General features: G+C 63.8%; 53 protein-coding genes, 1 tRNA gene and 2 pseudogenes (1 of these 56 running past the window's edge). 21 read left to right on the plus strand and 35 right to left on the minus strand.

The genetic code is table 11. The features are described from left to right. Positions 1-222: 222 nt before the first annotated feature. The 6 genes from ACFMO3_RS05660 to ACFMO3_RS05685 all read right to left on the minus strand — a co-directional run bounded on the left by ACFMO3_RS05660 (position 223) and on the right by ACFMO3_RS05685 (position 7,622). Complete coding sequence (locus ACFMO3_RS05660; RefSeq protein WP_376789463.1) at positions 223-1,431, minus strand: ABC transporter permease; 1,209 nt, start codon at positions 1,429-1,431, stop codon at positions 223-225. Then, entirely contained in the window at positions 1,428-2,576 is a 1,149-nt protein-coding gene (locus ACFMO3_RS05665) for an ABC transporter permease (RefSeq protein ID WP_376789524.1), read from the minus strand. The genes ACFMO3_RS05660 and ACFMO3_RS05665 overlap by 4 nt, the downstream gene beginning before the upstream one ends. An 18-nt stretch (positions 2,577-2,594) precedes the next feature. Beyond that, complete coding sequence (locus tag ACFMO3_RS05670) at positions 2,595-3,680, minus strand: ABC transporter ATP-binding protein (protein ID WP_376789464.1); 1,086 nt, start codon at positions 3,678-3,680, stop codon at positions 2,595-2,597. Between the two features lie 48 nt (positions 3,681-3,728). Beyond that, positions 3,729-4,718: an agmatinase gene (speB, locus tag ACFMO3_RS05675; protein ID WP_376789465.1), complete on the minus strand. Its 990-nt coding sequence runs from the start codon at positions 4,716-4,718 to the stop codon at positions 3,729-3,731. Between the two features lie 142 nt (positions 4,719-4,860). Then, a complete protein-coding gene (locus ACFMO3_RS05680; RefSeq protein ID WP_376789466.1) occupies positions 4,861-5,331 on the minus strand; it encodes a zinc ribbon domain-containing protein in 471 nt (156 codons plus the stop codon). Positions 5,332-5,417: 86 nt separating this feature from the next. Next, on the minus strand, positions 5,418-7,622 hold the full coding sequence (locus tag ACFMO3_RS05685) for an ArnT family glycosyltransferase (RefSeq protein WP_376789467.1): 2,205 nt from the start codon (positions 7,620-7,622) through the stop codon (positions 5,418-5,420). 297 nt (positions 7,623-7,919) lie between these two features. Here ACFMO3_RS05685 and ACFMO3_RS05690 point away from each other — a divergent pair, with 297 nt between their 5' ends. The 8 genes from ACFMO3_RS05690 (at position 7,920) to ACFMO3_RS05725 (ending at position 16,759) form a co-directional block, all read left to right on the plus strand. Then, positions 7,920-8,717, plus strand: a complete 798-nt coding sequence (locus ACFMO3_RS05690) for a hypothetical protein (protein ID WP_376789468.1) — start codon at positions 7,920-7,922, stop codon at positions 8,715-8,717. A gap of 186 nt (positions 8,718-8,903) precedes the next feature. Next, entirely contained in the window at positions 8,904-9,302 is a 399-nt protein-coding gene (locus ACFMO3_RS05695) for a hypothetical protein (protein ID WP_376789469.1), read from the plus strand. Positions 9,303-9,375: 73 nt separating this feature from the next. Further along, on the plus strand, positions 9,376-10,587 hold the full coding sequence (locus tag ACFMO3_RS05700) for a 2,3-bisphosphoglycerate-independent phosphoglycerate mutase (protein ID WP_376789470.1): 1,212 nt from the start codon (positions 9,376-9,378) through the stop codon (positions 10,585-10,587). A gap of 47 nt (positions 10,588-10,634) precedes the next feature. Continuing rightward, positions 10,635-11,510, plus strand: coding sequence for a M28 family peptidase (locus ACFMO3_RS05705; RefSeq protein ID WP_376789471.1), 876 nt, complete (start codon positions 10,635-10,637; stop codon positions 11,508-11,510). Between the two features lie 586 nt (positions 11,511-12,096). Beyond that, entirely contained in the window at positions 12,097-13,092 is a 996-nt protein-coding gene (locus ACFMO3_RS05710; protein ID WP_376789472.1) for an LLM class flavin-dependent oxidoreductase, read from the plus strand. A 37-nt stretch (positions 13,093-13,129) separates the two neighbouring features. Beyond that, positions 13,130-13,627, plus strand: a complete 498-nt coding sequence (locus ACFMO3_RS05715) for a PaaI family thioesterase (protein ID WP_376789473.1) — start codon at positions 13,130-13,132, stop codon at positions 13,625-13,627. Then, positions 13,618-14,496 carry an FAD binding domain-containing protein gene (locus ACFMO3_RS05720; RefSeq protein WP_376789474.1) on the plus strand — a complete coding sequence of 293 codons (879 nt, stop codon included), beginning with the start codon at positions 13,618-13,620 and terminating at the stop codon, positions 14,494-14,496. The genes ACFMO3_RS05715 and ACFMO3_RS05720 overlap by 10 nt, the downstream gene beginning before the upstream one ends. Positions 14,497-14,554: 58 nt before the next feature. Further along, a complete protein-coding gene (locus ACFMO3_RS05725) occupies positions 14,555-16,759 on the plus strand; it encodes a RelA/SpoT family protein (protein WP_376789475.1) in 2,205 nt (734 codons plus the stop codon). Between the two features lie 98 nt (positions 16,760-16,857). On the opposite strand, the gene ACFMO3_RS05730 is transcribed toward ACFMO3_RS05725, so the two are convergent. From ACFMO3_RS05730 to era, 4 genes are all read right to left on the minus strand, one after another. After that, positions 16,858-17,433, minus strand: a complete 576-nt coding sequence (locus ACFMO3_RS05730; protein WP_376789476.1) for a hypothetical protein — start codon at positions 17,431-17,433, stop codon at positions 16,858-16,860. A gap of 142 nt (positions 17,434-17,575) precedes the next feature. Beyond that, positions 17,576-18,508, minus strand: coding sequence for a bifunctional riboflavin kinase/FAD synthetase (locus ACFMO3_RS05735; RefSeq protein WP_376789477.1), 933 nt, complete (start codon positions 18,506-18,508; stop codon positions 17,576-17,578). A gap of 61 nt (positions 18,509-18,569) precedes the next feature. Continuing rightward, a complete protein-coding gene (gene truB / locus ACFMO3_RS05740) occupies positions 18,570-19,460 on the minus strand; it encodes a tRNA pseudouridine(55) synthase TruB (protein WP_376789478.1) in 891 nt (296 codons plus the stop codon). Positions 19,461-19,517: 57 nt separating this feature from the next. Then, a complete protein-coding gene (gene era / locus ACFMO3_RS05745; RefSeq protein ID WP_376789479.1) occupies positions 19,518-20,510 on the minus strand; it encodes a GTPase Era in 993 nt (330 codons plus the stop codon). 409 nt (positions 20,511-20,919) lie between these two features. On the opposite strand from era, the gene ACFMO3_RS05750 reads away from it, so the two are divergent. Then, a tRNA-Leu gene (locus tag ACFMO3_RS05750) sits at positions 20,920-21,003 on the plus strand. A gap of 8 nt (positions 21,004-21,011) precedes the next feature. On the opposite strand, the gene ACFMO3_RS05755 is transcribed toward ACFMO3_RS05750, so the two are convergent. Continuing rightward, on the minus strand, positions 21,012-21,341 hold the full coding sequence (locus ACFMO3_RS05755) for a squalene/phytoene synthase family protein (RefSeq protein ID WP_376789480.1): 330 nt from the start codon (positions 21,339-21,341) through the stop codon (positions 21,012-21,014). 891 nt (positions 21,342-22,232) lie between these two features. Here ACFMO3_RS05755 and ACFMO3_RS05760 point away from each other — a divergent pair. Together ACFMO3_RS05760 and ftsH are read left to right on the plus strand one after the other, a co-directional pair. After that, positions 22,233-22,325, plus strand: a pseudogene (locus tag ACFMO3_RS05760) (hypothetical protein); the annotation flags it as partial. Positions 22,326-22,557: 232 nt separating this feature from the next. Continuing rightward, on the plus strand, positions 22,558-24,492 hold the full coding sequence (gene ftsH, locus ACFMO3_RS05765) for an ATP-dependent zinc metalloprotease FtsH (RefSeq protein ID WP_376789525.1): 1,935 nt from the start codon (positions 22,558-22,560) through the stop codon (positions 24,490-24,492). 59 nt (positions 24,493-24,551) lie between these two features. On the opposite strand, the gene ACFMO3_RS05770 is transcribed toward ftsH, so the two are convergent. Beyond that, a complete protein-coding gene (locus ACFMO3_RS05770) occupies positions 24,552-27,260 on the minus strand; it encodes a glycosyltransferase family 39 protein (RefSeq protein WP_376789481.1) in 2,709 nt (902 codons plus the stop codon). An 82-nt stretch (positions 27,261-27,342) separates the two neighbouring features. Continuing rightward, entirely contained in the window at positions 27,343-28,050 is a 708-nt protein-coding gene (locus tag ACFMO3_RS05775; RefSeq protein WP_376789482.1) for a sugar isomerase domain-containing protein, read from the minus strand. A gap of 211 nt (positions 28,051-28,261) precedes the next feature. Between ACFMO3_RS05775 and ACFMO3_RS05780 the strand changes: the two genes are divergently transcribed. The 3 genes from ACFMO3_RS05780 to nth all read left to right on the plus strand — a co-directional run bounded on the left by ACFMO3_RS05780 (position 28,262) and on the right by nth (position 30,913). Next, positions 28,262-28,696: a DUF4157 domain-containing protein gene (locus ACFMO3_RS05780; RefSeq protein WP_376789483.1), complete on the plus strand. Its 435-nt coding sequence runs from the start codon at positions 28,262-28,264 to the stop codon at positions 28,694-28,696. A 108-nt stretch (positions 28,697-28,804) separates the two neighbouring features. Further along, entirely contained in the window at positions 28,805-29,944 is a 1,140-nt protein-coding gene (locus ACFMO3_RS05785; RefSeq protein ID WP_376789484.1) for an NAD(P)/FAD-dependent oxidoreductase, read from the plus strand. A gap of 192 nt (positions 29,945-30,136) precedes the next feature. Then, complete coding sequence (gene nth, locus ACFMO3_RS05790) at positions 30,137-30,913, plus strand: endonuclease III domain-containing protein (protein ID WP_376789485.1); 777 nt, start codon at positions 30,137-30,139, stop codon at positions 30,911-30,913. Here nth and ACFMO3_RS05795 read toward each other — a convergent pair. From ACFMO3_RS05795 to ACFMO3_RS05805, 3 genes are all read right to left on the minus strand, one after another. Next, the gene (locus ACFMO3_RS05795; protein WP_376789486.1) at positions 30,846-33,080 is read right to left on the minus strand and encodes an ATP-dependent helicase; all 2,235 of its coding nucleotides are present in this window, start codon (positions 33,078-33,080) and stop codon (positions 30,846-30,848) included. The two genes, nth and ACFMO3_RS05795, sit on opposite strands and share 68 nt — an antisense overlap. A 75-nt stretch (positions 33,081-33,155) precedes the next feature. Then, a complete protein-coding gene (locus ACFMO3_RS05800; protein ID WP_376789487.1) occupies positions 33,156-33,656 on the minus strand; it encodes a hypothetical protein in 501 nt (166 codons plus the stop codon). A 71-nt stretch (positions 33,657-33,727) separates the two neighbouring features. After that, complete coding sequence (locus ACFMO3_RS05805) at positions 33,728-34,990, minus strand: MFS transporter (protein WP_376789488.1); 1,263 nt, start codon at positions 34,988-34,990, stop codon at positions 33,728-33,730. Positions 34,991-35,156: 166 nt separating this feature from the next. Here ACFMO3_RS05805 and ACFMO3_RS05810 point away from each other — a divergent pair, with 166 nt between their 5' ends. From ACFMO3_RS05810 to ACFMO3_RS05835, 6 genes are all read left to right on the plus strand, one after another. After that, positions 35,157-36,287 (plus strand): hypothetical protein, encoded by a 1,131-nt coding sequence (locus ACFMO3_RS05810; RefSeq protein WP_376789489.1) that lies wholly within the window; start codon positions 35,157-35,159, stop codon positions 36,285-36,287. Between the two features lie 37 nt (positions 36,288-36,324). Beyond that, positions 36,325-37,641 (plus strand): C39 family peptidase, encoded by a 1,317-nt coding sequence (locus tag ACFMO3_RS05815; protein ID WP_376789490.1) that lies wholly within the window; start codon positions 36,325-36,327, stop codon positions 37,639-37,641. Positions 37,642-37,800: 159 nt separating this feature from the next. Next, positions 37,801-38,283 carry a flavin reductase family protein gene (locus tag ACFMO3_RS05820; RefSeq protein ID WP_376789491.1) on the plus strand — a complete coding sequence of 161 codons (483 nt, stop codon included), beginning with the start codon at positions 37,801-37,803 and terminating at the stop codon, positions 38,281-38,283. Positions 38,284-38,316: 33 nt separating this feature from the next. Further along, complete coding sequence (locus tag ACFMO3_RS05825) at positions 38,317-39,162, plus strand: DegV family protein (protein WP_376789492.1); 846 nt, start codon at positions 38,317-38,319, stop codon at positions 39,160-39,162. Positions 39,163-39,404: 242 nt separating this feature from the next. Next, entirely contained in the window at positions 39,405-39,698 is a 294-nt protein-coding gene (locus ACFMO3_RS05830; protein WP_376789493.1) for a hypothetical protein, read from the plus strand. A 286-nt stretch (positions 39,699-39,984) separates the two neighbouring features. Then, complete coding sequence (locus tag ACFMO3_RS05835; protein WP_376789494.1) at positions 39,985-40,581, plus strand: polysaccharide deacetylase family protein; 597 nt, start codon at positions 39,985-39,987, stop codon at positions 40,579-40,581. A 124-nt stretch (positions 40,582-40,705) separates the two neighbouring features. Here ACFMO3_RS05835 and ACFMO3_RS05840 read toward each other — a convergent pair whose 3' ends face one another. From ACFMO3_RS05840 to ACFMO3_RS05870, 7 genes and pseudogenes are all read right to left on the minus strand, one after another. After that, entirely contained in the window at positions 40,706-42,073 is a 1,368-nt protein-coding gene (locus tag ACFMO3_RS05840; protein WP_376789495.1) for a UDP-glucose dehydrogenase family protein, read from the minus strand. A 130-nt stretch (positions 42,074-42,203) separates the two neighbouring features. Further along, positions 42,204-43,766, minus strand: coding sequence for an ABC transporter ATP-binding protein (locus ACFMO3_RS05845; protein ID WP_376789526.1), 1,563 nt, complete (start codon positions 43,764-43,766; stop codon positions 42,204-42,206). A 111-nt stretch (positions 43,767-43,877) separates the two neighbouring features. Then, positions 43,878-44,831 (minus strand): annotated as a pseudogene (locus tag ACFMO3_RS05850) (ABC transporter permease); the annotation flags it as partial. 179 nt (positions 44,832-45,010) lie between these two features. Beyond that, positions 45,011-46,198: an ABC transporter permease gene (locus ACFMO3_RS05855; protein ID WP_376789496.1), complete on the minus strand. Its 1,188-nt coding sequence runs from the start codon at positions 46,196-46,198 to the stop codon at positions 45,011-45,013. A gap of 261 nt (positions 46,199-46,459) precedes the next feature. Continuing rightward, on the minus strand, positions 46,460-46,681 hold the full coding sequence (locus ACFMO3_RS05860) for a cold shock domain-containing protein (RefSeq protein WP_322799965.1): 222 nt from the start codon (positions 46,679-46,681) through the stop codon (positions 46,460-46,462). Between the two features lie 324 nt (positions 46,682-47,005). Continuing rightward, complete coding sequence (locus tag ACFMO3_RS05865) at positions 47,006-47,818, minus strand: inositol monophosphatase family protein (protein ID WP_376789497.1); 813 nt, start codon at positions 47,816-47,818, stop codon at positions 47,006-47,008. A gap of 58 nt (positions 47,819-47,876) precedes the next feature. Beyond that, complete coding sequence (locus tag ACFMO3_RS05870) at positions 47,877-49,052, minus strand: extracellular solute-binding protein (RefSeq protein ID WP_376789498.1); 1,176 nt, start codon at positions 49,050-49,052, stop codon at positions 47,877-47,879. Between the two features lie 168 nt (positions 49,053-49,220). On the opposite strand from ACFMO3_RS05870, the gene ACFMO3_RS05875 reads away from it, so the two are divergent. Next, complete coding sequence (locus ACFMO3_RS05875; RefSeq protein ID WP_376789499.1) at positions 49,221-50,072, plus strand: nitrilase-related carbon-nitrogen hydrolase; 852 nt, start codon at positions 49,221-49,223, stop codon at positions 50,070-50,072. Positions 50,073-50,162: 90 nt separating this feature from the next. Here the strand turns inward: ACFMO3_RS05875 and rpsI are convergent, their stop codons facing one another. The 12 genes from rpsI to secY all read right to left on the minus strand — a co-directional run. Then, a complete protein-coding gene (gene rpsI, locus ACFMO3_RS05880; protein WP_376789500.1) occupies positions 50,163-50,597 on the minus strand; it encodes a 30S ribosomal protein S9 in 435 nt (144 codons plus the stop codon). 138 nt (positions 50,598-50,735) lie between these two features. Next, complete coding sequence (rplM, locus tag ACFMO3_RS05885) at positions 50,736-51,164, minus strand: 50S ribosomal protein L13 (protein WP_376789501.1); 429 nt, start codon at positions 51,162-51,164, stop codon at positions 50,736-50,738. Positions 51,165-51,204: 40 nt separating this feature from the next. Continuing rightward, entirely contained in the window at positions 51,205-52,005 is an 801-nt protein-coding gene (gene truA, locus ACFMO3_RS05890) for a tRNA pseudouridine(38-40) synthase TruA (RefSeq protein WP_376789502.1), read from the minus strand. Positions 52,006-52,146: 141 nt separating this feature from the next. Continuing rightward, a complete protein-coding gene (gene rplQ / locus ACFMO3_RS05895) occupies positions 52,147-52,521 on the minus strand; it encodes a 50S ribosomal protein L17 (protein WP_376789503.1) in 375 nt (124 codons plus the stop codon). Positions 52,522-52,523: 2 nt separating this feature from the next. Then, positions 52,524-53,504 (minus strand): DNA-directed RNA polymerase subunit alpha, encoded by a 981-nt coding sequence (locus ACFMO3_RS05900; protein ID WP_376789504.1) that lies wholly within the window; start codon positions 53,502-53,504, stop codon positions 52,524-52,526. 141 nt (positions 53,505-53,645) lie between these two features. Continuing rightward, positions 53,646-54,284 (minus strand): 30S ribosomal protein S4, encoded by a 639-nt coding sequence (gene rpsD / locus ACFMO3_RS05905; RefSeq protein ID WP_376789505.1) that lies wholly within the window; start codon positions 54,282-54,284, stop codon positions 53,646-53,648. 77 nt (positions 54,285-54,361) lie between these two features. Continuing rightward, positions 54,362-54,748, minus strand: coding sequence for a 30S ribosomal protein S11 (gene rpsK / locus ACFMO3_RS05910; protein ID WP_322799955.1), 387 nt, complete (start codon positions 54,746-54,748; stop codon positions 54,362-54,364). A 119-nt stretch (positions 54,749-54,867) separates the two neighbouring features. Then, positions 54,868-55,257, minus strand: coding sequence for a 30S ribosomal protein S13 (rpsM, locus tag ACFMO3_RS05915; RefSeq protein WP_322799954.1), 390 nt, complete (start codon positions 55,255-55,257; stop codon positions 54,868-54,870). 39 nt (positions 55,258-55,296) lie between these two features. After that, positions 55,297-55,410, minus strand: a complete 114-nt coding sequence (rpmJ, locus tag ACFMO3_RS05920; RefSeq protein WP_088571991.1) for a 50S ribosomal protein L36 — start codon at positions 55,408-55,410, stop codon at positions 55,297-55,299. A 306-nt stretch (positions 55,411-55,716) separates the two neighbouring features. After that, positions 55,717-56,553, minus strand: coding sequence for a type I methionyl aminopeptidase (gene map / locus ACFMO3_RS05925; RefSeq protein ID WP_376789506.1), 837 nt, complete (start codon positions 56,551-56,553; stop codon positions 55,717-55,719). Further along, the gene (locus tag ACFMO3_RS05930) at positions 56,550-57,212 is read right to left on the minus strand and encodes an adenylate kinase (protein ID WP_376789527.1); all 663 of its coding nucleotides are present in this window, start codon (positions 57,210-57,212) and stop codon (positions 56,550-56,552) included. Before ACFMO3_RS05930 ends, map begins: the two co-directional genes overlap by 4 nt. 37 nt (positions 57,213-57,249) lie before the next feature. Continuing rightward, positions 57,250-57,671 carry the 3' end of a preprotein translocase subunit SecY gene (gene secY / locus ACFMO3_RS05935; RefSeq protein WP_376789507.1) on the minus strand. It continues 883 nt past the right edge of the window, so the window shows 422 of its 1,305 coding nt (coding positions 884-1,305); its start codon lies off the right edge, out of view; its stop codon occupies positions 57,250-57,252.

Raw genomic sequence — 57,671 nt, forward strand, 5'->3', positions numbered from 1 at the left:
ACAGGATGAGCGTTCGCAAAGGCAACCTCGAGGGCCCTCGAACCCTGCCGGTTGAGCGAGGATACGCCATCGGTGATCGGGCCCGTTTTCGAAACTCCTTTGTGGAACGCGATCCAGTGGCCATCGCTTCACCCATCCGAACCCGGGGCGGATCCACTGAACGGTAAGACGAGATCGCCGGGCTCAGGATATGGAGCCCAACAGCGTGCGCCCTGACGGATGTCAGCGACGACGCTGGGTGATCAGGGAAAGCAGCACCAGAGTCATCGAGGCCCCGAAAAGCAAAGAGGAAACGGCATTGAGCTCCGGCGTGATCCCCAGCCGGACCTTAGAATACAGCAGCACAGGAAGCGTGGTGGATCGTGGGCCGGTGACGAAGAACGTGATCACGAAATCGTCAATGGAAAGGGTGAAGGCCATCAGAGCGCCGCCTAGGATCCCCGGCATCAGCAGCGGAAGCGTGATCCGCCGGAAGGTTTCCCACTCGTTGGCCCCCAGATCCTGAGCGGCCTCCTCCAGAGTGCGGTCATAGGTCGCCAGCCGGGCGCGGACGATGACGTAAACGAAAGGCACACAGAAAGCCACGTGAGCGAGCAGGATCGTCCACACGCTCAGGGGCGTCCGCGTCAGGACAAAAAACAGCAACAGCCCCACCCCCATCACGATCTCTGGGATAATGATGGGGAGATAGAGCAGGCCCTCAAGGACCACCCGCCCGAAGAACCGGTAGCGATCCAGCCCCAGAGCCAGCATGGTCCCCAGGACGGTGGAGATCGCCGCAGCCAGGAAGGCGATGAACAGGCTCCGCTTCGCCGCATCCAGGACCAGATCGTCCTGTAAAACCCGCTGATACCACGCCGTGGAGAACCCGTTCCACACGGTTGCGATGGGCGAGGCATTGAAAGAGAAGGCGATCAAAATGAAAATCGGAACATAAAGAAAGAGGAAGGTCAAGCCGATCATCCCGGCACGCCATTCCGCAGCGAAACGGAAGGCGGGAACGGGCCAGGGTTCTACCCGCAGGAAGCGGCGCAACCCATGCTCCCGATGGATATCCAGGAGAACCAGCCCCAGGAAAATCAGGGTCAGCGAGCCCCAAGTCAGGAGATGTCGCAGGATCCTTCCCGCCCGCCCCGGGCGACGCCAGAGCCAACCGGCGATGAGCAGCGCTCCGTAACACGCCAGCAAGCCGCTGACCAGCCGGGGCCAGCCCGGCCCCTCCGGGCCCGTCCACCGACGAGCGAGCTCCAGCAGATCCCCCAGGACGCCCAAGCCGGTTAACCATGGGATCGCCGTCGCCAGGGCGCCCCCCAGATGCAAGGCGATCAGCCCGCCAACCGTCCACTCCAGCCCTTCCACCCCATACAGCACCAGAGGGGGCAGGGCACGAATCGCGGCCTGCTCAGATCGGGTGACAACCGGGACGCTCATAGCGCGCGCTCTCCTCCGCCAACCCGGAGATAGATCATGGTGGCAGCCAGCACCATCGCCATCAGGATCAACGAGAGGGCAGAGCCGAAGGGCCAGTGGCGGACAGTGAGGAATTGATACTGGATGACGTTGCCGATCATGATCGTCTTCGCCCCGCCCAGCAGGTCGGGGGTGATGAAGGCGCCCACCGAGGGGATGAACACCAGTGTCGATCCCGCGAGAACGCCCGGTAGCGTGAGGGGCCAGATCACCCGCCGGAAGGCGTGCCATTCGTTCGCCCCCAGATCATGGGCCGCTTCCACCAGAGAGAAATCGAAACGCTCCAGCGTCGCATAAAGCGGAAGGATCATAAAGGGCAGCTCGCCATACACCAGGCCCAGGATGACCGCGTTCTGGGTGAAGAGCAGCGAGAGGGGCTCCTGAACCAGACCAAGGGCCATCAGAAGGCCGTTGATCGGGCCGTCTGAGCGCAGCACAAACATCAGCGCCAGGGTGCGAACCAGGAAATTGGTCCAGAAGGGGATCATCGTGAGGATCAGAAGCGCGTTGCGCCATCGCGCCGGGGCGCGTGCCATCGCATAGGCGACTGGATAGCCGATGAGAAGGCACAGCACCGTGGTCACCAACGCCATCCACAGAGAGATCAGAATGACCTGGATATACAGGGGATCCAGAGCGCGCTGATAGTTCTCCAGAACGAACACCCACCGGATCCCTCCATAAGGCCCCCGCTTCAGGAAGCTGATCACCGCGATGATGCCCACCGCGAAGGCAAAAAAAGTCAGCAGATAAAAAGCGCCCGGGAGGATCAGCAGCATAGGGAGCCGGGCCCGGGGGATGGCCGCGATCCCCAGCGCCATCGCCGTGAGGCAAAGGCCCAGGCCAATGGCCAGGCCCATGGCGAACATCAGCCCCAGGCCCAGGACAAATCCAAGGGCCGCCCGGACCAGGACCATGGTGGGGATCACCGGAAGCCCGAGGATCCACGCGGCGGCGAGGACTGCATCCAGGAGCCCGATCCCGCCCAAGAGGATCCGCCAGGGCGGTTCAGCGGTTCTCCCGGCCATCAGAAGGGCCAGAAGGCTGCTGAGCACCAGGACCCCGAATGCTTCCAGAGAACGTCCCTTCCGGCTGATGAGGCCCATCCCAAACACCGATCCCTCCTATTCGGTGAGGACACGCGCGCTTTCCGGCATCCACGCCGCCCAGATGGCCGTTCCGGGACGATAGCGATGGATGGAAGCGCTGCCATCCTGATTCTGCATGCGCACCCGCAGCCCGATCCGCTCGCCCACCCGAACCCGAAAGAGCGTGTCCGTTCCAATGTAAATGACCTCCTCGATCACCCCCGGATAGCGATTCGGGGTATCCCCGGGCTCCTCCGCGCATAGACGGATCCGCTCCGGCCGGATGGCCACGGTGACCCTTTGACCTCGATGGATCCCCTCCGACAGTGCGGCGAAGATCGGGAATCCTTCGACCTCCACCCGAGCCATCCCCTGCTCCAGATCCACCACCTGCCCCTCCAGGAAGTTCGTCTCACCGATGAAGTCCGCCACGAAGCGAGTGGCCGGATGCTCGTAAATCTCCACGGGGGTTCCGACCTGAAGGACGCGCCCCTGGTTCATCACCGCGATGCGATCGGACATGGTCATCGCTTCTTCTTGATCATGCGTGACATAGATAAAGGTGATGCCCACCTGATGCTGAAGCGCCTTCAATTCCAGCTGCATCTCCTTGCGAAGCTTCAGGTCCAGAGCACCCAGGGGCTCGTCGAGCAACAGCACGGCCGGACGGTTGACCAGGGCGCGGGCCAGGGCCACCCGCTGCTGCTGGCCACCGGAGAGCTGGCGGGGATAGCGGTTCTCCAACCCGGTGAGGCGCACCAGACGCAGGGCCTCTTCCACCCGCCGGCGGATCTCATCCCGGGGAAGGCGCTTCATCTCGAGGCCGAAGGCCACGTTCTCGAAGACCGTCATATGGGGGAAAAGAGCGTAGTGTTGGAACACCGTGTTCACCGGCCGATGGAAGGGAGGCACATCGCTCATCGGCTCGCCCTTGATGTAGATCTCCCCCTTCGTAGGGCGCTCGAAGCCCGCGATCATCCGAAGCGTGGTGGTCTTCCCGCAGCCCGAAGGACCCAGCAGGGAGAAAAACTCCCCATCCTGAATCTGAAGGCTGACCTGATGCACAGCCTCCACCTCGCCGAAATGCTTACTGACCTCTCGCAGCTCCACCGCATACACCATCCCCTGTCCCTCCAGGACAGAATGGCGCGAGCTTCGTAAGGGCACCCATCAGAGCCCTTCCGGCCGGGCCCCCAGAGTCGCCACGTGCGGCAGGCCCTCCCGCCGGCGAGCGGCCAGAAGGGCCAGCCCTTCGTAAACCACGTTGGCGGCCAGCAACGCGGTGATCCCGCCGGGATCGTAAGCGGGCAGCACCTCCACCACATCCATACCCACCAGGGGAAGGCCCACCAGCTCCCGGAGCATGGAAAGCCCTTCCCACGATGTAAACCCCCCCACCTCCGGCGTGCCCGTTCCAGGCGCATAGGCCGGGTCGAAGAAATCGATATCGAACGAGAGGAAGGCCGGATGATCGCCAACCCGCTGGAGGATCCGACGGGTGGCGCTCTCCAGACCGATCGCCCGCACCTCGGCCGCAGACATGACCTCCAGCCCCAGGCGCCGCGCGGCCTCCCAATCCTCTGGACCATACACTGGCCCCCGCAGCCCAACCTGGATGGAACGCTCCGGGAGGATCAATCCCTCCTCGATCGCTCGTCGGACCACCGTGCCATGGGTATAACGATGCCCGAAATAGGCATCCCATGTGTCGGGATGGCTATCGAACTGAACGAGGGCGACCGGCCCATAGGCGGCCGCCACCGCCCGCAATTCCCCCAGGAGCACCGAGTGATCTCCCCCCAGGCCGATAGGGATCACGCCCGCCAGCGTCAACTGGGACAGAAAGTCGGCGATCCGCCGAAGGGAGTCCTCAATGAAACCTGGGGCAACCGGTGCATCCCCATAATCCACGATGGAAAGACGCTCGAAGAGATGGACGCGGAGAACGGGATGATAGGGGCGAAGCAGAACGGAGGCGCTGCGGATCGCTTCAGGGCCGAAGCGGGCCCCCACCCGGAACGTGGCTCCCGTATCGAAGGGGAGCCCGACGATCGCCACATCCACGCCTTCCGTGGTCTGGACATGGGGCAATCGCATGAAGGTGCGGATGCCCGCGAAGCGGGGAAACTCCAGGGCATCCGGCGGCCGATAGCGGTCCATTCCACCCTCCATAACCGGGATATGCCGACAGCCGGGCTCCGATCCAGGAGGCAGACGTCTGCTCTCCATCGCCCTCAGGACCGCGAGAATACCGAACCATCCCAGCTCCCGGATTCGGATTCCATCACCCCGAGTCTGGATCTTACGAATGTTCTCGCGTAGAAGCCGGCACGGTGGAAGACGGAACAGGGGCGCCCAAGGGGACACCACAATATGGGCACAGGCTCCACTCCAGGCGCAAGGGCCTCTCGCAGCGCGGACAGGATTGCTTCAAACGAGTGTGGCAATACGGGCAGACAATGAACTCCGCCTTCACCCGCCGGCCACAACCCGGGCATTGCTCGATCTCCTCCAGGCTCTGCAGGATCAGCTCCTCTTCCAACGCCCGTTCATACGCCTCCGCCAGGGTCTCCCGCGGACGCAGGATCAGATAAATCAGCAACCCCGGGATGTTCAGCACGGCTACCAGCAACGTCGCTAGGAACTGGGTGGGCAGATCCCGGGTCCGTGATCGAATATCCCGGAAGGTCCAGATCACCATACTCAGCCAGAAGGCTGCGATGGTCGCGCCCAGGAACGCCACAGGCAGTAGGATCAGATCATTAAGATCCATGCGTTTTAGATCCTCTCTCAAGATGAGCCGTCCGGTTGCCAGAAATTATATCCGAATTCCCGGACCTCCACATCGCGCCGCCTGGATCATGGGAGCACCCGAATGGCCCCCAGCTCCACCGCCCGATGGGGCGGCCGCTCACCGTTCGACTCGATGACCTCGGCACGCTCCCCATCTAGCCGGTAGAGGCCGACGCGCAGACCGTAGAGGCCGGGAGGCAAATCCATGGGGATCCGAATAGGATGCGGATCCGCGAAGCGATCGCCGGGCTCCCACCACCTGGAGGGCAACTCCCCCAGAGCCGGAGGGCCATCATGCTGAGCCTGGGGCGGACGATCGGGATCTCCCAGATGCACAAAAACATGCCAGTCCTCTCCAGAGGCTGCCTCCACCTCCCAGTAAAGGGTCACCGTAATCGTCTCCCCCGCCCGGGCCTCCACAGGGCGATCCACTCCCATCAACCGGGCTGGCCCAATCCGCACATCCAGGCGCCTCGTGGGGAAGAGCGGCTCCATGCCCCGCAGTTTGCCAGCCTCGAGGATCACGTATTCCACCGGTCGTCCCTGGTCATCATCCGCCGGGGCCACCCAACCGGTCTTCGCATCGTAGAGACCGACATGGAGGCGGATCACAGTGGGGACCTCGTTTTGCACGCCGATAGGGACCCAGTAAGGATCAGCGAACCGGAAGCCCGGACGACAATCGGTGGTGGAGAATAAGCCCCTCCCCAGATGGCGATCAACCTGCCGAACGTCGCGAACCCGCAGAGTGAGAACCGGGTGGAGGAAGACGCTCCAGGGCTGTTCGGTGGGCCGCAGGCACTCCCAGAACAGGGTGAGCGTGAGGGAGCTGCCGGGCGTCGCGACCCCCGGGAGATAACCGAGCAGACGTAGATGACGATCAAACGTGACCTCCACTCGGCGGGCTTCTGGGGGGAGATCCGCGATCGGGATGGGGCCAGCATATACGGGCAGGATGTAGCGCACTGGGGCGATCCAAGCGATCGCCATCCAAATCACGGCCGGAGCCCAGCGCCCGACGGTCCGACCTCGGGGAAGCCAGCGATCCACGATATGTTCCCAACCCGCCCAGAGCATCCAGGCAATGGGTCCGATGGCCGGGAACATCAGCCGCCCCTGAGAGGCGGAGGTCATGGAGGTCCATCGCACCAGCCCAGCGAAGACCAGGCCGGTGTAGCCGAGGGCGCCGACCCAGAGCGCCTGGCCATCGGGATCTGGCTTCCTCCACGCCTGGCCCATCGCTAGCATCGCCCCGATGGCAGATAGCCACAGCCAGGCTTCGAGGAAGAGATAGACCGGCGGATCCGCCAGGATGTTGAACCAGCCCCAGACCGCCCAGAAGGACCAGACGAAGCCCCGGGTTTCAGCAAGCAGCTGCGCGGGAGAGACCGTGCGGCGACCGAAGATTTCCAGCATGACATTCAGGCCGGTAGGATCCCCATACAGCACCCAGTTGCGCAGGAACCACCACCCGGAGAGGGCGATGGCCATCCCATAAATCAATCCTCCATATCGGAGCAGCTCAGGAAGACGGAGCCGGCCTTTCCTGACGAGAGCGCAGAGAACCCCTGCGGTGAAGGCCCAGAGGGCCAGGCCACTCAGCTTACTCAGCACTGCCAGCCCCAGCAGGAGCCCGAGAAGGAGAGCGCGGGTGCCCCTTATCCCGTATCGCCAGAGGCGGGCCAGCTGCCATAGGGTCACCGCGGACAGGGCGTTGATCAGCGTGTCATTGTTGATCGCGCTCATCACGAAAGGGAACATCGGATTCCACGCCGTCAGCGCAGCCGCTCCCAGAGCCCAACGCGGGCGACTTGGGGCCATCGTCCGGACCGCCGCGTAGATGGCTCCCACTGTGATCAGCCCGAGGAGCAAAGAGATGAGACGCCAGCGATGGAGCGTGCCCACCACTCCTTGCCATGGGAACCGCTCCCAGGAGCCATGCAAGGCCATGTTTTTGTTGTCCGGCAAATCCGCGTTCCCTGGGGACGGATGGCGGTTTTCCACACGCACGGCCTCCAGGTCCTCCAGGGGCCAGCGGAAAAGACGGGCGAAGGCGGCCAGCATCGCGTAATAGAGCGGGGGCTGGCTGCCCTCCTGCCGCCAGGGTGTCTCCTCGCCGGGCCGCTGCACCGGCAACCCGCCACCCCGGGCCAGGTGCGCCGCCATCCCGACATGCCAAATCTCATCGGGCGTCTCAAACAGCGGCGTCACGATCTGGAAAAGAACCCCGATGATCAGGAAAGAGATCAGCAGCCCGTAAACAGACCGCATCGCTTCCGGCCTCCGTTGAAGTACAGGAAGTATGGCATGATCGGAGGCGCCCGCGTTTCATTGTTTATCACAGGAGAGAGCCGTATACGAAGGAAGCCCTCTCGCCCGGCCGTCTCTCAGGCGATCGGATCGAGGAAAGCGCCTCCCCTACCGATCCGCCCATGAGCCCCATGGGCCCCCTCCAGGCTCTCTTAATTTTCTATCATGTGTCATGGAACGTATTTCCAGGAAGGGTGGAGGGCTGGCTGTTGCCATGCTTCCGTGATAAAATGAGCGCGAGCCTGCGGGGAGAGCGCCATGGCGTTCACGGTTCGGGACCTGGATGATCTGATCCGCCTCCTGGACAAGCATCCCCAGTGGCTGGAGGCGTTGCGTCAACGGCTGCTGACGAAGGAGCTCATGCAGTCGCCGCAGACGTTGCGGCGTGTTTCCACCCGGTTGGGTCGGGTGGAAAAGGCCCTGAACGCCCTGACGGAAACCGTGAGCGCCCTCACGAAATCCGTTACCACCCTCGTGGAGGTCCAGCAACACACAGAGGAATCCCTGGCCACCCTGCGCCAGGAGTTCCTGGAGCACCGCGCCGAGACCGAGCGCCGCTTCGCCGAGCTCACCGAGGCCCAGCGGCGCACGGAGCAGCGTCTGGATCGCCTCGAGACGGTGGTCCAAGGATTGGCGGCTCAGGTCGGCCGCCTCACGGAGACGATGGGCGCCACCGCCGAAGAGGAGGCCCATGATGTCCTCCTGACGATCCTTCGGGAGCGGGGAATGAAAGCCCTGGCCCGCCCCGCTCCGCTCATCGTGGACGGCTGGGAGATCGATCTGGCGGCCCCGGTGGAGGATCGGGAGGGCCAGCGGGGATGGGTGCTGGTGGAAGTGAAGCTCCGGCTCTCTGCAGATCACGTGTGGGCATGGGCCAGCCGGGTAGGCTCAGAGGGATTTCGGGAGGCACTGCGCCGCGCAGGCCTGGAGGGGCCGGTGTGGGCGTATATCTACGGGCTGCGGGTGACGCGGGAGGCCGAGGAGGCCGCCGAGCAGGCCGAAATGGGGCTCCTGTGGCCCCGTGGAGAGCTCCGGGAGCCGGCGAAGATCCTCTGAGAACGGCACGGCTCCGAACGATCCGGCGGGGGTCGGGAGAGCCTTTCCCGACCCCCATCTGGTTTCAAGCCCCTGGTGCATAGCGCTAAGGATCTCCGCTCGCTCTCCCTTCGAATCCCCTGGACGCAAACTGGAGATCTCGTTAAGATGGAGACACGAAGATCCATACGGCCCGGAGGTTTCGTCATGTCATGGCTCCGTGCCCAATGGCCGCTGGTCCTGGCCGGTCTGGCGGCCGGGTTCGGACTGCTGGGCGGGCTGGTCTGGGGGTTGCGGCCCCGCACCGAAGCGGAGACGGCTGTCCTGGCCCGCCGGGAGCTCCAGGAAGCGATCCGCCAGCTGGATCGCTTCCTGGAAACCTACCCAGCCGCTCCCGGTGAGGCCCGGGGGGCATTGCAGCGGGCTCAGTCGGCCTTTGAGAAAGCCGCTGGCCATCTGGCCCTCGCCCGTCCGATGGACGTGCAACAGGGGGCAGCTGATTTCCGGCAGCTCCAGGCGCTAACGGCCGCCAGCGCCCCGCCGGAGACGATCCTTCCGATCGCCCGGCAGCTCCGGGAGCGCCTGCAGTCCCTGGTGGAGGAATGAGCTGGGCTCATCCTCCTGCCTCCCTTCGCATCTGGACCTATCCTCTCTCGATCATCCCGATGGAGGGATTTCGATGGCCGACCTTTCCCTGATCGCGGAGCTCGCCACGGAAGGCACGACAAAGATCGTGCTGCTGGTGATGGATGGGCTGGGCGGGATGCCCATCGAGCGGGGCGGGCCCACAGAGCTGGAGGCCGCCCGCACGCCGAACATGGACCGCCTGGCGGCGGAAGGCACGCTGGGATTACACATCCCGGTGCGACCCGGGCTGGCCCCTGGCAGCGGCTACGCCCACCTCGCCCTCTTCGGCTATGATCCGCTGATCTACCCCGTGGGCCGGGGCGTGCTGGAGGCCCTCGGGATCGGCTTCCCCCTGGAGCCCCACGACGTCGCCGCCCGGGGCAACTTCGTCACCGTCGACGCCGAGGGCCGGATCGTCGACCGGCGGGCCGGACGCATCCCTACGGAGGTCAACGCCCGCCTGGTGGAGCGCCTGCGGTCCATCCGCCTCGAAGGCGTGGAAGTCTTCGTCGAGCCCGTCAAGGAGCATCGCTTCGTCCTGGTCCTGCGGGGCGAGGGGCTTTCCCCGGCGCTCACCGAGACCGATCCGGGGAAAACGGGCGTGCCGCCCTTCCCGGTCCGAGCCCTACAGCCCGAGGCGGAGCGCACCGCAACCCTGATCAACCAGTGGATCGCCCAGGCGCAGGCCCTGCTGGCCGACGCTTACCCCGCCAATATGGTCACCCTACGCGGATTCGACCGTCCGCCGCGCCTTCCCGCTTTCCCCGATGTATATAAGCTCCGGGCCGCCGCCATCGCTGCCTATCCGATGTATCGAGGGGTCGCCCGCCTCGTGGGGATGGAAGTCCTGGAGGCCCACGGGGACAGCCCGGAGGCTCTCTTCCAGGAGGCCGTCGCCCACTGGGACCGCTTCGACTTCTTCTTTATCCACATCAAGCCCACCGACAGCCGAGGGGAAGATGGCGACTTCGCCGCCAAGGTCTGGGTCATCGAGGCCGTGGACGCCGCGCTTCCCATCCTGCTGGAGCGCGCGCCGGACGTCCTGGTGATCACGGGGGATCATTCCACGCCCGCCGCCCTGCGCACCCATACCTGGCACCCGGTGCCGGTGCTCCTGTGGGCACCGCGAACCGCTCGGCCCGACGGCGCTCCAGGCTTCGGGGAGCGGGCATGCCGGACCGGCGGGCTGGGGATCTGCATGGCCACGGATCTGATGCCGTTGATCCTGGCCCACGCGGGGCGCCTGAGCCGCCTGGGCGCGTAAAGCTCCCCCGGATCGAGCAGTTCCCAACCTATGGAGGAGGATCCCCAATGCGCACCGGCGCCCCGCTCTCCTCCCGTCCGATCCGCCTGCTCCTCCCGATCCTGCTTGTCGCCTGTCGGTCGCTCCCGCCCATGGCGGAGCGACGGTTCGATGGCCGGGAAGCCTTCCGCCATGTGCAGGCCCAGCTGGCCATGGGCCCGCGCTACCCCGGCAGCCCGGGATGGGAGGCCGTCCAGCGCTACATCCGGGACCACGTGACCCAGGCGGGCTGGACCTTTGAAGTCCAGCCCTTTACCGCCCCCGGGATCTCCGGCCGCAACCTGATCGCCCGGGCCGGGCGAGGGCCGGGGATCCTGGTGGGGGCGCATTACGACACCCGGCGCCGGGCGGATCGGGATCCCGAGCGGCCTCAGGATCCAGTCCCCGGGGCCAACGATGGAGCCAGCGGGGTCGCCGTGCTCCTGGAGCTGGCCCGCGTCCTGGATCGCCCGCGCCTGCGCCACGAGGTCTGGCTGGTCTTCTTCGACGCAGAGGATCAGGGAGAGCTGGATGGAACGCCGTGGATCCTCGGCTCTACCCACTTCGCCGCCACCATGGCGGTAACACCCACGGCGATGATCCTGGTGGATATGGTGGGGGACGCCGATCCCCAGTTCTACTACGAGCGGAACTCGGATCCCGCGCTGCGGGAGCAGCTCTGGCGGATCGCGGCGGAGCTAAGATACGGGGCATGGTTCATCCCCGAGCCCCGCTGGGCACTGATCGACGACCATCTTCCCTTCCTCCAGCGGGGCATCCCCGCCGTCGACATCGTCGATTTTGATTACCCAATGTGGCACACCACCGCCGACACCCTAGACCGCATCTCCCCAGCCACTCTGGAGGCGGTCGGCCGGGTGATCGAGCGCTTCCTCGAGCCCTAAGCGGGGAACCCGCGCCAGACCCCGGGCGGCCGGCCCTCCGGAGATCGGAACGCCCGCCGGGATGGAGGCCGGGCGGCCCTCGACCTTCGGCGAGTATCGTTCCCCCGCTCTACTCTCCCCTCCTGCGCCCATCCCCCGTGACCGCAGGCACCTGAAAGCCTAAATCAAATCGCCAGGGAAATCGACCTGAACGCGCTCCTGGACCTCACCCAACCCCTGGAGGAGTGGGAGGAAATCCTCTCCCACCTGGCCCGAGGGGAAATGGCCTGGCTACTGGATCGGATTGAGCAGTCCCTTGCTTTCGACCGCACCCCGGGCTGGTGGCTGCGCCGCCGCTCTCCCCGGAACTGGCGTCGCTGGCAGGATCTGGCCGCCGGGCTTCCCCATAAGGCCCTGGCCGCCCGCTGGGGCCTCTCCCCCACTGGCGCCAGCCGCTACCTCCGTCGCCTGGTGGATCGCCTGGGGGCTCTTGGCCCGGAGGACCTTACGTTGAGGCCCCGAAACGCATGCGAGGAGCGACGCCCATCCCGGCAGGTGTCCGGCCTTCCGGTTAAAATGGGGGAAAACATCCCATACGGAGGCCCCCATGCCGGAGCGCGTCGCCCTTTACCTCCAGGACGCCCACGATCTGCGGGAGGCCATGCGCTACGTGCAATACGCCGAACAGCGCGGCTTCGAGGCCGTCTGGCAGGCGGAATCCCGGCTCGTCCGCGACGCCATCGTCCCCATGGCCGCCTACGCCGCTGTGACCGAACGGATCAAAGTGGCCTCCGGCGTGATCAACAACTGGACCCGCAACCCGGCTCTGATCGCCGCCACGTTCCTCACCCTGGACGACCTCGCCCCCAACCGCATTATCCTCGGCATTGGCGCCTGGTGGGATCCCCTGGCCTCCAAGGTGGGCATCAAACGGGAGAAGCCCCTCCAAGCCATGCGCGAGGTGGTCACCGTGGTGCGCGACCTCCTGGCCATGAAGCGTGTGACCTTTCACGGTCAGTTCGTGCACCTCACCGATGTGGAGCTGGACGTGGTGTATGGGCGCCGGGAGCCCCGCAACGTCCCCATCTACATCGGGGCCACCGGCATGCAGATGATGGAGCTAGCCGGCGAGATCGCCGATGGCGTGCTGCTGAACTACCTGGTCTCGCCGAAGTATAATGAGAGGGCCCTCCACCACCTGGAGATCGGCGCGCGGCGGGCTGGCCGCCGCCTTGAGGATATCGACCGCCCGCAGCTGGTGGTGTGCTCGGTCGACCGTGACCGCAGGAAGGCCCTGGATAGCGCCCGCAAGCTGGTAACCCAGTATCTGGGTCAGCAGCCGCATATTATGAAGGCCAGCGGCGTGCCCCAGGAGCTGCTGGATGAGATCGGGCGCATCCTCACCTGGCCGGCGACCCCCGAGCAGATCGAGCGGGCCATGGAGCGAGTGCCCGACGACATCGTGCAGCTCATCACCGCCAGCGGGTCGCCCGAGGAGGTCCGCCGCAAGGTGGAGGAATACCGCGCCGCTGGGTGCACTTGCCCGGTCCTTTACCCCCTGGGGGATGTCCGGTTGATGATCGATATCTTCGCCCAGGCATAAGACCGCCATGAAGGGAACGCCCCAGCCGAACTCCCGGATGTGTTTCGTCTGCGGCCTGCAGAACCCAGCCGGCCTGAGGGTGCGCTTCTACGAGGACGGGGTAGATACGGTCCGCGCAGAGGTAATGATCCCCGAGGAGTATCAGGGATATCCCGGTGTGGCCCACGGGGGGATCGTCGCCGCTCTGCTGGATGAGGCGGCTGGGCGCGCATTGATGATCGGAGCCCCGGAGCGCTTCATGGTCACCGCCCAGCTGACCATCCGGTATCATCATCCGGTCCCCATCGGGCAAAGGCTCTTTTTGATCGCCCATCCGATCCGGGCCGGAACGCGCCTGGCCCGGGCGCGCGCGGAGCTCCGCCGGCCGGATGGAATGCTCTGCGCGGAGGCGGAAGCCATCCTGGTGAACGTCCCCCCCGAGATCTGGTCCACCTTCGATGCGGAACGACCGTTCTGGCGGGTATATCCGGAGGAAGAGTGCGGAAGGCCCTCCCTTCCCACGCATCCCGAAGGAGGCACCGGACCATGCCGTTGAACCTGCGAGAGTATCACCGTCCGAAAACGTTAGCCGAGGCCCTCGCCCTTCTCCGGCGTCCGGATATTCGAACCGTGCCCATCGGCGGAGGAACTCAGCTCCTGGCCGAAGGGGCGCGCGAGGTAGAGGCTGTGGTGGACCTCCAGGACCTGGGGTTGAATTTCATCCGGCTAGAAGGGAACATCCTTCGGATCGGAGCGACCACGCCGCTGCAGGCGCTGGTGGAAGCCCCGGAGAGCGCCGCATATGGAGGGGGCATCCTCGCCGTCGCCGCCCGGGAGACCGCGCCCCTTCCCCTCCGGAACCAGCGCACGGTGGGCGGGGCGGTGGTCGGCGCCTCCTCTGAACAGCCTCTCACGACAGTCCTGCTGGCCCTGGATGCCGAGCTTATGGTGCTCACGGAGCCTGAAAGGCCGCGGACGATCCGCATGGAGGCGTTCTATGACTATCGGGAAGCCCTGCAACGCCAGGGGATGCTCCTCATGGAGGTCCGCCTCACGCTCTCCGCGGCTCCTATGGGAGCGGCCTTCCACAAGGTCGCCCGCACGCCCGCCGACGCCCCCATCGTTGGCGTGGCGGTCCGGCTGTTCCGAGGGGTGGACAGGGCTTGCTATGGGGTACGGATCGCAGCTGGCGGAGTTGCGCCGCGGCCGGTGCGGCTCATCGAGGCCGAACGGATGCTGGAAGGGCATCCGCCGGATCCGGAGCGTTTCGCCATGGCCGCGGAAGAGGCCCGAAACCGGGTGAGCCCGCCGGGAGACTTCCGGGGCTCTTCCGAATACCGGCGGGAGATGGTCGCTGTGCTGCTCCGTCGGGCCTTGACGGAGGCCGCCGCCCGGGCCGGATGGCCACAGGACCTCCACGGATAGCTCCCCTGCCTCAGGAGTGATAAAATTTCAAGGAAAGGGATGGAAAGGCGGCAACGGCATGGTGGGGGTGCAGAGCCCGACCACCCTGGAGTTCCTGCTGGAACAGATCCGCGATCCCCTTAGCCCCTCGGACCGCGCGCTGATCGAGCGCGCTTACGCGCTGGCGGAGCGGGCTCACTGTGCGCAGACCCGTGCCTCGGGGGAGCCTTATCTCTACCATTGTCTGGCCGTGGCCGGTATCCTGGCCGAGCTCCGCATGGATCCTCCGGTGATCGCCGCCGGCCTGCTTCATGACGTGGTGGAAGATACCGGGATCACACTGGAGGACATCCGGCGCGAGTTTGGGGAGGAGATCGCCCGCCTGGTGGACGGGGTCACCAAGCTGAAATACATTGACCGGCTGCGGACCCAGCCGGAGGACGGGGAGGCCCGACGCACGGCGCGGGATGAGCAGAGCGCAGAGAACATCCGCAAGATCTTCTTCGCCATGGTCGAGGATCCCCGCGTCGTGCTGATCAAGCTGGCTGACCGCCTGCACAACATGCGCACCCTGGGGGCGCTTCCCCCGGAGAAGCAGAAACGCATCGCCCGGGAGACTCTGGAGATCTACGCCCCCCTGGCCAATCGCCTGGGGATCTGGCAGCTGAAATGGGAGCTGGAGGACCTGGCCTTCCGCTATTTGGAGCCGGAGAAGTACCGGGAGATCGCCCGAGCCATCGACGAGCGCCGGGCGGAACGGGAGCGCCACATCCAGCAGATCGTGGAGCGGATCAAGGCCCGTCTCGCGGAGGAGGGCATTCACGCCGAGGTCACTGGGCGGGCCAAGCACATCTACAGCATCTACCGCAAGATGGTCCGCAAGGGCGTTTCCTTCGACCAGGTCTACGATGTGCGGGCCGTGCGCATCATCGTGAACACCATCCCCGAGTGCTATCAGGTCCTGGGCATCATTCACTCCATGTGGCGCCCCATCCCCAAAGAGTTCGACGATTACATCGCGAACCCCAAAGACAACTCCTATCGCAGCCTGCACACGGCAGTGATGCTGGAAGACGGCAAGACGCTGGAGGTGCAGATCCGCACCTGGGAAATGCACTGGGAGGCGGAATACGGCATCGCCGCCCACTGGATCTACAAAGAACAGGTTTCGAAGCGCGACCTGGCCTACGAGAAGAAGGTGGCCTGGCTGCGCTCCCTAATGGAGTGGCGCAATGAGGTGACCTCCGCGAAGGAATTCGTGGAGTCCCTCAAGACGGATGTCTTCGAGGATCGAATTTACGTGTTCACCCCGAAGGGGGACGTCATCGACCTGCCCCGGGGGAGCACGCCCATCGACTTCGCCTACCATATTCACACCGAGCTGGGGCATCGTTGCCGCGGCGCCCGGGTGAACGGGAAATGGGTCCCCCTTAATTACGTCCTCCAGATGGGCGATCAGGTGGAGATCATCCCGGCAAAGCAGGGCGGCCCCAGCCGGGATTGGCTGGATCCGGCCAAAGGGTATGTGAAGACCTCCCGCGCCCGTCAGAAGATCCGCCAGTGGTTCAAACAGCAGGGCCGGGCGGAGAACATCGTGCACGGACGGGAGATCCTGGCCCAGGAGATCCGGCGCCTGGGCGTCCCCTTCTCGGTGGATGAGGCGACGCGCCGGCTTTACGTGGAGTTCGGCTACAAGGAGCCCGAAGACCTGCTGGCGGCCATCGGCTGGGGCGATGTCTCCCCAGAACAGCTGGCCCCCCGCCTGATCCGGATGGAGGAAGAGCGGCGCCGGGAGGAACAGAAGGCCGCCCTCGAGCCCCCAGCCTCCCCCGAACGCTACGATGCCTCACGGCCGGTGCTGGTGGAGAACAACCCCCAGGGCCTCCTGATGCAGCTGGCCCGTTGCTGCAATCCGGTGCCCGGAGATGAGGTGATCGGCTACATCACCCGCAATCGGGGGATTACCATCCACCGCCGGAGCTGCCCCAACATCCTGAACGTGCGCACGCCGGAGCGCCTGATCGAGGTCCAGTTCCCAGCCGGAGAGAAAGGCTATCCGGTGGAGGTGGAAATCATCGCCATCGATCGCGTGGGCCTGCTCCATGAGATCAGCGGGGTCCTGAAGGACGAACAGATCAACATCGCCCGTATCAGCGTGGATACCCGCAACGGCTTCGCGGTCTTCCAGGCCACCCTAGAGGTCCGCTCCGCGGCCCAACTCCATCGGGCCCTGACGCGGATCGAACAAATCCCCAACGTCCGCGAGGCCCACCGCCGTCGGTGATGCAGATGTACCCCCGCCTTGCCTCTCCGATTCGACGGGCCCCATTGGGGATCCCGCCGGGGATTCCTCCTTTCCCGTCTGAGGACCCGACGCCTGATCTAATGCGCCCTCGGTGAAGGAGGGGCCTCGCCCCCCTTCGGATATGGCGCGTGGCGGATGCGGACCACGGGCTGGCCGTAGAGGCGAAGGCCCATCTTGTCTTCTACCACCATCCGGGTCATCTGCAGGATCTCCTGGGCTTTGCTGGGGATCTCCACTTCTGGAGTGGTCAGCACGTCCAGTTCCACCCGTAGCCCCTCCCGATGAGGAATCACCCGGGGATACACCTCGATCACATCCGCCAGCTGGTCCAGGTGATACTTTAAGCGCTCCCGGATGGAATCCACAGCCACCGCTACGATCGCGCCGCTCACCGTGGGCACCCGGATGATCCGGCGCGGGGGCCGCACTTCGAAAAGCAACCACAGGATCAACAGGGCGTCCAGCACCAGCGCCAGGAGAATCCCCATGCCGTAGCGGATCTCCGGGCGGATCTGGCTGAGGGTTTCGATCACCGTGCGCGCAGTGGATTGGATGAGCTGGGCGAGCTCCACCGGAGTGATCAACACCACGCTGCACAGGGGAATGGCCATCAGGAGCATCAGCACCACGATCACACGGTTCAGCGTGTTCATCCTGACCTCCCGGAGTGAGTGGTTTTCGCGGGGATCGCAGTTTGCAGCCCGGTCATGTTTCGCCGCAGACAAAGCGGGATCCACAAGGTGGCCTGCGGGCCTTTGGAAACCGGAGCAGGAGGCCGCCTCATCGCGTTGCCTCCTAAACCGGAAGCGGGGCAGCGCCCAGGATCTCGCGGGCCCGGGCGATGTCGCCGTGGATCTGGGCAACCAGCTCGGCGATGGAGAGAAACCGGCGCTCCTCTCGAAGCCTTTCGACGAAATGCAGCGTCAGCGTCTGTCCATACAGGTCGCCGGTCCAGTCCAGCAGGTGTGCTTCCACCACCCGCTCGCTGCTCTGATCGAAGGTCGGCCGCACCCCGATGTTCACAACGGCCATATGGCAGCTGCCATCCGGCCGTTCCGCCCAGCAGGCGTAAACCCCATCCGCAGGGAGCGCATGTTCCGGCCAGATGGCGAGATTGGCCGTCGGGAACCCCAGACGCTGCCCGCGGCCCGCGCCGGCGATCACCGCGCCGCTCACTGAGAAGGGCCGCCCCAGGCATTCGGCCGCGGTGCGCACATCCCCTCGCCGCAGCGCCTCCCGGATGCGGCTGCTCCGCACCGGGCGCCCACCCAGTTGGAATTCCATCGCGATATGCAGGGTATAGCCATAACGGCGTCCCAGCTCCTCCAGCACGGGCAGAGTGCCCTCCCGGCGGTATCCCAACGCGAAATCCGGCCCCGCCCATAGCGCCCGCATGCCGATCTGGACAAGGCGTTCCACGAAATCCGCCGCCCGGGTGCGGGCGGTCTCCAGCGTAAAGGGAAGCTGGATCAGCACATCCACCCCCAGGCGGGCGATGCGCGCCCGCTTCTCCTCCGGCGAGGTCAGGTAAAAAGGAGGCTCTCCGCGTAAAACCACCACGGGATGGGGAAAGAACGTGACCACCACCGAACGCCAGCCGTGCGCGCCCGCCATCGCCACCACCTGTCCAATCAGGGCCTGGTGGCCCAGGTGCACCCCGTCAAAGGCCCCAACGGTCACTACCGATGGAAAGGGCTCAACCTCCTCGAAACGCTGAGCGAACTTCATCCGGATGCCCCCTGGATCTGCAGAGAGATAGCCATTGCCCGGGTTGGCCGGCGGGTTGCCTTCACGGATCCTCCGGAAACACCCGCACCGGCTGCCAGCGCTCCCCATGGCGCTCCAGCAGCGCCAGCAACCCTCCACCGGGCCCATGCACCCGAAGCCGGAAGCCAGGATAGGGCAGCGCCTCGACCGGGATGGGCTGCCCGTGCCGGAGCCGGTTCAGGATCTCTGACCCTGGCGTGATCGGCTGCCAATCCGGCAGGGCGTCCGCCATCGATCGAAGATAGCGAAGCCAATCCCCGGCCCGGGCGGCGCCCTCGAGGGTCTCCCACGGGATGGCATCCGCCAGGGTGAAAGGGCCGCTGGCCAGCCGGCGTAGCTCAGCGAGATGAGCGCCGCATCCCAGCCGTTCCCCGATATCCCGGGCCAGGGCCCGGATGTAGGTTCCCGCGGAACAGGCGACCTCGATCGTCGCCCATGGCGGATTCCATTCCATCAGATGCAGCGCATCGATCCGCACCCGCCGGGGCGATGGCGTTACCATCTCGCCACGCCGGGCTTTCTCATACAGGCGCTCCCCGCCCTGCCGGATGGCCGAGAAAGCCGGCGGGATCTGCAGGATTTCCCCCACAAAGGAACGCAGCGTTTCCTCGAAAGATTCCCGGGAGACCTCCACAGGCCGCTCGCTCAGGATCCGTCCCTCGGCGTCATCGGTATCCGTGCGGATTCCCAGACGGATCGTGGCCCGATAGCGTTTATCATGGCCCAGCAGGAACTCGGCCAGCCGGGTCGCCGGGCCCACCAGCAGCACCAACACCCCCGTTGCCAGGGGATCCAGCGTCCCGGCATGGCCGATCCGCCGGATCCGGGTGACCTTCCGAACCCGCTCCACCGCCTCGTGCGAGGTCCACCCCTTCGGCTTATCCAGCACCAGCAGCCCGGCAGGCGCTTTCATGTATAGAATGCGCGGTTGAGCCTAAACGAGGAAAGATGCCCTTATGTTCCATCCCATTCACCGCCGCTCCTTACGCTCGCGCGGCAGGGCGTAGCCGAGGCGGCGCAGCTGCTCTGGATCCCGACGCCAGTTCTTTCGGACCTTCACCCAGAGCTCCAGATACACGGAATGCCCCAGCAGCGCCTCGATCTCCTGGCGGGCGGCGGCCCCGATGCGCTTCAGCATCTGGCCATTCTCGCCGATCACAATCGGCTTGTGGGTTTCCTTCTCCACGTAGATCGTGGCCGCGATATAGGTTAGGTTCGGATTCCGATCTACCCAATCGGTGATCTCCACGGCGATCCCGTGGGGAACCTCCTCCCGCAGCAGAAGCAGGGCTTTCTCCCGGATGAGCTCCGCCACGATCATCTGGAGCGGCTGATCTGTGAGCACCTCGGGATCGTAGTATCGAGGCCCTTCCGGAAGATGGGCAATGATGCGCTCCAGTAGGAGATCCAGGTTATCGCCTCGAACGGCCGAGATCTGCACCTCCTCCCAAGGGAAGGGAGGCTCCGCGTCCGACGGCGTGGGGGCCAGCGCCCGGTAGGCCGCCAGGCGGCTCTCTCGGTCGGACCGCAAGAGGTCGATCTTGTTCAACGCCAGGATCACCGGCTTGTCCGCCGCCTGCTCCTTCAGCAGATCGGCGATCATGCGATCCTCATCATCCGGCCACTGAGAGACATCGGCCATGAAAACGATCACATCGGCGTCCGGGATCGTGCGTCGGGCCACTTCCACCATGTATTCTCCCAGCTTGTGGAACGGTTGGTGGATGCCCGGCGTGTCCATGAAGATCACCTGGGCGTCCGGCCGCGTCAGCACACCCAGGATCCGATGCCGGGTGGTCTGCGGTTTCGGCGAGACAATCGAAATCTTAGCGCCCAGGTAGGCATTCAGCAGCGTGGACTTCCCCACATTGGGCTTGCCGATAATGGCCACGAAACCGGAACGATGGCCGGGAGGAACTGCTTCGTATTCCGGTAAAACCGGCGACGGCTCCTGTTCATTCACCGATCTGCCTCCTCCGGTGGGATTGCCATCGGGCAGGGCTTTGCCCGGTTATATTTTGGCGGACTCTCGCGGGAACGTTGGGGGGCGGAGGCCGTCTGCCGCGCTCCGGCCCTTTCGAAAGCCGTGGCGATTCCACCGGCCGGGACCGCTCCTCCCATGCGGCCCACTCCGGAAGCCACAGGCGCGGGAAAAACGTCCAGACGAAGGCGCTCCCGAACAAGGCCCCGGTGAGCACCCGCAGGAACGGTGTGCTCGCCCGGGGGGTGAAAGGGCCGATCAGGGTTAGGAGATAAGACGCAAATAGATCCAGAGCTCGAACGTGAGCCATCGGATGGAGGATGGAACCCCACGTTCCGCCGTCTTGACACTCATCCAGGGCCCCTTTTAGAATGAAGCATGCGGAGAACACGCCGGGGTGGCGGAACAGGAAGACGCGCCTGACTCAAAATCAGGTGGCCGCAAGGCCGTGCGGGTTCGACTCCCGCCCCCGGCACTCGCCCTCTATTGTAGCGCCGGCCTCCCCTTCCTGGTAGGCTTTCCCCCTCTCGGCCATGGGTTTCCGGACATGGAGCCGCAACGCCCTTGGCTTTCCTCTCGCTCGATAACCTCCAGAATGCCCCGATAGAGATCGGCCGCCGCGGCAATGGCCCATCGGGCCCTGGATGGAAGAAGGGCAATGCCCGGCCAAGCCTCCGCATATAGCTGACGAGCCCAAGCGATTTGAAACCGCATGAAGGACCTCCAGCGCTCATCCACCCGATGGGCTCGGAGATCCTCCTCACTCAGACCAAAGGCGCGCAGCTCCTGTAACGGAAGATACACCCTCCCCATCTCCAGATCCTCCCCCATCCCGCAGGATGTTGGTGGGCTGCAGAGCAACCCCCAGGCGCACCGCAAAAGGAGACGATGCGCCCATTTTTCATTATCGGGCGCTGCGGAGGCGGATCGATGGGGAGGGAGGATCCCGCCTTTCCCCCTACCTGCGCTTTGGGATGCTTTCGCCGCGACAGGCACTGTGGGCGGCCTTGGAAGCCGAAGCCCGTGAAAGCCGCCGCAGCGTCCCGGCGTGGCTCGACGCCCGGGGAGGCGGAAGGAGCAAATCCACCTCGAATTCCTCAAGGGCGCCATCCCGATATGGCTGGCCCAGTCCATCGGGGGTCTTTCCGGATGGGTCCGCTTTCCCCTGGCCATGGGCCGCTCCCTGGGCCACGCCCGATCCCCATGGCTGGGGGGATCGGATGGGCCCATCCTTCCCTGGTCGCGACCCGCATCGGCCACACCCTCTTGCGGATTTGGACCCACCGGCGTCGGTAGAACCAGGTAAGGGGTGATCCAGCCGGACACTAGCCCGGGAAATCGCTGGGGAGCAAGGGGCAATCCGTTATCTTGCTGCTCTTTATGAGCTTGACGATGGAATGACCTCGCCTGCGCATTGGAATCCGTGCATGTCTGCTAGGGGAGCCGGTCCGATTCGACGGAGGGCACCGCCGGGATGATTTCGTGTAGCGCCTCCTGAACCCCTATGTGGAGTGGGTTCCAGTGTTCCCCGAAGCAGAGGTCGGGATGGGGATCCCCCGGGAGCCCGTGATCCTGGTCGGGGATCCGGCATCGCTCCGCATGGCCCGCCAGCCCTACCTGCCTGCAATGCCTCGGGCGGCTGGCCGCCAGCGTCGGCGCTAGCCGGACATCCTCCCCGATTATGAGGCCGAGCTGGCCCAAGCAATGGGGGAGCTGCTCACCCGCGGCCGGGTCGCCAACGCTCTGCATCACGCCCTGGGATACCTCCAGCGGATGCGGCCTGATCTGGAGCGCCAGGAGCTGATCGAGCGCATCCAAGCCTACCAGGAAGGCCGGGTGCCTCTGATCGTCCCCTCATCCTGTTCCGGCATCATCTCCACAAAGCCTCCGCGCCCGAATGGCTCCGGCAACAAGTCCTCTGGCCTCCTTATCCAGAGAAGCTGGTGTGGCACAGCCCGCTTTAATCGGAAGGGGGAATCCGAGGATTTGCGTGATATAATCAGGGTGGAAATCGGAGAACAGGAGGCCGCTGGTGAATTCGGCGCGATTGCGCAATGGGTTGATCTGGCTCCTCATCGCGGTCACCCTGATTGTCTTCCTGGCGATGGGTCGGGGGGGCGGGAGCCGTGGAGAATCCGTCTCCCTGACGGATATCGCCGCCCGCCTGGAGGCCGGCGAGGTGAAGAAGGTCGTCGTCAGCGGAGACTACGTCCAGGTCGAGCTCAAAAACGGGAAGATCCTGAGCGCCGTTAAAGAGAACGGCTCGACTTTCCTGGATCAGATGAAAACCCTGGGAGTCCCCGAGGATAAGCTCCGGAGCATCCAGTATGTCCCGGAGCGCCCCAACGAGTGGGGAGGCATCCTCATCGCCTTCCTGACCTATGGGCTGCCGGTCCTTCTGGTGGTGGGCCTCTTTTATTTCATCCTGCGCCAAGCCCAGGCTCCCGGGAACCAGGCCTTCAATTTCAGCAAGAGCCGGGCCCGTATGTTCACCGGGGAGCGCCCCACAGTCACCTTCGATGACGTGGCCGGGGTCGATGAGGCCAAGCAGGAACTTCAGGAAGTGGTGGAGTTCCTGAAAGAGCCGGAGAAATTCATTGCCCTGGGCGCCCGGATCCCGAAGGGGGTCCTTCTGGTCGGCCCGCCGGGAACCGGCAAGACCCTCCTGGCCAAGGCGGTCTCCGGCGAGGCGGGGGTGCCCTTCTTCTCGATCTCGGGCTCCGAGTTTGTGGAGATGTTTGTGGGCGTCGGGGCCGCCCGGGTTCGGGATCTCTTCGAGCAGGCGAAGCGCCACAGCCCGTGCATCGTGTTCATCGATGAGATCGACGCGGTGGGCCGCTACCGGGGAGCCGGGATCGGTGGCAGCCACGATGAGCGGGAGCAGACCCTCAACCAGATCCTGGTGGAGATGGACGGCTTCGACACTGACACCAATGTGATCGTCATGGCCGCAACGAACCGCCCAGATATCCTCGATCCCGCCCTCCTGCGCCCCGGGCGTTTCGATCGCCGGGTGATCCTGGATCGGCCGGACGTGAAGGGGCGGGAGGCGATCTTTCGAGTGCACCTGCGGGGCAAGCCGCTGGACGATGATGTGGATGTGTCGGTGCTGGCCCGGGCCACGCCAGGCTTCGTCGGCGCGGATATCGCCAACGTGGTCAACGAGGCTGCCATCCTGGCCGCCCGCAAGAACAAAAAGAAGATCTCCATGAAGGACTTCGAGGAGGCGATCGAGAAGGTGATCGCCGGACCGGAGCGCAAGAGCCGCCTCATCACCGAGCGCGAGAAGCGCATCATTGCCTACCATGAGGCCGGCCACGCAGTGGTCGCTTACTACCTGCCCAACTGCGATCCGGTGCACAAGGTGACGATCATCCCCCGAGGCATGGCCGGCGGCTACACCCTGGCCCTCCCCGAGGAGGATCGCACCCTGTGGACCCGCTCCAAGTTCCTGGACGACATGGCGATGGCCCTGGGCGGCCGCGCCGCAGAGGAGATCATCTTCGGCGATATCACCACCGGCGCGGCGGAGGACCTGGAGCGGGTCACCGAGCTAGCCCGGGCCATGGTCACCCGGTATGGGATGAGCGAGAAGCTGGGGCCGATGGTCTTCGGGAAGAAAGAGGAGCTGATCTTCCTGGGCAAGGAGATCGCCGAGCAGCGGGACTACAGCGACGCCGTGGCCCAGGAGATCGACGCCGAGGTCCGCCGACTGGTGATGGAGGCCTACGAGCGGGCCAAGCGGATCCTCACCGAGCACCGGGATAAGCTGGAGGCGGTGGCTCAGAAGCTGATCGAGATGGAGACCCTGGACGCGGAGACCTTCCGGGCGATTATGGAAGGGCGGACGCCGCCGGAACGGAAGGCGCCCGGAGCCGCCGGCCCTGCCCCCCAGCCGGCTGCCCCCCAGCCCAGCGCCCCGGCCCCCGGCACCGGGCCGGCTCCAGTCCCGGTTCCGGCCTGATGAAACGCCATCGCATCGAAAGGGGGATGGATGGGCCAGGCATCCATCCCCCTTTTCATTTACGGTCGAACTTCGATCGCTCCCAGCGGGACCGCATCCAGCGGATAACGCGCCCCCGAAGGATCCACGGCCCTCCAGCGCCCTTCCTCCGAGTACCAGCCTATGAAGATCCCATAGTGGCCAGGGGGAAGATCCTTCGGGATCTGCAGTCGATGGATATCCTCCACATATTCCCCCGGCTCCCAAGTCAAAATCGGTCGCTGGCCTCCCTGTGGCGGCGCATCCCCTGTCGTGAGAGGCGATTGGTCCGGTCGCCGGCTCAGATGGACAAAAACCACCCCGGGGCGCTCCGGCTGACGCCGCACGTGCCAGGCTAGACGGACTTCCACCATTTGACCTGGGGCAGCCTGCTCCGGGCGGATCTCATAACGATCCAGACAGATCCGATCCTCGAAACATGCGCGACCTTCTCGGCTCAGCGGGATCGGCTTGCGACGGGTCGGCCAAGGGGAGAGGTTCAGTGTGAAAACCGGATAACCCTGGCGATAAAAAGGCCACATGGTCTCCCAGGGGATCGGCTCCCCCCGCTCGTCATAGACAACCAGCCGGACCTGCCCGTAGCCCCGGAGGTCAGGCGGCAATGGCACAACGAGCGGTTGCGCGACGATCTGGCCAGCCTTCCACCGATCGGAGGGGAAGAACGCAGGGCCCAGCTCTCCCCGGAACAGGAGACGACGCGTGGCTCCTTGCTGCCAGAATAAAGCTATCGAACGCGCACCGGGAGAGTCGGCTTCGGCTCGCCAGAGCAGGTGAACAGGCACTCCAAGACCAGGGAAATATGGAGGATCCACCACCAGCCGGGCGGCAAGCAGCTGGACCCCGCCCATGGAGCGAACCCCAGGGGTCATGAAATCCGGAGGATGGGTATAGCCTTCCAGAAAGAAAGATGGCGATTCCCACGCTGGTGCCCCATTCGCCGGGATGCGGCGATCGAGATCGAAGGCTTCCACCCGCAACCGATAGATCCCCGGAGGAAGGCCGGGAGGCAATCGCATACGGACCTGCTGGCGAACCGGTTGGCCCTCCGGCCATCGGTCCGGCGGGAACGAAGGCCAGATCGGTTGAACTTCCCGAGCCCAGACCTCACCACCCCCATCCATAAGTCGAATGTCCAACCATAGATTCAGCGAGGAGAGCGATCCTTTCTCCCAGAAAAACCACCAGCGGAGCACAGGATATGCCAGCTCCGGCCCCTCTATCCATCGAAGGCGAAGATAAGATCCGATCTGAAGATCCACCGGGATCGCTTCCGGGGATGGCTGATGATCCCAGGCATAGAGCTCATAGACCAGCACACGAACCCATATATTCCGGCTGGGGAATACTTTTTGCATCAGATAGAGACCGTTCGCGCTCAACCAGTGGGGGAGAGCCTGATTGGGCCGGAGGAGATCTTCCTCAGAGAGGCCCGTGATCAACCAGATGCGCTCTGGACGCTGGGTGGAAGCTTCCAGCGCTTGAATCATCGCTTCCTGCTCTTCGCCCTCCCGACCGGTCAAAAGAAGAGGAGCAGAGCCATGATAGTAATACCTGGCCAGTGGGGTCAGTGTGAGATCTTGAAGAATCACCAGATCCTTGGCAGTGACCTCTCGGTTCGTCCAGGCCAGAGCACCCCGCCAGTCATCCTTGAGAGAATAGGGTTCACAAAAATAGAGCCCATCGCTCAGGAGCATGCCAGCGCAAACCAAGGCACTGATGGGGATCCCAACGTAAACACCGCGGCGGATCAGGAGAGCAAATCCCAGGGATGCCAAGAGATAGGCCATCGGAGTGATGAGGAACAGATGGCGGATGTTTTGATAGAGGGGTTTTATATAAGAAAGCCCATAAAGAAGAACCGTGGGACCGAAGAAAGAGAACAAAAACAGGAAACCAACAGATCGTTTGTGACGCAGGAGATGCCATCCCCCTATCCCCATCGCTCCCACCCATGCCCACTGGATAGGCCACAACTCGGGGTTCCGATAAGGAAAAGAGGTTCCAAAGGCAGGCGCTCGGAGTATGTCGATCAGAAGGCCTGGGAAAGGGATGAAGTGGTAATCCCGTTCTGGACCACTGAGCAGCCTTTGATAGAGAAAGGGCAGAAAAAGTCCCAATATAGCAAAAGCAGGAAGCGATAGGAGTGCCATACGGCGCTGGCTACGTTGAGGCTGAAAGAGAGCCCAAAGCCAGAGCGAAAAGATCAACAGGATAGCAGTATAATGCGTTAACAGCATAGAAACCATCGCAGCGATCATGACAAACCGGGAAGAAGTTCGCGAGGAATTCCTGGAAAAGGAAAGCCAGAGCCGGAAAAGGAACAGGCTCTCCAGGGCCAGAAGCGTATACATCCGGGCCTCCTGGCCATACCATAAATAGAGGGGTGAGACGGCCAGGAGAAGGGCGCTGATCCAGGCCGCGGCCGGCTCCCCAAGCTGTTTCCAGATCGTCCAGGCGAGGGGGATGATGAGGATCGAAGCCCACACGGATGGGAACCGAAGAGCGAACTCCGTATCGCCAGCCAGCGCCATCCAAACTTTCAGCACAACGAAGTAAAGAGGGGGGTGATTGTCTATGGTCAGAATAGGTCGAAGGCCCTGCAGGACAATCTGCCCACGGAGGAGCTCCGCCCATGGGGCCTGCGCTCGATAGAGTGTCAGGCCCTCATCGTTCCAGAGAGAAGGCTCGCCTAGTCGATAGAGCCGGAGGCCAAAGGCGAAAAGGATCATGACCCCCAGCCCAGCCCGTATATTCCATCTGGCGCTTTGGCTTGGAAGGCTCAACATGGGTGGACCATGAGACCAAACCGGACTAAATCAGGAACAGCACCCGCCCCCGGTAACGGGCGCGCAGCTCCTGATTATGGGCGTCCGATCCCTCCAGGTTGCCGGAACGGAACAATGGGGGGCGGATCCCCTGCTCGATCAGCCGGGAGGCTGCCTCCGCGATCACCGCCTGAAGCAGGGCGGCGCCGACCACGGTGGAGGTGGGTCCTACATAAAGCTCCCCATCCAGGCGGATGGCCCCATCGCCCGGAGGGCCCATGGTATCCAGGACCACATCCGCGAGCTCGAAAAGACGTTTGCCCGAGGAATGGCGGGAGGGAATGGAGCGACTGAAGGTTACAGCGGTCACGGCGATCACCGGAAGGCCATGCTGTTTGCCGTAAAGGGCGACCTCAATGGGGGCCGGATTGCGGCCCGAATGGGAGATCACAATCAGCACATCTCCCGGATGAAAGGCGTGGGCGGCCAGAAGAACAGAGGCGAACCCCTCCAGGCGCTCGGCCCGCCCGAAAAGCGGATCAAATAGGGGATTCACACCCGCCAGCCCTCCGGCGCGACCGACGATATCCAGAGCCACCAGCTGCGAGTGTCCACTCCCAAACACATGGACGATCCGATCCCTGGCCACGGCCTCGGCAATCAGATGGGCCGCCGCAGGGATCGTGTCCCGATTCGCTTCGAAGGCGCGCTGCAGCTGATCCAGAACCACCTCACGATAGCGGGTCCAGCTCATGGTTTCTTCCCCTGAGCGAAAAGCTCATCCAATACATTGTAGTCATTTCCGGGACAGCGCCCATGACCAGGCAACCCATGATCGCCGTGAGTCCGGATGGAATTGGCCCCGTTCGGCTCCCATCCCTGTATGATCTATAACTGGAGAAGGGAGGGGCATCTTCGGGGTTCCGCGCGATCTCGAAAACCCCATGGACATGGAGGCAACCGGGATGATCCCTTACCGAGGACCGATCCCCGAGTCGATACGGGCTTTGCTGCGCGAGCTTGCAGACCCCTGGCTTTCCGAGATGGATTGGGAACACGCATGCCTGCATGTTGGGACTCCGCTCTCCCGGCTGATCCTGCGGCTGATGCCGGATCCGATTCCCGGGGTCAATCCGGCAGCTGTGACCCTCGGACGACACATTTTTATGGATCCGGATTACGGGCCGCTGGATCAGCTGCCGGGATTCCTCCTCCTGGTCCACGAGCTGGTCCATATCCGCCAGTGGCGGGAGAAGGGCCTCCTGGGGTTTCTGCTGGCCTACCTGAAGGATTACCTCAACCAGCCGCAACGCTATCGGGGGGTCCGCTTGGAGCATGAGGCCGCTCAGGTAGCCGCCGCGGTGGAGGAGCGCTGGCATGCACACCATTCCCCCGTGTAAGCTTGAAGCATCAGCAGGCGCACAGCGGCTTCCTTCAGATGGGAGGGCTATCGGGCCTTCCGGATCTGAAAGGTTCGATCCCCGAAAGCCTTGAAACAGGAGGTTTCCATGCGACGGGTGTTGATCCTGGGTGGCGGCTTCGGGGGAGTGGCGACGGCTTATTCGCTCCGTCAACGGCTCCCCCCGGAGGATGAGATCCTTTTGATCGAGCGACGTCCATATTTCATGATGGGCCTGCGCAAGACATGGGCCCTGATCGGCCGGGGCACCCTCGAGGAAGGGCGCCGACCCTTGAAGGCGCTGGAGCGCCTGGGGATCCGCGTCCTGCAGGCCACGATCCACGCTATCGACCCGGCCAATCGGGCCGTGGAAGCGGACGGCCAGCGCCTGGAAGGGGACGCGATGGTAATCGCGCTGGGCGCCGAACTGGATCCAGACGCCATCCCCGGCTTCCGGGAGCACGCGATCAATGTATACGATCCCCAGGAGATCCCCCGGGCGGCGGAGGCGGTGCGGGCGTTCCAGGGCGGGCAGGTCGTGATCGGGATTTTCGGCGCTCCGTACAAGTGCCCGCCCGCGCCCTACGAGATGGCCTTCCTATTGAAGGACTTCTTCGAGGCGCGGGGCATCCGGGCCCATCTGTCGGTGTTCACCCCCCAGCCGATGTCCCTCCCTGTTCTGGGTGCAGCCGGCTGCTCCGTTCTGGAGGGCCGCCTCGCGGAGCATGGGATCGAGTTCTCCCCCAACCAAAAGGCCACAGCCGTGGAAGCGGGAGCGGTGCGCTTCGGCGAGCGGCGACGGCCCTTTGATCTGCTTCTGGGAGTGCCCCCCCACCGCTGTCCGGAAGTGGTGGTTCGCAGCGGCCTCACCGATGGCGGAGCATGGGTGCGGGTGAATCCGCGGACGCTGGAAACCCGATTCCCGGGCGTTTACGCCATCGGCGACATCACGGAGATCCTCCTTCCGAACGGCATGCCCCTGCCTAAAGCGGGGGTCTTCGCGGAGGCGGAAGGCCAGGTGGTCGCGGAGCGGATCGCAGCGGTGTTCGCAGGTCGGGAGTCGGAGACCGCCTTCACGGGAGAAGGATTCTGTTACCTGGAGATGGGGCGAGGTGAGGCGATGCTGGTGCGCGGGCGCTTCCTCACGGATCCGGCCCCCGAGATCGAGCTCACCGAACCTTCCCCCCGCTACCTGGAGGAAAAACGGGCCTTCGAGGCGGAGCGGCTCCGGGCCTGGTTCGGGGAATAGAAGCGCTCCCTCGCGGTCGCCTGGCGGGATGTTCCCCCGAGGGTGAGGAGGCGCACGAGCCGCCCTGGATGACCCGCCCTTTTTCCCTGTGGCGCTCCGAGCCACAGGGAAAGGGAGGGGATCATCCCGCCTCCCCGATTGTGGTCCCGCGGTGTAAGCGATGAAAACCATCAAGCAGCAGAACCGGCGAATATGGATCGACCCCGTGCAACCCTGAGGCGGAAGGCGGGAAAAATCGACCGAGCGCTGGAGGCCTATTACGGGATCCCGGCCCGCTGGCGGCTGGATCCCCTCTCGGAATTGATCCTAACTGTCCTCTCCCAGAACACCAGCGACATCAACAGCTGGCGGGCTTTCGAGCGGTTGCGCGAACGGTTTCCCACATGGGAGGCGGTGCGGGATGCCCCTGTGGAGGCCGTGCGGGAGGCCATCCGGCCCGCCGGGCTTTCTGCCCAGAAAGCGCCCCGTATCCAGCGGATCCTGCGGCAGATCACCGAGGAGCGCGGGGAGCTGTCCCTCGACTTCCTGGCGGAATGGCCGGTGGAGGAAGCCAAAGCATGGCTGCGGAGGCTGGATGGAGTGGGGCCAAAGACGGCGGCCATTGTGCTCCTGTTTTCGCTGGATAAGCCCGCGTTCCCAGTGGATACGCACGTTCACCGTGTGGGAACCCGTCTGGGCCTGATCCCCGAGGGGATGTCCGCGGAGAAAGCCCATGACTGGATGGAAGCGCTCGTTCCACCGGAACGTTACCTCCCCTTCCACTTGCTCCTGATCCGCCACGGCCGGGAGATCTGCAAGGCCCAGCGACCGCGTTGCGAACTCTGCCCAGTGCAGCGCCAGTGCGATTTCTATCGAAGGCGCCGATGGCAAGCGGATTCCAAGGTCATAACCGGACAACACGCTACGAAGGGGGTCGTGTCGGATCCGGAAGGATCTGCAGATTTGCAAACCCAGCCAGGAGCCGCTTAAGCCCAACTTCCTCGAACATCACCACCACCTCTTCGTCCGGGCCAGCCCGCCGGCTCTCCAGGACCAGCCCTTCCCCAAACTGAGGATGACGAACCCGCATGCCCGGGCGGAAACGCAGGCTGGAGGGAGAGGCCACCGGGGTTTCCTGTAAATGTAAAGCGGCTACTTGACGATCCGGTCGGGATCGGGGGATCGCCCCCGTCAGCAACTCCTTGGGGATCTCCCGGAGGAACCGCGAGGGCGTGCGGATCTCATCATACCGACGGAAGGCATAGGTCAGAAACAGGAGATCTTTGGCTCGCGTCATCCCCACGTAGAACAGGCGCCGCTCCTCCTCCAGAGCGTCCGGCTTATCGAGCGAACGGCTGTGGGGAAGCAATCCCTCCTCCAGGCCGGTGATAAACACCGCCTGGAATTCCAGTCCCTTGGCGGCATGGAGTGTTAACAGGATCGGCGCATCCACCTCCCACGGGGAGGGCAGGGGGGTATCCACATCGGAGATCAGGGCGGCCTCGCTGAGGAAGGCTGCCAGAGGATCCTCGAAAGCGCCCGGTTGATAGGGGGTGGCGACCCGCAGCAGCTCCATCACGTTATCCCAGCGCCGTCCTCCGATCTCCTGCTCCTGATCCTCCAGGCTCTCCAGATATTCCGCGTAGCCGATCTCCTCGATGATGCGCCGCAATAACTCGGCCACGCCCATGCCCTCGCGGGCCGCCTGCCAGGCCCGGATCCGCTCGCTGAGATCGGCGAGGGCATGGCGGATTTTCTGGGAAAGGGATATCCCACCCTTCCCCCAATCCGGGGGAGGAAACGGGGAGGAGGAGCCCGTGGCCTGTTCGATGGCTGTGAACAGGGAGACGTTCTGACGCTGGGCCAGCGCCGTCAATTTGGAGAGCGTCGCCGGTCCGATCCCCCGTGGGGGCACGTTCAGGATACGGATCAGGCTGATATCGTCATGGGGGTTCAGAACGAGGCGGAGGTAAGCCAGAAGATCCTTGATCTCGCGGCGCTGATAGAAGCGAACACCGCCCACCAGCCGGTAGGGCAGACCGGCCCGGATGAAGGCTTCCTCCAGCGCCCGGGATTGCGCGTTGGTCCGATACATCACGGCGATCTCTTGAGGCCGAACTCCACGGGTTTCGATCAGCTCCTGGATATGGCGGACTACAAAGGCGGCCTCGTCTTCTTCGTCGAACGCTTCATAGACCGTAATCGGGGAACCAGGCCCGCGGGCGGCGACCAGGCGCTTTTCGTTATACCGCTCCCGGTTGAAACGGATGACGGACTGAGCCGCCTCCAAGATGGTCCGGGTGGACCGATAATTCTCTTCAAGGATGATGATGCGGGCCTCGGGGAAATGCTCCCGAAAGCGGATGACATTTCGGAAATCCGCCCCGCGCCAGCCGTAGATGCTCTGATCCTCATCCCCCACGCAGAACAGATTGCGGTGCCGGGAGGCCAGCAGCCGCAACAAGAAAACCTGCACGGTGTTCGTATCCTGGAACTCGTCCACCAGGATATGGCGGTAGCGTTCCTGATAGCGGGCCAGGGCCTCGGGGTGGTTTTCAAACAGATCGACCGCCCGCAGCAAGAGATCATCGAAGTCCAGAGCATCGGCGGCTCGCAGGCGCTCCTCATAACGGCTGTAAACACGAGCGACGATCTCATCGAAGTAGGTTTGAATGGGGTAGTCATCTGGGCGGATGAACTCGTTCTTGGCCCGGGAGATGGCTGCCCGCAGCGCCCCGGGCCGGTAGCGCTTTTCATCCAGGCGGAGATCCCGCAGCGCCTGACGGACGGCTTCCAGCTGGTCTTCCTCGTCGTAAATCACAAATTGAGGGTTCAGGCCCAGGAGCGAGGCTTCCCGGCGCAGGAAGCGGGCACAGATGGCGTGGAAAGTCCCCAGGGTGAGCTCGGCGGCCCGCTCGCCGAACAGGGCCTCCAGGCGGGCTCGCATTTCTTCCGCCGCTTTATTGGTGAAGGTGACGGCCAGGATGTGGAAGGGAGAGACACGCCGAACCGTGAGTAAATAGGCGATCCGATAGGTCAACACCCGAGTCTTCCCACTGCCCGGCCCGGCCAGCACCAGCATCGGTCCGTCCGGCGCCGTGACGGCTTCCTGCTGGCTGGGGCTCAGTTCCCTGAGAAAGGAAGGAAGGTGGCGCATAGGCGCTCCGATGGGGTGGTCTTCCAGAACGGGATCTTCTTTCTTCAGGGAGAAGCCGCGGACTTCCCTCGAATGCTATCGGGTGGAAAAACTTCGAGCGGATCCACGCCTTATGCCCTCTATGGGGGAAGTGGGAGGGTCATGGGCGCCGGCTCGTTCCCAGGCGAGAATCGGCTCCAGCGTCTGGATCCAGAGCGTTAGGCGCCGGGCGAAGCGCTCCATGCTTTCCTCATCCAGCGACGGAAGCGGATGGGTCTCAAACACCTTGGCCCATCCGCGATCCCACCACTCAGCCTCCACGTAAGGTCCTAGACGATCCCGGATCTCCCAGATGTGGCGGCTCACCCGCTCTAGGGCGTCCCGATTCCGCTCCGGGTCCCGGCTCTCAAAATGCAGGCCGATCTCGATGCGCCCCCGTCGTTCCCCCAGGTGCCACACCTCGTAGTGAAACGCCGGATCGCGATAGTAGACCTGCACCAGCCATGGCCGGGCGGACCATCGGAACCCCCGGAGGTCCGGTGGAAGGAGCGGCTGAAGTCGTTTGGGAAGCTCCTCCATCCATTCGCGTAACCGCACGGGCACCTCCGCATTCTACTGGACTCTGGACCCAGGGAGGCCTTGGCTCCCCCCGCGCTCGTATCAAAGGCTCACAGGCGTTTGTTCGTCCAGACGGGGGGGCGTGCCACGAGCAGGCTGCCCAGGAACAGCAGGCCGGCCAGGCCGTAGATCGCGTCGTAACCCAGCAGGCTGCCTGTGGTCCGGTTCAGCGCGTCGATGGCCGGTCCGCTCAAACGAGCCATGGCGCTGCCCACTGCCGTGGCGATATTCCCCAGCCCCAGATAGCGCGCCGCCTCATCGGAGGGCACAATACGGGTGATCCAGGTCCAGCTGGCGGCCACGAACAGGGCCACGCCCACTCCGATGACCAGCGAGGCAGCCACCAGCACTGGGAGCTCCGGCCGTCCATACAGCCGGGAGACACCGAGGAAGCCGAAGGTTCCCAGGCCGGCCAAGATCCCAGCGCCCTGGAGCAGTGGACGCACGCCCCAGCGATCGGCCAGGGCGCCAGAAGGTACCATGAGCAACAGGATCATCACCCCGAGGATTGCTGAAAGGGTGCCATTGAGAGCCTGCGCCTGCTCCATTGTCAGGCCCATGGTATCCCGGAAGAAGAAGATCAGAAAGGTGCGCAGCGTCAGCAAAGCCCACCAGAACATGAGGCGATGGGCCAGCCAGAAGGCAAAGGTGGGGGCGTGGCCCCATTCCACCTGATAGATCCAGGTGGGGCGACGAGACGGCGGCTCGGCTAGGGCCTGGGAGGGCACCGCTGCCGCCGTGATCAGCCCAACCAGAAGATAGAGCATCACTAGCACTGGATAGGGCCCCCAGATTTGCCCCCGGCCCAGGAAATAACCGGCGATCAGCGGGCCAATCACCACCGCCGGGATCTCCATAAATCCCTTGATCCCGGAGGCCCGGCCCCGTTGATCTTCGGGCACATGATCGGGAATCAACCCCTGGTAAGCGGCCTGCACCATGTTGGAGAATGTTTGCACCAGGAGCAGGGCCAGGAGGAGCAGCGGCACAGAAGGCGCGGCAACCAGGAGGGCCAGGGCCACGGCCAGGAGCAGACTGCCCAGCCAGAGGAACGGCTTGCGGCGTCCCCAGGGACTGTGGATCCGATCACTCCAGGCTCCAAAGACCGGCTGAACCAGGGCGGCCCAGAGCAGGCCGATGAAGGCCACGCTGCCCAGCAGGGTGTTCTGCCAGCCCGGGCCCGCCAGCTCGCTCGCCTTTTGGCTCAGCCAGGGGGGATCCACCACCGCGGCGGTCATGGTCAAAGCCAGCCCATACAGGCTCAGGGCGATCCACTGGGGCCAGGTGGTGGCAGCGCCTCGTGCGGTCGTCATCGTGGAGTCCTCCGACCGGAAGGAATGGGATTCTCCACGCCCCTGGTTATGATTCTAACTCAGAGAGTGGGGGGAAGAACCCGCCATCCCCAATCCCATAGGGAAGACGGCTGTACAATCCCCGATGTCACAAGGCTAAGATTATGGAAAAGCTTGGAGGGATTGCATGAAAGATCTCACCCTGCTGGTGATGGTGAGCCCGATGGGGAACCACCCGCTGGAACAGCAAATGGGGCGGATCCTCCGGGTGGCAGCTCAGGAAACCATTCGCCAGATCATGGATACCGGGCAGGTGGCTCAGGTCATCCTGGCCACTCCAGATCGAGAGGGCCTGGAAGCCCTGGAAGGGGCCCCTTTCCCTCTGGAAGTGGATCTGGATCCGGGGGGTCAGCCCTTCGAATTCGGCGCCCGCCTGGCCGAGCTGATCCAGCGCCATCGGATCTCCCGCCTGCTCTACGTAGGGGCGGGCGCCGCGCCCTTGATGAGCTCGGCGGATTGGGAAGCAGTGCTCACGGCGTTCGCGGAAATCCGGGAAGGCCTGCTGACCAACAACCTGCATTCCAGCGACTGGATCGCAGTGGCCCCGGCGGAGATCATCCCCGCCTGTGCCCGGCGGCTTCCCACGGACAATGCGATGGCATGGGTGCTGCATCGGGAGGCCGGGCTTCCGGCCCAGGTCTGGCCACGCTCCACCGCCTCTCTCCTGGATCTGGATACACCGGTGGATGCCCTGATCGCCGCCCAGCACCCCCAGGCGCCTGCTGCTCTCCGGGAGGCCGTGGTGCAAACCGGATGGGATCCCTCCCGGGTGCACCGGATCCAGGCCCTGTTGCGAACCCCCGGGAGCCGTCTGATCGTGGCGGGACGTGTCCCCTCATGGGCCTGGGCGGCCCTGGAACGGCACACTCAGGTCTGGACCCGTGTGTTCAGCGAGGAGCGGGGGATGCAGGCCAGCGCCCGGACGCAACGGGGCGAAGTGCGCTCCCTGGTGTATGCTTATCTTCAGGCAGTAGGGCCCACACGCTTCTTTGAGACGCTCGCGGAGCTGGGGGATGGAGCCTTGCTGGACATCCGGGTCTGGATGGCGGCCGCCGGCCGCTGGCCATCGCCCGCAGATCGCTACGCCGCGGATCTCTTTGCGGCCTCAGAGATCCGCGATCCGGTGATCCGGGAATGGATGGAAGCCGCGGCTCGGGCGCCTCTGGCCCTCCTGGTGGGAGGCCATACGCTGGTTGCCGCAGGCCTCGTGGCGCTGCTGGAAAGCGCCTTCGATATCCCGCGCATCTCCATAGAGTAAGAGCGATCGGTTCCCAAGCTGGAAAGGGGGACGCTGAATGGGATTCCATCGGAAATGGATCGGGCTCAGCTTGCTGGTGGCGTTCCTGAGCCTGGGGACGATCTGGGAGGGCCTTCATCGCCTTCCCCCTCGCCATATTGCTCGACTGGTCCCGAAGCCCCTTCAGCCCTGGTTCTGGCCGGCGCATCCGGAAGAGGTCCCCACGCCGATGGCAACGGTGCCCCCGGAACGGCTGGCGGCTCTTCTCACGCCGGCTGCTCCGCGCCCTTCCCCGTCAAGGACTGCCCGTCCTTCCCCGACGCCGGTCCCTTCTCCATCGCCTACCCTCACCCCGCCTCGCTCGACGCCAACGCCTACCGTCACCCGGCCGGCGTTCCCGGGGCCGACCCAAGCGGCGCGCAACACCCCGGCGGCGCTGGATCAGGCCGATGTGTTGCTTTACGGCGTGCGCCACATGTTCCAGACCTGGAACAATTGCGGGCCTGCCACCCTGGCGATGGCTTTAAGCTTCTATGGGTGGCATGGGTCCCAGCGGGATGCAGCCGCGGTCCTGAAGCCGGATCCGGAGGACAAAAACGTCTCGCCGGAGGAAATGGCGGCCTTCGCCCGAAGCCTGGGGCTGGGGGCACGGGTGCGGGTGAATGGGGATATCGAATTGCTCAAGCGTCTGCTCCGATCCGGCTTTCCGGTGATCATCGAGACCGGCTTTGAGCCCGATCCCCGGCAGGGGTGGATGGGGCATTATAGGCTCCTGATCGGTTACAGCGAGCGGGCGGGGCAGTTCATCCTCATGGACTCCTATATGGGTCCCAATCAGGGCGTTCCATATACCGAGGTGGACCGTTACTGGCGGCACTTCAATCGCACGTATATCGTGATCTATCCACCCGGGGCGGAGGGCCGCCTCCGGGAACTGATCGGCCCGACCTGGGACGACGACCGCCGGATGTGGGAAGAAACGCTGGCCCGGGCGCAGGAGGAGCTCGCGGCCCATCCTCAGGAGGCCTTCGCCTGGTTCAATGCGGGCGCCGCGCTGTTGCATCTGGGGCAGGTCGAGGATGCTGCAACAGCCTTCGATCAGGCGCGGTCTTTGGGGCTACCCTGGCGGATCCTGTGGTATCGTTTTGAGCCTTTCGAAGCTTATCTGGCGGCTGGCCGTTACGCCGATGTCATCGCCCTGGTGGATGCGAACCTGCGGGTGACACCTTATGTCGAGGAATGGTATGACTATAAGGGCCAAGCGCTGCTGGCGTTAGGGGATCGAGAGCGCGCCCGGGCGCTCTTTGAGCAGGCCCTACGGTTTAACCCCCACTTTCAGACGGCCCGAGCTCACCTGGAGGCCCTATCTCCCTGATGTCGCGCAGAGATCGCCGCAGAAGCGGCTCCTAGATGTTCTGGGTAAGCTATGAAACAATCCCCTCTCCGCGGTTCGGTGGGCCACGGAAAGGGGCCATTCCGCCTCCGAAGGCGAGCGCGCCCACACCAGCCCAAACAACGGAAGGAGGGACAAACAATGGATCCCGAGATCCGCAAGCGCACCCTCAGGCTGATCACCTATGGCCTTTACGTGCTGACCACGGCGGACGGCGAGGAGATCGCCGCCGGAACCATCAACTGGCTCTCCCAGGCCTCATTCAACCCACCCCTGGTGATGGTGGGAGTGAAACGGGACAGCCATCTCCATGCGTTGATTGAGCGGACCGGCCAATTCGCCGTGAACATCCTGGGGGCCGGGCAGAAAGAGATCGCTGCGGCTTTCTTCCGCCCCACCCAGGTGTCTGAAGGGCGGTTAAACGGCTATCCCTTCGAGCGGGGCCCCCAAACCGGCGCGCCGCTCCTCCTGGACCTGCCGGCATGGTTTGAGGCTCGGGTGACGGATGCGGTGCGCCGGGGCGATCATACCGTGTTCGTGGCGGAGGTGATCGAGGCCGGCCTGCGAGACCCCGATGCGAAGCCGCTGGTGATGTGGGATACAGGATGGTATTATGGTGGATGACCAGCTGCTTACCCCCACCGGAATGGGAACGCGATGGTTCGGATCGTCACGGATAGCGGCGCGCATCTTCCGCCCGAATTGTTCCGCCAGCATGCGATCACGGTAGTCCCCCTGGTGGTGAACATAGGCGGGCGGACCTACTATGAGGGAGAGGATCTGGATCTGGAGACCTTTTATCGATATCTCCAGACCTCCCCGACGCTCCCCACGACTTCCCAGCCGCCGGTGGGTCGATTTTATGAGGCCTACCGGCGGCTGAGCGAGGAGGGGCATCCCATCCTCTCGATTCATCTTTCCTCGGCGCTGAGCGGGACCTATGCATCGGCGATGGCGGCCCGGGAGATGCTCCCCGAGGCGGAGATCCATGTCGTGGACACCCACTGGATCTCCGTCCCTCAGGGGATGCTGGTGCTGGAAGCCGCTCGCATGGCCCGCGCCGGGGCGACCGCCCGGGAAATCCTGGAGCGCCTGGAGTTTATGAGGAGCCGCATGGTGTTTTATTTCGTTCTGGATACCCTGGAGTATTTAGCCAAGGGAGGACGGGTGAGCAACATCCAGGCGCTGATGGGAAACCTCCTCCAGTTGAAGCCGATCCTGAAACTCCACGAGGGTCGAATTGAGGCGCATGAGCGGGTGCGAACCACTCAGCGGGCTCGGGCCCGCCTCCTGGAGCTGATCCGGGAGTATGCCCGCGGGCGGCGGGATCTTCGGATCGGGGTGATGCACACCCGACTTCCGGAAGTGGCGGAAGCGATCGCCCGCACCTTGCATGAGGAATTCCAACCTGTGGAGATCCTTGTCGCCGAGGCCGGTCCCGCCGTGGCCACCCATGCCGGGCCGGGGGGACTGGGCCTGGCGTGCTATGGATCCGAGAAGTAGAGCCTCCATCGGGATGCCAAAGCGGAAATTGAGAGGGGTAAGGAGGCGGAGATGGGACGATGGAAGTTCGGCACGCGGGTGGAGATGGCGGAACGAACGAATGACGGCAGAGGAGTTCCTGAAGCTGACATCGGAGGATGGCAAGGCTGAGCTCATCAACGGGGTGATGATCTTGCCCTCGCCCGCTCTGAACATCCACGAGCGATTGTACGGGTATATGTGGAGCTTCACGATCTGGGGAGGTGCGGGGATCCCGCACGCCGTTGGTGCTGGCCCCAGACCAGATGCATGAGCCGGATATCCTGTTCGTGGCCCGGGAGCAGGCCCATCGGATCACTGAGCGCGGGGTGATGGGCGTGCCCAATCTGGTGGTGGAATCGCTGTGGCCGGAAGGGAAATTCATCCCCCATCCGCGAAGCCATCACCTGGATCCAAGCCCACTAGGAGCACTCCCCCAGGGAATCGATGGACTGACTCGTTCCGGTGCCCTGAGCCTTCCCGAAGAAAACCCTCTGCAAAGCGGGATCTTGCAATGAGGATGGGCGCATCCATCGCGGGAGGTATAGCGCCATGGGCATCCGCAGAAGCCCCGCGACAATCCGATCCCCTGGCATCTTCCTGGAAAACCTCCTCCTGCTGCTCCTCCTGCTCGGCGCGCGATGGCCAGAGGCTGCCCCCCCGCCGCGCCGGCCAATTCCCGATGAAGACCCCCAGGTATTGCGCCAATCCCTGCGGGAAGCCCGGAGAGGGCTTTCCAGGCCCCGCCGGGCAGGATCGCCTCCCTGTGCCACATCCGGCGTGGTCTGCCGGGGATCCCCTCCCATGGTGGCGCTGACCTTCGATGATTGCTTCCTTCCCCATCTGCTGGAACCCCTGCTTCAGGATCTGGAGGCGGCGGGAGCTCGGGCCACCTTCTTCTGCGTGGGATGGGTATTTCGCGCCCACCCGGAGCTGGTCCGGCGCCTGGTGGCCGGCGGCCACGAGCTGGGCAATCACACCCTTCATCATCGAGGGCTGGCGCCCCGTCCAGACCCCGCAGTCATCGACGCGGAGCTCGACGGCTGGCAGCGGGCGGTGGAAGAGGCCCTGGGCCAGCCCTACCCCACCCGCTGGTTTCGGCCGCCGGGGATGGCAGGCTTCACGATGGAAGCGGATCCGGAGATCCTGGAAGCGGTGCGGCGGCGCGGCATGCGGGTCGCCCTCTGGACGCTGGATATCTACTGGACGCTGGATCGACAGGGCACGCGGGATCCGGAGCGGGTGGCCGCCTTCCTGCGGGAGCACGTGCGGGGTGGGGAGATCGTCCTGCTGCATGTCAGCTCGTGGAACGTCGAAGGAGCCCGCCGGGCGCTGCCAGACCTAGCGGCCCGCTTCCGGCTGGTCACCCTGAGCGAGATGTTCCCGCCGGACGCCCCCTGACCCGAATGGAGATCCTCCCCCATCCCAGGGGCCGGCCCCGCCCAACAGTCCGCCCGGCGTGCCTCGCTATCGGATGTTCCCCCTGACAGCAGAGCTGGAAGATCCGGAGACTGCTCCATCCGCCTCATCCTTCTGGGAGGCCGGCCCTTGCCGCGGCGGCGAATGGTTGGCCTCCCTCCGCCGTCGCATCGGTGCCCCGACCGATCCCTCGATAGATGAAGCCCAGCTCACGCATGAGGCCCGGCTCGTAGATGTTGCGGCCGTCGATGAGCACCGGCCGCCGCATGAGCTGCTTGATGCGCGGAAGATCCAGGTGCTTGAACTCGTTCCAGTCCGTCACCACCACCAGGGCGTCCGCCCCCGCCGCCAGCTCGTAGGGATCGGCGCACATGATCACCTGGGGGAGAACCCGGGCAGCATTGGGCATGGCCACCGGATCATAAGCGCGGACGATCACGCCCTCCTGAAGCAGATATCCCGCGATCTCCAGGGCCGGAGCCTCCCGGATGTCATCGGTGTTCGGCTTGAAGGCCAGCCCGAGCAATCCGATCACCATGCCGTTCAGATCCCCCAGGATCTCCTTCAGCTTCCGCACCACCCGCCGCCGCTGGTCCCGGTTGATCTCCACCACCGCCTGCAGCAGCTGCGGATGGCATCCGTGGACAACCGCCATGTGGATGAGGGCCTTGACGTCCTTGGGGAAACAAGACCCACCCCACCCTACCCCCGCATCCAGAAAGGCGCGGCCAATGCGCTTGTCATACCCCATGCCGGCCGCCACCTCCTTTACATCCGCCCCCAGGGCCTCGCAGATGTTGGCGATCTCGTTGATGAAGGAGATCTTGGTGGCCAGGAAAGCATTGGAAGCATACTTGATCATCTCTGCGGTGCGCAGATCAGTGATCATAATCGTGCTGCGCAGGGGCAGATACAGCTGTGCCACCTTCTCCGCCGCCTCCCGATCCAGCGAGCCCAGCACGATACGGTCCGGGTTCATAAAATCGTAAACAGCGGATCCTTCCCGCAGGAACTCCGGATTGGAGACCACCCAGAAGGGGATAGGACGGCGCTGGCGGCTGCGCACGATGTCCGCCACCCAGTCCCCCGTCCCCACCGGCACGGTGCTCTTGTTGACAATGATCAAGGGATGATCCATCACCTCGCCGATGCGCTCCGCAGCCATGCGCACATACCGCAGATCCGCTTCGCCGTCTACCCCCTCCGGCGTCCCCACGGCGATGAAGACGAACTCCGCCGGCAGGCCGTTGATGCCCTCCTCATAGGAGATGGTGAAGAACAGGCGGCCCGCTTTCATGTTGCGACGGACGATCTCTTCCAGCCCCGGCTCGAAGATCGGGAGGCGGCCCTCCTGGAGCATGGCGATCTTCTCTTCGCTGATGTCCACACATGTCACCCGGTTGCCCAGGTCGGCGAGGCACGCCGCAGTGGTAAGCCCGACATACCCCGCCCCGATCACACAGATCCGCTTCATTCCCACCTCCCAAGGGGTGATCCGCGAAAGGGAGAACTGCACCGGGGAGGCTCGCCCCTCCCTGGAGACCTCGTGAGGACGATGGCGTTTCAGGATCTTCCGCCCCTCGGCCCAAGAAGGCCATGGGTTTTCACGCGCGCTCCGAAGGTTGGGTGATCGGCCACCGCTCCGCCGGGAACACGCCCGCCATCAGCAGCCCCACCTGCTGCAGCGTGGCCTCCGCTTGATCCAGGATGGCGACGATACGGCCCCGATACATCACCGCGATCCGATCCGCCAGGGAGAAGATCTCATCCAGCTCGGTGGAGACCAGGAGGACCGCCGCTCCCTGATCGCGCATCTCCACGATCTGGCGATGGATATACTCGGTCGCCCCCACATCCAGACCCCGGGTCGGCTGGTTGGCCACCAGCAGGCGGATGGGGCGGGAAAGCTCCCGGGCGGCGATCACCTTCTGCTGGTTCCCCCCAGAAAGGCTCCGCACTGGAGTATCGGGGCTGGGCGTTCGAATGTCGTAGAGGGCGATCAAACGCCGCGCGTGCTCCCAAACCGCCTGAGGTTGCCGCTGGATCCCCCGGGCGAAGGGGGGCTGATAGTAGGTGTTGAGGACCAGGTTGTCCGCCACAGAATACGACAACACCAGGCCGTGCTTCTGGCGGTCTTCCGGGATGTGGGCCATCCCTCGTTCGGTCCGATAACGGGGCGGCTGCAGGGTGATCTCCTCGCCCAGCAGGAGCACCCGGCCGCCGGCGGATGGCCGCAGTCCGACCAGGGCCTCGATCAACTCCGTCTGGCCGTTGCCTTGCACCCCGGCGATCCCCAGGATCTCGCCCGCATGCACGGAGAAGCTGACCCCATTGACCACCATCGCGCCCCGATCGTCGCAGACCCGGAGATCCTCCACCCGCAAGACCTCCGGACCGGGCCGGGCGGGGGTCTTCTCCACCGTCAGCATCACCTCACGCCCGACCATCATCGCCGCCAGATGCGCCTCATCCGCCTCCCCAGGGGTCAGGGTGCCCACCACGCGGCCATTTCGAAGCACCGTAATGCGATCGGCGATCGCCATGACCTCCTTTAGCTTGTGGGTGATGAAGATGATCGAGACCCCCTGCCGCTGCAGGTTGCGCATCACCCGAAACAGCTCTTCGGTCTCCTGAGGCGTCAGCACCGCCGTGGGCTCGTCCAGGATCAGGATATCCGCCTTCCGGTAAAGGGCTTTCAGGATCTCCACCCGCTGCTGAACCCCAACCGGCAGATCCTTCACCAGCGCTTCCGGGTCCACCTCCAACCCGTAGCGCTGGGAAAGGGCGCGGACTTCCTCCACCGCCCGCCGGAGATCCAAAAAGAGCCCGCGCCGGACTTCCTGGCCCAGGATGATGTTCTCGGCCACCGTGAACACGGGCACCAGCATGAAGTGCTGGTGGACCATCCCGATGCCCATGCGGATGGCATCGCTGGGGCTGCGGATCTCCACCGGCTGACCCCGGATGTAGATTTCCCCCTCATCCGGATGATAGAGGCCATACAGGATGTTCATCAGCGTGGTCTTCCCCGCTCCATTCTCCCCCAGGACGGCATGGATCTCCCCCCGACGCAAGGAGAAATTCACATGATCGTTGGCCACCACCCCGGGGAAGCGCTTGCTGATCCCCACCGCCCGCAGGATCTCCCCATCCCCGGAGAGCTCCAGCGGAGAGGGATGAGCGGCCCGACGACGGGGAGGCAGGGTCTCCCGCTCATAGGGCTGCCCGTCCGCCGCAGGCGGGATCGTCCGCCCGACGATGCCGGTCAGCACCAGCATGGTCATCCCATAGGGCACCATGCCCACGAACTGGGAAGGGGCAGGAAACTCGAATTGCTGGGCATTGGCCTGAAGGGCCTGGGCGGCCCCGAACAGCAGCGTGGCCGCCCAGGCCCCGAACGGCGTCCAGTTCCCAAAGATCATCGCGGCCAGGGAGATGAAGCCCCGGCCATTGGTCATCAGGGGCTCAAAGGCCGGCACTGACTCGAGGGTGAAATACGCACCAGCCAGGCCGGCAATCGCCCCTCCCAGGACCACATTGATATAACGAAGCCGGATCACATCGATCCCCAGGGTGTCCGCGCTGCGTGGGTGTTCCCCCACGGCCCGCGTCCGCAGACCCCATACGGTCCGGAACAACAGAATATGCACCAGGATCACCAGAATCGGCGCCAGCCAGGTGATCGGCTGCTGGCTGAAGATGCTGCCCACCAGAGGAAGCTTGGAAAGCCCAGGGAGGGCGATGCGGGGGAGCACGCCGGGGGAATGGGGCATCTGGCCCCCGAAGAAAAGCTGGCGGTTCAAATAACCCGTGATCCCTACCGCTAGGATGTTGATCACGGTCCCGCTGATGATCTGATCGGTCTTGTAAGTGACGGAAAGGACGGCGTGGAGCAGACCCAGGAGGGCCCCGGTGAGGATGGCGATGAGCACGCCCAGGAGAAGAGCCAGGAGGCCCGGAACGCCGGCGTCGTAGATATAGAGGGAGGCCGTGAACCCGGTGAACGCCGCCGTTAGCATCATGCCCTCAATGGCGATGTTCACCACCCCGCTCCGCTCGCAGAAGATGCCGGAGAGGGCCCCCAGCACCAGCGGGGTGGAAACCCGAATGGTGGTGGCCAGCATGCTGACGAGGATCACCACCGCCGGATAGCGCCCATAGCCCAGCACCACCGCCGTTCCAAAAATCAGGGCGATCACGCCGATGATAAAGCCGAATCGCCGCGCATCCATCCCGCATCCTCTCCGAGCAGGTCTGGAAACAGGCCGCCTACCCTGCCTCCATGAACAGAGGTCGCGCCACCGATCCCCTCATGGGGCTTTCGGGGCCCCCTCTTCCAGCAATGCCGGACGGCGTTCCGACACACGGAAAGAAAAAGGGGTTAGGATAACGCATCGCCGTCTTTTCATCCTCACAGCTCTCCCCACCCGCGGGTCAGCACCATCTGTTCCGCCTCGACGGCCCCGCGGAAGAGCGGCCGGTAGAGGGCGCGGATGATCGCTTCCGCCGCCACAAACATCAAAATCAGCGCCTGGATCACCGAGATCAGATCCACTGGAACCTGGGTGAGAAACTGCATGCGGCTGGCCCCGTTGCGCAGTGCGCCGAAGAGGAAAGCCGCCAGCACCACCCCGAGGGGGTGAACCTTGCCCAGCAGCGCGACAGCGATGGCATCGAAGCCGTACCCCAGATTGAAACTCAGCTCGTGACGGTAATTGAGCCCGGTCACCTGCACCGCGCCAGCCATCCCGGCCAGAAAGCCGCTCATGGCCATTGTGAGCACCGTGATCCGGACGATCGGGATGCCGGCATAGCGGGCAGCGTGGGGATTCAACCCCACCGTCCGGATCTCAAATCCCAGCGTGGTCCGCCAGAGGAGCCAGGCCACCAGCAGGGCCATCCCGAGAGCGATCAGGAAACCGGCATGGAGGCGGAGATCCGGGTCCGCAAACAGCCGGGGGAGCCGAGCGGTCTCGGCGATCCGGGGCGTCCGCGCCACCACGTTGGTCGGGCTGGGATCCCGCATGGGCCCGTTCAGAAGGTAGCTGGCAGTGAGAAGCGCAATGTAGTTCATCATAATCGTGTTGATCACCTCGTGCCCGCCGGTGCGCGCCTTCAGCCAGCCCGGGATCGCTGCCCACAGGGCGCCAGCCAGCGCCCCGCCTAAGATGGCCAGAGGCATATGCAGGAAGAGTGGGATGGTCCCACCCACCAGAGGTGGCAGGGCATAACCGATCCATGCGGCCGCGATCGCGCCCAGGGCCAGCTGCCCTTCCGCGCCAATGTTGAAAAGGCCCCCATGGAACGCCAGGGCGATGCCTAGACCAGCGAAGACATAAGGTGTCATCTGGACGAGGGTCTCGCTGAGAGCTTTCGGAGATCCGAAGGCGCCTTCCCAGAGCCCCTGGTAGGCCAAGAGGGCCAGGCGCGGCTGACCGGTGGCCAGAGCGACCACGATGCCCCCGATCCCCAGCGCCGTGAAGACGGCCAGGACCGGAACCCACAGCGCGCCCCCCTGGACGGACTGGCGCAGGAAAAGAGTCATCCTGTCCAGTCGCCCTCCCCAAACCTGTAGAATCCCCCGGGCATTCCGTTCCACCTTTCGGCCTCCTTACTAAATCCAACGGATCTTGGTCCCCAGGGAGAGACACGCGGTATGAAGCCCTTGCCCCTCCTCTCGTTCCTCGCACTTCCTCCCGCAACACGGCGATGCAGGAAGGAGGGGCACGATTCGATTTTATGTGCTATAGAAGCCATCCGACAAGCGAAGCGAAGGCGTCCCTTCGGCCCCCGACCCCGCTTCAAACAACAAAGGCCCTGCCTTTGGGCAGGGCCTTTGTTCGGATGAACGAAGGATCCGTTAGGCGGATGTGCGGATCACATCGTAAGCCTGTGGCCCCTTCGCGGTCTGCCGGACGCTGAATTCCACCCGGTCCCCTTCCTCCAGGTTCCGGAAACCATCCCCTGCGATCCCGGAGTAGTGGACGAAGATGTCCTTCTCCCCGTGATCAGGCCGGATGAACCCGTAACCCTTGGTGCGGTTGAACCAGCGAACGGTCCCTTTCATGCGCGCTTCAGACATCGGACGAACTCCTTGAAAAAATTTTGAGGGTGAAGCTTGAGCAGGGCTTCTGTTGAGAGAGAAGGGGTCTGGCGATCGCCTGGAGGACGGCGTGGGGCCGATTCCAGAGCAACAAAGAACCGCCGGGGCGTCTCAGCCGACCGGCGGTCCAGCCTTCGACTTCCCTTCACGCGTGCGCTCACCACACTTTTTAATTTAGCAGAGAAATGCGGATCTGTCAAATCCCTGGGCTCCTGTCTCCCAAATAGAAGCTCGACGGTGCCGGCCACACCCCGGGAACATCCGACCCCCCTCCGGTCTTCGCTCCCGTGCTGAAACCCCGCTTTACATCCCCAGCGCAGCCCAGACCGCGCGCTCCAGCCGCCCATTGCTCACCACGGCAGCGGAGCTTCGGAAGGACCACGGCGCGCCATCCGGTTGATAAATGGTCCCCCCTGCCTCGCGAATGATCACTGCAGCGGCGGCCACATCCCATGGTTGCAGCGCAAAGTGAAAATAGAAATCGAGCCATCCGGCCGCCACATAGGCCATCCCCAGGGCTGCGGATCCGATGGCGCGAACGGTTTGGCAGCGCATCGCCAGCCGGCCGAGCCATCCCAAGATTCGCTCTCGAGTCTCATTCTGGTGTCCCCAATCCAGCCCGATCAGCGCCTGCTCTAACCGCTCCGTCTCGCTCACTCGAATCGGCTTTCCATTCAGGAAAGCGCCGCGTCCTCGCGCCCCCGTGAACAACATATCCTTCAGCGGATCGTAGATGGCCCCGACCACGGGCTCGCCATCCACCAGCAGCCCGACCGATACCGAAAAGCATGGAAACCGTCGGGCAAAGTTAGTGGTCCCATCTAAGGGGTCAACAACCCAGACAGGCCCTTCCCCCATGAGATCTGCGATATCCACGCCCGCTGGCCCGTGATCTCCCTCCTCCGCCAGGATCCGATGTTCCGGACCATGGCGTCGGATGACCGCCAAGATCGCCTCCTGGGCCGCCAGATCCGCGGAGGTCACCCAATCCCGAAACCCTTTCTCGTGCACCTGGCGGGACATCGGCCAGCAGGCGCGAAGGACCGCTCCGCCAGCCAGCACGGCCTCAATGGCCGCGAGCAGCCAGACTTCGAGATGAGCGCCAGAGGAACCCACCGTTTCCCTCCTTTAAAGAGAGATCGGGTGGCCGTAGAGATGTCCGAGCGTTCCCCCCTTATGGACGCAGCAATCGGTCCAGGATGACCGAAACATCGGCTCCGCCTTCCAGTAGATTGATCGCCTCATCGAAGCGATTCAAAGCGCTTTGCCCCGCTGCCGGTTCCTCCCAGTATCCCTGGAGCACCCAGCTGAGCAGCATACGCCGCTGGACCTCCGCGCCCGTTAGCTGGCGCAATCGCATGGCAGCTGCGCGGCGAATGGGGATCGATTGTGCATCCTGGGCCCAACGGGTCTGCGCCTCTACCCCCACAGCCCAGCGCAGGAACCACCACGCCGCCGTTTGCTGCTCCGGATCCCGAGCGGTGATCGCCAGATCCCATCCCCATCCAGGTAGGATCCCCCTCCCCTGCCCGGATGGGCCAGGCAGGGGAGCCAGTGCCAGCCGGAACCTTAACCGCCCGGCTTCGGCCTCCCGTTCCAGGATAGGAAGCCAGCGCGTAGGGCCGAACAGGATCACGGTCTCGCCTTCCCGAAAAGCCTGTAACGCGGATGGGGGATCCATTATGCGGCCGCACCCCGCCCTCAGCATGAAGGCCACATCCTCCACCCATCCCTTCAGGTCCGCTACAGACCGCTGGGCCAGCCATCCCTGGAGCACATGCGCATCCCGCGGGGCGATCCAGCCCGCAGTATCCGGACGCCCATCCCCATCCAGATCCAGCGCTCCCCGCATGCACACCTGACGAATGCCTTCCCAATCCGTCGGAAGTTGCTCAAAACCAGATTCCAGCAATCGATCCTCATCCGCATACATGATGAGCCCATCCCGCAGGAATGGCATGGAGCCGGGGGTCACCGGAGCCAGCAGATCCTCCCGCTCCTCCGCCGATAGCCCATGCAGCGGATCCTCCAGCCAGCGGCGAAGAGGAACCAACCGCCCGGCCTCCCACAGCTCCGGCACTCCCTCCGCCGGGATCAGAACCAGGTCCGGCCCTCGCTCCGATGGCCGCTGCAGCCGGTTGAGCAGCTCTCGGATCGTGGGGAATGCCTCGATATAAATTGCGATGTTAGGATGCTCCGCCATATAGGCCTCTGTGAGCCGGGCCAGGGCAACACCCCGCTCCGGGTCCAGGGCATGCCACAGGACAAGCAACCTCGGAGGCCTCGTCAGCGCTGTGCAGGCCGCCACTCCCAGAACCAGAACCCAAGCCCATCGCCCGGAAGATTGCATGGCCGGGACCTCTCCCCATCCAGGGTTTCGTTCATTGGGCTGGCAAAGAGGGTCGCATGCTTCTCCCCGACCCTTGAGCCGGTAGATGCCTGCGCTAAGACCACCTCTGGCGGTAGACCTCCACCCCAGGTTATTATTTCACAAAACGGCCGGGGTGGAGGTCTCCAAATGAAGGCCATGAAAATCGGTCTGGCTCAGATCTATCCACGGCTGGGTGATCTGCAGACCAACCTCCACAAACATCTGGAGGTCATTGAGGACGCCGTAACGCGAGGCGCCGAGCTGATTGTGTTCCCTGAGCTTTCCCTCACCGGATATGTACTCCAGGATCTCACATATGAAGTGGCCATACGTCCTGAACCGAACCATCCTATTCTCCAGCCCCTGCTGGAAGCGAGCCGGTGGGCCGACCTGGTCGTCGGGTTCGTGGAGATGGATGAGCGGGGACGCTACTATACGACGGGCGCTTATCTGGCCGGGGGACAGATAATCCATCGCCATCGCAAAATTTATCTTCCAACTTATGGAATGTTCGATGAGGGCCGGGATATGGCCCCTGGGGATCAGGTTCGAGCTTTCGATACCCGCTTCGGACGCTTCGGCTTGTTGATCTGCGAGGATTTCTGGCATATCAGCCCGCCTTACCTTCTCTGGCTGGATGGGGCGGAGGTGTTGATATTCACCTCAGCGAGCCCAGGACGCGGGTTGGGAATTCCGGGGAAGTTCGGAAGCACAAAGTGGGTCGAACTGGTCAATCAGGCCTATGCAAGCCTTTTCACCGTTTTCGTCATCCATGTGAACCGCGCCGGATTTGAGGATGGACAGAACTTCTGGGGGGGATCGACCATTTTCGATCCGAGCGGGGATCTGGTGGTGCAAGGCCCTTATTTCGACGAAGCCCTGATCCTAGCCTCCATCGACCTCGATCAAATCCGCCGGACCCGTATTCGATTGCCCCTTTTGCGAGACGAACGACCCACCCTGGTCCTTCGGGAGCTCCAGCGGATTCTGAGCCTTTAGAGCCGGATAGTCCTCAGGTGGAGAAACACCGTCGGGGCCAGATGGGCCGTCTCGGGTAGGCCCATCTGGCCCCTAAGGAAAGCGGGGTGTTCAACGCTTGGGCGACTGAGGCGCCTTGCGCGCGCGCCGGAGCCCGGGCTTCTTGCGCTCTTTCTCCCGCGGGTCACGAGTTAGCATGCCATGCTGTTTGAACAGGGGGCGCAAACCCGGATCCACCAGAAGCAGCGCACGGGCCAGCCCCAGGCGAATCGCGCCGGCCTGGCCCGTAAGGCCGCCCCCTTCCACTTTCACAGTGACATCCAGCTTCCCTTCCAGACCGGCCAGACGGAGCGGCTGGAGCAGGTGATGAAGATCCTGCTCGCGGACAAAGTAGTCCTGCACTGGCTTGTTATTCACAATAAAAACTCCCCTTCCACCCGTATATAGGCGAACCCGGGCGACGGCCCGCTTGCGTCGACCCACGCCCTCGACATAAGGACGGCCTTTGAAAACCTCAAAAGTGAGCCCTTCCACAACAGCGGCCATAGGCGCTCCTCTCCCTCTTGATCAAGTGAACAAGGGAAGCAGGCTTACGTTGCGGAGCTCCGAGAAGAGAGAAGGGCTGTTCCCCCTCACCGATCGAAGCGAAACGGCGTAAGCCCGGCTTGAGCGAACGGAACACATTCACAAGGGAAGCGGTTTGGGCTGCTGGGCCTGATGCGGATGCTCCGGCCCAGGGTAGACCTTTAGCTTCTTCAGCATGCGCCGCCCCAGACGGTTCTTCGGCAGCATCCCCCACACCGCCCTCTGAATCACCCGCTCGGGGTGGGTCTGCAACATCCGGCGCATGGGAATTTCCCGCAATCCCCCCGGATATCCGCTGTGACGGTAATACACCTTCTGCTCCAGATGGCGGGGATGAACCGCCACCTTGGCAGCATTGATCACGATCACATAGTCCCCGCAATCCTGCGAAGGGTCAAAATACGGCTTATGCTTCCCGCGAAGGATTTGGGCGATCCGGCTGGCCAACCGACCGAGATTCTGGTTAGTTGCATCCACGATCCACCATTCCGCCCGGATATCGGCTGGCTTGGTGACATAAGTTTTCACGGCGCTTTCCCTCCTGCACCAGGCTGAGATGAACAGAGCTCTATAGGTCCTGAAAGCCTCGAAGGCGATCGGGCAGGAACTTGGGTGGCGGCGGAACCGAAATCCGCTCATAGTGCGCGCCCACAAAATAGAGGCCATACGGCGGAGCCGGCGCATGGGCTGGATAGGCATCCGGTCGCCTCAGGTAGGCGGCCGCCGCTTCCGGGGGTCGCTCCCCCCGGCCGATGGTGACCAGTACCGCCACCATAATGCGAACCATACGATAAAGAAACGCATCCGCCTCGATCTCAAACGCCACCCACTCCCCGTCGACGGCGACGGTGGCCCTTCGGACCTCCCGCACCGTATTCTGACCGCTGGGGGGGCGGCCAAACGCCCCGAAGTCATGACGCCCCACCCAAAGGGCGGCGGCCTGACGCATCGCCGCGACATCCAAGGGCGACGGCACATGCCAGGCCAGCGTGCGCCCAAAAGGATCCCGTTGGGGCCCGTTGTAGATCAGATAGCGATAAATCCGGCTCTGGGCCTCCCGACGAGGATGGAAATCCGGCGGCGCCTCCCCCAGAGCCCAGACCACCATATCGAATGGCAGGAGGGCATTCAGGGCCCGCTGCAGATCCTCCAGGGAATGCCGCCAGGAGATATCAAAGGCGATTACCTGGCCGAACGCGTGAACCCCCGCATCCGTGCGGCCGGCTCCCCACACCTGGATCGGAGCTCCGGCCAGATGCTGGAGGGTCGCTTCCAGAACGCCCTGGATCGTCGGCTCATGGGACGGGGCCAAGCGCTGGAACCCCCGATACCTTGTGCCTTCATAAGCCAGGGCCGCCCAGATCCGCATTCCGCATCCCACGGCAGGAGGCTTCTGGAAGAGAAGCAGGCCCGCTCGGCCCCAACGCCGGCAACGCCGGACAGGGATGACGCCCATCCCTCTGGGGAGAGCAGCCGCATTGCCCCTGGGCAGGACCCGGAAAAGGCCAGGCTATTCCTGAACCAGCTCCAGACGGGCCACCAGTGCCGCGTCTCCTCGACGGAATCCAAGCTTATAAATCCGGGTGTATCCCCCGTTCCGGTCCCTATAGCGCGGGGCGATCTCATCGAAAAGCTTTTTGACCACCTCGCGGCCATACAGGCGGGCCGCTGCCAGCCGCCGCGCGGCCACCTGTTTCGAAGGATCCTCCAGCGCCTGCTTAGCCAGAGTGATCAATTTCTCCGCATAGGCCTGGACGAACTTCGCCTTGGCCTCGGTGGTTTCAATTGCGCCATGCAGAAAGAGCTGAGTCGCCAGATTCCGGGCCAGGGCTTCCCGATGGTCTTTATCTCGACTCAATGTCTTCCCGGCAACTCGATGGCGCATGGTTAAGCCTCCTCCGTCTCCTCCGCGGGCTGCGGCAGATCCTCAGGCCTCAGAAAGCCCCGCTCGATCAGGCGCTCCTTCAATTCCTCCAAGGACTTGGCCCCGAAATTGCGAACAGAAAGCAGCGCCTCCTCCCCCCGATAGAACAGCTCGAGAACCTGGCCCACGGTGGTGATGCCTGCCCGTCGAAGGGGATTGATCACCCGCGCGCTCAGCTCTAGGCTCTCCAGGGATGTCTCGTAAGCCTGAGGTGGGATCATCTCCCGCGCCGGCGAGGGCGGGGCTTCCACCTCCTCGGGCCCCACGAACTCCGAGATCAGGGAGAAGTGCTGCAACAACAATCGGGCCGCTTCGATCAAAGCATCTTTCGGCCCCATCGTTCCATCCGTCCAGATCTCCATCACCAGCCGGTCATAGGTGGTCCGCTGCCCCACACGGGCCCGATCGATCTCAAACGTGCAACGCCGGACCGGGCTAAAGATGGCATCCACCGGGATCTCCCCGATCGGGAGGCGGCCCCGCTCTTCCGCTGGCGAATACCCCCGCCCACGCTCGACGGTCATCTCGATCTCCAGACGGGCTCGATCATCATCCACAGTGAACAAATAGAGATCCGGATTCACGATCTCCACTTCGGGGGGGCACTGGATATCCGCCGCCGTGACCACCCCTTCGCCGGCCACTTCCAGCCGCAGACGGGCCGGGCCGTCCCCGTAGAGCTTCATTCGAAGCTGCTTGATGTTCAGAATGATCTGGATCACGTCCTCCCGGACGCCCGGGATCGTCGAGTATTCATGGGGCACATCCGTAATCCGGATGCTGGTCACCGCTGCACCCGGCAACGAGCTCAACAGCACCCGCCGGAGGGCGTTCCCGATGGTCACCCCATAGCCCGGCTCCAGCGGGCTGATGACAAAACGCCCATAGGACTGGGTCAGGATTTCCGCTTCCACCTTCGGCAGAACCAACGTTACGCCCGCCACTCAAGCCTCCTTTGCCGATCAAACGGGAACATGGGCTTCCCCTCGTGGCTTCGGGAGATAGGTCCAGCCTCGGACATCCTCCTGTGCGGAAGGAGCCATGGGGGAGGAAGATCCGGGGAGCTCGTTCCGGATCCCTCCCCGTTATCGTGAATAGAACTCCACAATGAGGTGCTCCTGCACCCGTGTGTCGATTTCCTCCCGCACCGGAAGACGCAGCACCTGGCCGGATAGATCCTGGGGGTTCAGCTGCAACCAGGGCGGCGGGCGATGGCCCTCCAGGCGCTCCATCATGTTCTTGAAATACGCCTTCTCCCGGCTGCTCTCTCGCACCCGGATGACATCGCCCGGCTTCACTTGATAGGAAGGGATATCAACCTTGCGGCCGTTGACTTCAAAATGACCATGGCGGACCAGCTGTCGCGCCTGAGCCCGTGAACTGGCGAACCCCAGACGATAGACCACATTGTCCAGACGGCGTTCCAGCAGGATCAGCAGGAGGGCGCCAGTCATCCCCCGCGCCCGCTGGGCGATTTCAAAGTAGCGTCGGAACTGGCGCTCCAACACCCCATAGATCCGCCGCAGCTTCTGCTTCTCCCGAAGCTGAAGTCCGTAATCTGAAGGCCGACTTCGGCGGAATTGCAGCTCCCGACCATGCTGGCCGGGGGGATAATTTCGTCGTTCAATCGCACACTTCGGGCTGAAGCAACGCTCCCCTTTCAGATAAAGCTTCTCGCCTTCTCGGCGACACAACCGACAGACCGGTCCGATATAACGTGCCATTCGCTCCTCCCGACTGGGTCTCGCTCCCATGAAGTTCAGATGGACGCACCGTTTGCTTCCTGAGCCGTAAACTCACTCTACACCCGGCGCTTAGAAGGCGGCTTGCATCCGTTGTGGGGGATGGGCGTGACATCCGTGATCGATCGGATCTTCAGCCCCATCGCGTGTAGCGCGCGCAGCGCCGCCTCGCGCCCGGGGCCCGGGCCGTTGATGAAGACATCGATCTCCCGAACCCCCATATCCATGGCCTTCCGAGCCGCCTGTTCGGCCGCCAGACGCGCCGCGTAGGGAGTGCTCTTCTTTGAACCCTTATAGCCAATGGTCCCCCCACTGGCCCATGTGAGGGTATCCCCGTTGGGATCCGTCACCGTGACGATGGTATTGTTAAACGTTGCATGGATGTAAACGTGAGCTCGGGTGACATTCTTCCGAGCCTTTCGACCACCCCTCGAACCTCGGGCCATAGATGCCTCCCTCCCAGCAATCGCGCATGATGTAGTAGGATGAAACCGGATACCCTCTTCTATCCTCCGGACCGAGGCCATGGGCTACGGAGGGCATCCGAGACACCCTTTCTATAATTTCACTTCTTCTTGGCGCCGCGCTTGCGGCCGCGACCGGGCACCGTCTTCCGCGGACCCTTACGGGTGCGGGCGTTGGTTCGGGTCCGCTGGCCCCGCACGGGGAGATTCATCTTATGTCGCAACCCTCGATAGCACCCGATATCGATCAGCCGCTTGATATTCATCGCGATCTCGCGGCGCAGATCGCCCTCTACTTTGTAGTTCCGCTCAATGGTCTCCCGCAGGAGGTTCACCTCACTCTCCGTCAAATCCTTCACCCGTTTATCCGGGTTCACCCCCGTCTGCTGCAAGATCTTCTTGGCGAGAGAACGACCGATTCCAAAGATATAGGTGAGGGCGATCTCCACTCGCTTATCCCGAGGCAATTCCACGCCGGCAATTCGGGCCATCGAATGCTCCCTCCTCTTGATCGCTTGGTCACCCCTCCATCATCCTTGCCGCTGCTTATGCTTGGGGTTTTCACAGATCACCCGCACTACCCCCTTGCGCCGAACAATTTTACATTTCGGACATCGCCGGCGGACGGATGGTGTGACCTTCATTGCACCCTCCCACGATAGAATTCGCGGATTATGGAAGGCGCTCTGGACCTCCAGTGAGCCGCTCGACCCCTCCCCACAACGGAGTGTCTGCGATGAGATCAGCAAGCCCTTATTTTATCTAAATAAAGGAGAGGCTTCCACTTTCCACCCGGAGCCCCCGGGCTTTTCAATGGCTTTCAATGGCTTTCAATGGCCATATCTGATGGAACAGGAAGCCACGCAGCAGGCTTCCCCATAGAAGAATTTCAGGGCGGGCCACCAGACCCCCCGGGAACCTCCCCCTTCATTTCCGGACCTTATCGAAGCTCACGAGGCCAGACGGGGATCCTCCTCCAGAGCAGTCAGGATGATCGGATCCCCCTCCGTAATGGCAATGGTATGCTCGAAATGGGCGGCCAGGCTTCCATCCAGGGTGACAACAGTCCATCCATCCTCCAGAATAGAGGTCCGCCAATCGCCCATCGTGACCATTGGCTCGATCGCGATCGTCATCCCCGGTCGCAGGGGGAGACCCCGACCGGGATGGCCCCGATTCACAAAAGAGGGCGGCTCATGGAGGGCTCGCCCGATCCCATGGCTGGTGAATTCGCGGGCCACATGGAATCCCTGAGATTCCACCGTATGTTGAATGGCCCACTGGATATCCCCCAGACGTCGACCGGGCCGGGCCTGAGCGATCGCCGCCCACAGGGCCGCTTCTGTAACTTCCAGAAGTCGACGGGCCTCTGGAGGGATGGAGCCAACAGGAAGGGTGATTGCCGCATCCGCGTAATAGCCCCGGAAGTTGACCCCTACATCGATGCTGATGATATCCCCTTCTTTCAGCCGATAGGGTCCGGGGACCCCATGGACCAGCACATGATTCACCGAGGTGCAAAGCGTAGCCGGGTAGGGGGGGCCACCCTCATCCTTCATGCTGGGGTAACCCTTGAAGGCCGGGATCCCTCCCCGGCGGCGGATGTATTCCTCAGCCCACCGATCCAGTTCGGCAGTGGCAACGCCGGGCTGGACCATGGTGCGCATGGCATCTAGAACCTCCGCCACAATCCGGCCGGCCTCCCGCATCATCCGGATCTCCGCCCACGTCTTCAGCCGGATCCCGGCCGCCGCTCGACCTGTTCGAGGGATCACCCGCGGGCTCATGGATCCACCGCCTTCCGCCCTTCGATCGCCCGGATCAGCTCCTCCGTCACCTCCGGAATGGGCCGTTCCCCATCGATTTCCACCAGCAAGCCCCGCTCCCGATAAAACGAAACCAGAGGCGCCGTCTGCTCCTGGTAAACTTGGATACGCCGCCGCTGAACCTCTTCGGTGTCATCTTCACGCTGATAGAGCGGGCCCCCATCCAGATCGCAGCGGCCCGGCACGCGGGGCGGGTTGAACTCCCCATGATACACCGCGCCGCATGTCCGACAGGTCCAGCGCCCTGCCAGACGCCGAAGCAGCAGTTCGTCACGCACCCGGATATAAAGGACGGCTGTGAGGGATCGGCCCATCCCAGCCAGAAGCTCATCGAGCGCCTGAGCCTGAGCAGGCGTTCGGGGGAACCCATCCAGGATCACTCCGTGACGGCAATCCGCCTGCTCCAATCGCTCCTGAATCATCCTGATAGTCACATCATCCGGCACCAGCTCCCCTCGATCCATATACTGACGGGCCAGCTGGCCCAGGGGGGTCTGACGATGCAGGTGATCGCGAAAGAGATCCCCGCTGGCCACATGAGGGATGCCCAGGCGCTGACTGAGGATCTTGGCCTGTGTTCCTTTCCCCGCACCTGGAGGTCCCAGTAGGATCAGATCCAAGGGCATCATTCCATGACTCCATCGAAGCTCAAACGGCTCATCGGATGAAGCCCTCATAGTGGCGCATCACCAGCTGCGCCTCCAGCTGCCGCATCGTATCAAGGACCACGCCAACAACGATGAGGAGCGCGGCGCTGCTGAAAAGCAGCACATTGGTCTGAAGCACCGAACGCACCGGCCAGGGCAGAATGGCCAGGATCCCCAGGAACAGCGCTCCCACCAGGGTGATGCGCCGGGAGATCCGGTTGATATACTGCTCGGTGGCCTTCCCAGGCCGGATGCCCGGGATAAATCCCCCCTGCTTCTGCAGGGTATCCGCCAGGTTCATCTGCTGCAACATCACATCCGTGTAAAAGTAAGTAAAGGCAACAACAGTAACGAAATACATGGGCCAGTAGGCGTCATGGAACCCAGAGAAAACGCTGACGATGGTGTTGGCGATACTTGCGACGATCGCAT

It is taken from the genome of Thermoflexus sp. (assembly GCF_042408815.1).
In the GTDB taxonomy this organism is placed as follows: Bacteria; Chloroflexota; Anaerolineae; order Thermoflexales; family Thermoflexaceae; genus Thermoflexus.

Bases quoted from the DNA above. Each gene is read 5' to 3' on its own strand.
- ACFMO3_RS05700 (WP_376789470.1), top strand. From the start codon at position 9,376: ATGGCCGACCTTTCCCTGATCGCGGAGCTCGCCACGGAAGGCACGACA.
- ACFMO3_RS05695 (WP_376789469.1), top strand. From the start codon at position 8,904: ATGTCATGGCTCCGTGCCCAATGGCCGCTGGTCCTGGCCGGTCTGGCG.
- ACFMO3_RS05710 (WP_376789472.1), top strand. From the start codon at position 12,097: ATGCCGGAGCGCGTCGCCCTTTACCTCCAGGACGCCCACGATCTGCGG.
- ACFMO3_RS05685 (WP_376789467.1), bottom strand. From the start codon at position 7,622: ATGCGGTCTGTTTACGGGCTGCTGATCTCTTTCCTGATCATCGGGGTT.
- nth (WP_376789485.1), top strand. From the start codon at position 30,137: ATGGATCGACCCCGTGCAACCCTGAGGCGGAAGGCGGGAAAAATCGAC.
- ACFMO3_RS05835 (WP_376789494.1), top strand. From the start codon at position 39,985: ATGGTGGCGCTGACCTTCGATGATTGCTTCCTTCCCCATCTGCTGGAA.
- rpsK (WP_322799955.1), bottom strand. From the start codon at position 54,748: ATGGCCCGAGGTTCGAGGGGTGGTCGAAAGGCTCGGAAGAATGTCACC.
- ACFMO3_RS05665 (WP_376789524.1), bottom strand. From the start codon at position 2,576: ATGGGCCTCATCAGCCGGAAGGGACGTTCTCTGGAAGCATTCGGGGTC.
- ACFMO3_RS05820 (WP_376789491.1), top strand. From the start codon at position 37,801: ATGGATCCCGAGATCCGCAAGCGCACCCTCAGGCTGATCACCTATGGC.
- ACFMO3_RS05690 (WP_376789468.1), top strand. From the start codon at position 7,920: ATGGCGTTCACGGTTCGGGACCTGGATGATCTGATCCGCCTCCTGGAC.
- ACFMO3_RS05670 (WP_376789464.1), bottom strand. From the start codon at position 3,680: ATGGTGTATGCGGTGGAGCTGCGAGAGGTCAGTAAGCATTTCGGCGAG.
- ACFMO3_RS05780 (WP_376789483.1), top strand. From the start codon at position 28,262: ATGATCCCTTACCGAGGACCGATCCCCGAGTCGATACGGGCTTTGCTG.
- ACFMO3_RS05815 (WP_376789490.1), top strand. From the start codon at position 36,325: ATGGGATTCCATCGGAAATGGATCGGGCTCAGCTTGCTGGTGGCGTTC.
- truB (WP_376789478.1), bottom strand. From the start codon at position 19,460: ATGAAAGCGCCTGCCGGGCTGCTGGTGCTGGATAAGCCGAAGGGGTGG.
- map (WP_376789506.1), bottom strand. From the start codon at position 56,553: ATGAGCCCGCGGGTGATCCCTCGAACAGGTCGAGCGGCGGCCGGGATC.
- ACFMO3_RS05775 (WP_376789482.1), bottom strand. From the start codon at position 28,050: ATGAGCTGGACCCGCTATCGTGAGGTGGTTCTGGATCAGCTGCAGCGC.
- ACFMO3_RS05770 (WP_376789481.1), bottom strand. From the start codon at position 27,260: ATGATCCTTTTCGCCTTTGGCCTCCGGCTCTATCGACTAGGCGAGCCT.
- ACFMO3_RS05725 (WP_376789475.1), top strand. From the start codon at position 14,555: ATGGTGGGGGTGCAGAGCCCGACCACCCTGGAGTTCCTGCTGGAACAG.
- ACFMO3_RS05715 (WP_376789473.1), top strand. From the start codon at position 13,130: ATGTGTTTCGTCTGCGGCCTGCAGAACCCAGCCGGCCTGAGGGTGCGC.
- rpsD (WP_376789505.1), bottom strand. From the start codon at position 54,284: ATGGCACGTTATATCGGACCGGTCTGTCGGTTGTGTCGCCGAGAAGGC.
- speB (WP_376789465.1), bottom strand. From the start codon at position 4,718: ATGGACCGCTATCGGCCGCCGGATGCCCTGGAGTTTCCCCGCTTCGCG.
- rplQ (WP_376789503.1), bottom strand. From the start codon at position 52,521: ATGCGCCATCGAGTTGCCGGGAAGACATTGAGTCGAGATAAAGACCAT.
- ACFMO3_RS05735 (WP_376789477.1), bottom strand. From the start codon at position 18,508: ATGAAGTTCGCTCAGCGTTTCGAGGAGGTTGAGCCCTTTCCATCGGTA.
- ACFMO3_RS05720 (WP_376789474.1), top strand. From the start codon at position 13,618: ATGCCGTTGAACCTGCGAGAGTATCACCGTCCGAAAACGTTAGCCGAG.
- ACFMO3_RS05705 (WP_376789471.1), top strand. From the start codon at position 10,635: ATGCGCACCGGCGCCCCGCTCTCCTCCCGTCCGATCCGCCTGCTCCTC.
- rpsM (WP_322799954.1), bottom strand. From the start codon at position 55,257: ATGGCCCGAATTGCCGGCGTGGAATTGCCTCGGGATAAGCGAGTGGAG.
- ACFMO3_RS05795 (WP_376789486.1), bottom strand. From the start codon at position 33,080: ATGCGCCACCTTCCTTCCTTTCTCAGGGAACTGAGCCCCAGCCAGCAG.
- ACFMO3_RS05680 (WP_376789466.1), bottom strand. From the start codon at position 5,331: ATGGATCTTAATGATCTGATCCTACTGCCTGTGGCGTTCCTGGGCGCG.
- ACFMO3_RS05805 (WP_376789488.1), bottom strand. From the start codon at position 34,990: ATGACGACCGCACGAGGCGCTGCCACCACCTGGCCCCAGTGGATCGCC.
- ACFMO3_RS05825 (WP_376789492.1), top strand. From the start codon at position 38,317: ATGGTTCGGATCGTCACGGATAGCGGCGCGCATCTTCCGCCCGAATTG.
- ACFMO3_RS05840 (WP_376789495.1), bottom strand. From the start codon at position 42,073: ATGAAGCGGATCTGTGTGATCGGGGCGGGGTATGTCGGGCTTACCACT.
- ACFMO3_RS05660 (WP_376789463.1), bottom strand. From the start codon at position 1,431: ATGAGCGTCCCGGTTGTCACCCGATCTGAGCAGGCCGCGATTCGTGCC.
- ACFMO3_RS05730 (WP_376789476.1), bottom strand. From the start codon at position 17,433: ATGAACACGCTGAACCGTGTGATCGTGGTGCTGATGCTCCTGATGGCC.
- ACFMO3_RS05810 (WP_376789489.1), top strand. From the start codon at position 35,157: ATGAAAGATCTCACCCTGCTGGTGATGGTGAGCCCGATGGGGAACCAC.
- ACFMO3_RS05785 (WP_376789484.1), top strand. From the start codon at position 28,805: ATGCGACGGGTGTTGATCCTGGGTGGCGGCTTCGGGGGAGTGGCGACG.
- ACFMO3_RS05860 (WP_322799965.1), bottom strand. From the start codon at position 46,681: ATGTCTGAAGCGCGCATGAAAGGGACCGTTCGCTGGTTCAACCGCACC.
- ACFMO3_RS05755 (WP_376789480.1), bottom strand. From the start codon at position 21,341: ATGGGGAGGGTGTATCTTCCGTTACAGGAGCTGCGCGCCTTTGGTCTG.
- truA (WP_376789502.1), bottom strand. From the start codon at position 52,005: ATGCGGATCTGGGCGGCCCTGGCTTATGAAGGCACAAGGTATCGGGGG.
- rpmJ (WP_088571991.1), bottom strand. From the start codon at position 55,410: ATGAAGGTCACACCATCCGTCCGCCGGCGATGTCCGAAATGTAAAATT.
- ACFMO3_RS05875 (WP_376789499.1), top strand. From the start codon at position 49,221: ATGAAGGCCATGAAAATCGGTCTGGCTCAGATCTATCCACGGCTGGGT.
- ACFMO3_RS05870 (WP_376789498.1), bottom strand. From the start codon at position 49,052: ATGCAATCTTCCGGGCGATGGGCTTGGGTTCTGGTTCTGGGAGTGGCG.
- rpsI (WP_376789500.1), bottom strand. From the start codon at position 50,597: ATGGCCGCTGTTGTGGAAGGGCTCACTTTTGAGGTTTTCAAAGGCCGT.